General features: G+C 58.3%; 48 protein-coding genes, 1 tRNA gene and 11 pseudogenes (1 of these 60 running past the window's edge). 27 read left to right on the top strand and 33 right to left on the bottom strand.

Annotation, left to right across the window (positions count from 1 at the left end; all coding sequences use genetic code 11):
* Positions 1 to 407 (top strand): annotated as a pseudogene (locus tag MUU54_RS09470) (IS5/IS1182 family transposase); the annotation flags it as partial.
* 421 nt (positions 408 to 828) lie between these two features.
* On the opposite strand, the gene MUU54_RS09475 reads toward MUU54_RS09470, so the two are convergent.
* Entirely contained in the window at positions 829 to 1,167 is a 339-nt protein-coding gene (locus MUU54_RS09475; protein ID WP_247243793.1) for a DUF2147 domain-containing protein, read from the bottom strand.
* A 498-nt stretch (positions 1,168 to 1,665) separates the two neighbouring features.
* Here MUU54_RS09475 and MUU54_RS09480 point away from each other — a divergent pair, with 498 nt between their 5' ends.
* Positions 1,666 to 1,932, top strand: coding sequence for a sel1 repeat family protein (locus MUU54_RS09480; protein ID WP_247244008.1), 267 nt, complete (start codon positions 1,666 to 1,668; stop codon positions 1,930 to 1,932).
* 106 nt (positions 1,933 to 2,038) lie between these two features.
* Here MUU54_RS09480 and MUU54_RS09485 read toward each other — a convergent pair whose 3' ends face one another.
* The 4 genes from MUU54_RS09485 to MUU54_RS09500 all read right to left on the bottom strand — a co-directional run bounded on the left by MUU54_RS09485 (position 2,039) and on the right by MUU54_RS09500 (position 4,608).
* Entirely contained in the window at positions 2,039 to 3,148 is a 1,110-nt protein-coding gene (locus tag MUU54_RS09485) for a pyridoxal phosphate-dependent aminotransferase (protein ID WP_247243794.1), read from the bottom strand.
* A 132-nt stretch (positions 3,149 to 3,280) separates the two neighbouring features.
* A complete protein-coding gene (locus MUU54_RS09490; RefSeq protein ID WP_247243795.1) occupies positions 3,281 to 3,469 on the bottom strand; it encodes a hypothetical protein in 189 nt (62 codons plus the stop codon).
* Positions 3,470 to 3,650: 181 nt separating this feature from the next.
* Positions 3,651 to 3,878 (bottom strand): hypothetical protein, encoded by a 228-nt coding sequence (locus MUU54_RS09495; RefSeq protein ID WP_247243796.1) that lies wholly within the window; start codon positions 3,876 to 3,878, stop codon positions 3,651 to 3,653.
* 376 nt (positions 3,879 to 4,254) lie between these two features.
* Positions 4,255 to 4,608, bottom strand: coding sequence for a hypothetical protein (locus tag MUU54_RS09500; RefSeq protein ID WP_247243797.1), 354 nt, complete (start codon positions 4,606 to 4,608; stop codon positions 4,255 to 4,257).
* Positions 4,609 to 4,814: 206 nt separating this feature from the next.
* Here MUU54_RS09500 and MUU54_RS09505 point away from each other — a divergent pair, with 206 nt between their 5' ends.
* The 6 genes and pseudogenes from MUU54_RS09505 to MUU54_RS09525 all read left to right on the top strand — a co-directional run bounded on the left by MUU54_RS09505 (position 4,815) and on the right by MUU54_RS09525 (position 9,878).
* A complete protein-coding gene (locus MUU54_RS09505) occupies positions 4,815 to 6,032 on the top strand; it encodes an NAD(P)/FAD-dependent oxidoreductase (RefSeq protein WP_247243798.1) in 1,218 nt (405 codons plus the stop codon).
* Between the two features lie 12 nt (positions 6,033 to 6,044).
* Positions 6,045 to 6,845: an HpcH/HpaI aldolase family protein gene (locus MUU54_RS09510; protein WP_247243799.1), complete on the top strand. Its 801-nt coding sequence runs from the start codon at positions 6,045 to 6,047 to the stop codon at positions 6,843 to 6,845.
* 101 nt (positions 6,846 to 6,946) lie between these two features.
* A tRNA-Ser gene (locus MUU54_RS09515) sits at positions 6,947 to 7,037 on the top strand.
* 76 nt (positions 7,038 to 7,113) lie between these two features.
* Positions 7,114 to 7,278, top strand: a pseudogene (locus MUU54_RS25250) (DUF6538 domain-containing protein); the annotation flags it as partial.
* Between the two features lie 36 nt (positions 7,279 to 7,314).
* Complete coding sequence (locus MUU54_RS24780; RefSeq protein WP_247243800.1) at positions 7,315 to 8,763, top strand: site-specific integrase; 1,449 nt, start codon at positions 7,315 to 7,317, stop codon at positions 8,761 to 8,763.
* Positions 8,764 to 8,906: 143 nt separating this feature from the next.
* On the top strand, positions 8,907 to 9,878 hold the full coding sequence (locus MUU54_RS09525) for an LAPAL motif-containing putative phage structural protein (protein ID WP_494338236.1): 972 nt from the start codon (positions 8,907 to 8,909) through the stop codon (positions 9,876 to 9,878).
* Here the strand turns inward: MUU54_RS09525 and MUU54_RS09530 are convergent.
* Positions 9,875 to 10,831: a hypothetical protein gene (locus MUU54_RS09530; RefSeq protein ID WP_247243802.1), complete on the bottom strand. Its 957-nt coding sequence runs from the start codon at positions 10,829 to 10,831 to the stop codon at positions 9,875 to 9,877. The genes MUU54_RS09525 and MUU54_RS09530 overlap by 4 nt on opposite strands.
* A 707-nt stretch (positions 10,832 to 11,538) precedes the next feature.
* Between MUU54_RS09530 and MUU54_RS09535 the strand changes: the two genes are divergently transcribed.
* From MUU54_RS09535 to MUU54_RS09550, 4 genes are all read left to right on the top strand, one after another.
* Complete coding sequence (locus MUU54_RS09535) at positions 11,539 to 12,714, top strand: hypothetical protein (protein ID WP_247243803.1); 1,176 nt, start codon at positions 11,539 to 11,541, stop codon at positions 12,712 to 12,714.
* Positions 12,715 to 12,854: 140 nt separating this feature from the next.
* On the top strand, positions 12,855 to 14,009 hold the full coding sequence (locus tag MUU54_RS09540; RefSeq protein WP_247243804.1) for a hypothetical protein: 1,155 nt from the start codon (positions 12,855 to 12,857) through the stop codon (positions 14,007 to 14,009).
* A 655-nt stretch (positions 14,010 to 14,664) separates the two neighbouring features.
* Positions 14,665 to 16,620, top strand: coding sequence for a DotA/TraY family protein (locus MUU54_RS09545; protein ID WP_247243805.1), 1,956 nt, complete (start codon positions 14,665 to 14,667; stop codon positions 16,618 to 16,620).
* A gap of 166 nt (positions 16,621 to 16,786) precedes the next feature.
* A complete protein-coding gene (locus tag MUU54_RS09550) occupies positions 16,787 to 17,335 on the top strand; it encodes a hypothetical protein (RefSeq protein WP_247243806.1) in 549 nt (182 codons plus the stop codon).
* Positions 17,336 to 17,419: 84 nt separating this feature from the next.
* Here MUU54_RS09550 and MUU54_RS09555 read toward each other — a convergent pair whose 3' ends face one another.
* The 4 genes from MUU54_RS09555 to MUU54_RS09570 form a co-directional block, all read right to left on the bottom strand.
* Positions 17,420 to 17,671 (bottom strand): hypothetical protein, encoded by a 252-nt coding sequence (locus tag MUU54_RS09555; protein ID WP_247243807.1) that lies wholly within the window; start codon positions 17,669 to 17,671, stop codon positions 17,420 to 17,422.
* Positions 17,672 to 17,831: 160 nt separating this feature from the next.
* A complete protein-coding gene (locus MUU54_RS09560) occupies positions 17,832 to 18,164 on the bottom strand; it encodes a hypothetical protein (RefSeq protein ID WP_247243808.1) in 333 nt (110 codons plus the stop codon).
* 571 nt (positions 18,165 to 18,735) lie between these two features.
* Entirely contained in the window at positions 18,736 to 18,969 is a 234-nt protein-coding gene (locus MUU54_RS09565) for a hypothetical protein (protein WP_247243809.1), read from the bottom strand.
* 16 nt (positions 18,970 to 18,985) lie between these two features.
* Complete coding sequence (locus MUU54_RS09570; RefSeq protein WP_247243810.1) at positions 18,986 to 19,225, bottom strand: hypothetical protein; 240 nt, start codon at positions 19,223 to 19,225, stop codon at positions 18,986 to 18,988.
* 828 nt (positions 19,226 to 20,053) lie between these two features.
* Between MUU54_RS09570 and MUU54_RS09575 the strand changes: the two genes are divergently transcribed.
* Positions 20,054 to 23,425, top strand: coding sequence for a type ISP restriction/modification enzyme (locus MUU54_RS09575; RefSeq protein WP_247243811.1), 3,372 nt, complete (start codon positions 20,054 to 20,056; stop codon positions 23,423 to 23,425).
* A 275-nt stretch (positions 23,426 to 23,700) separates the two neighbouring features.
* On the opposite strand, the gene MUU54_RS09580 is transcribed toward MUU54_RS09575, so the two are convergent.
* The 3 genes from MUU54_RS09580 to MUU54_RS09590 all read right to left on the bottom strand — a co-directional run bounded on the left by MUU54_RS09580 (position 23,701) and on the right by MUU54_RS09590 (position 26,468).
* On the bottom strand, positions 23,701 to 25,113 hold the full coding sequence (locus MUU54_RS09580; protein WP_247243812.1) for a hypothetical protein: 1,413 nt from the start codon (positions 25,111 to 25,113) through the stop codon (positions 23,701 to 23,703).
* Positions 25,114 to 25,419: 306 nt separating this feature from the next.
* Entirely contained in the window at positions 25,420 to 25,653 is a 234-nt protein-coding gene (locus MUU54_RS09585; RefSeq protein WP_247243813.1) for a hypothetical protein, read from the bottom strand.
* Positions 25,654 to 25,787: 134 nt separating this feature from the next.
* Positions 25,788 to 26,468, bottom strand: a complete 681-nt coding sequence (locus tag MUU54_RS09590) for a TetR/AcrR family transcriptional regulator (RefSeq protein WP_247243814.1) — start codon at positions 26,466 to 26,468, stop codon at positions 25,788 to 25,790.
* Positions 26,469 to 26,501: 33 nt separating this feature from the next.
* Between MUU54_RS09590 and MUU54_RS09595 the strand changes: the two genes are divergently transcribed.
* The 3 genes and pseudogenes from MUU54_RS09595 to MUU54_RS24565 all read left to right on the top strand — a co-directional run.
* Positions 26,502 to 27,695, top strand: coding sequence for an MFS transporter (locus MUU54_RS09595; protein WP_247243815.1), 1,194 nt, complete (start codon positions 26,502 to 26,504; stop codon positions 27,693 to 27,695).
* Positions 27,696 to 27,743: 48 nt separating this feature from the next.
* Positions 27,744 to 28,160 carry a cupin domain-containing protein gene (locus MUU54_RS09600; RefSeq protein ID WP_247243816.1) on the top strand — a complete coding sequence of 139 codons (417 nt, stop codon included), beginning with the start codon at positions 27,744 to 27,746 and terminating at the stop codon, positions 28,158 to 28,160.
* Between the two features lie 355 nt (positions 28,161 to 28,515).
* Positions 28,516 to 28,728, top strand: a pseudogene (locus MUU54_RS24565) (transposase); the annotation flags it as partial.
* Between the two features lie 10 nt (positions 28,729 to 28,738).
* On the opposite strand, the gene MUU54_RS24965 reads toward MUU54_RS24565, so the two are convergent.
* The 9 genes and pseudogenes from MUU54_RS24965 to MUU54_RS09645 form a co-directional block, all read right to left on the bottom strand.
* Positions 28,739 to 29,086: a hypothetical protein gene (locus tag MUU54_RS24965; RefSeq protein ID WP_376742081.1), complete on the bottom strand. Its 348-nt coding sequence runs from the start codon at positions 29,084 to 29,086 to the stop codon at positions 28,739 to 28,741.
* Between the two features lie 24 nt (positions 29,087 to 29,110).
* Positions 29,111 to 29,307, bottom strand: a pseudogene (locus tag MUU54_RS09615) (IS256 family transposase); the annotation flags it as partial.
* A gap of 54 nt (positions 29,308 to 29,361) precedes the next feature.
* A pseudogene (locus MUU54_RS24970) lies at positions 29,362 to 29,539 on the bottom strand (IS481 family transposase); the annotation flags it as partial.
* Positions 29,540 to 29,563: 24 nt separating this feature from the next.
* Positions 29,564 to 29,728 (bottom strand): annotated as a pseudogene (locus MUU54_RS24975) (IS5/IS1182 family transposase); the annotation flags it as partial.
* Between the two features lie 80 nt (positions 29,729 to 29,808).
* Entirely contained in the window at positions 29,809 to 30,816 is a 1,008-nt protein-coding gene (locus MUU54_RS09625; RefSeq protein ID WP_247243817.1) for a dipeptidase, read from the bottom strand.
* Positions 30,817 to 30,864: 48 nt separating this feature from the next.
* Positions 30,865 to 32,175: a TRAP transporter large permease gene (locus MUU54_RS09630; protein ID WP_247243818.1), complete on the bottom strand. Its 1,311-nt coding sequence runs from the start codon at positions 32,173 to 32,175 to the stop codon at positions 30,865 to 30,867.
* Positions 32,175 to 32,663, bottom strand: coding sequence for a TRAP transporter small permease (locus MUU54_RS09635; protein WP_247243819.1), 489 nt, complete (start codon positions 32,661 to 32,663; stop codon positions 32,175 to 32,177). The genes MUU54_RS09630 and MUU54_RS09635 overlap by 1 nt, the downstream gene beginning before the upstream one ends.
* A 57-nt stretch (positions 32,664 to 32,720) precedes the next feature.
* A complete protein-coding gene (locus tag MUU54_RS09640; protein ID WP_247243820.1) occupies positions 32,721 to 33,713 on the bottom strand; it encodes a TRAP transporter substrate-binding protein in 993 nt (330 codons plus the stop codon).
* A 176-nt stretch (positions 33,714 to 33,889) separates the two neighbouring features.
* The gene (locus MUU54_RS09645) at positions 33,890 to 34,798 is read right to left on the bottom strand and encodes a LysR family transcriptional regulator (protein ID WP_247243821.1); all 909 of its coding nucleotides are present in this window, start codon (positions 34,796 to 34,798) and stop codon (positions 33,890 to 33,892) included.
* A gap of 134 nt (positions 34,799 to 34,932) precedes the next feature.
* Here MUU54_RS09645 and MUU54_RS09650 point away from each other — a divergent pair, with 134 nt between their 5' ends.
* Positions 34,933 to 36,036 (top strand): mandelate racemase/muconate lactonizing enzyme family protein, encoded by a 1,104-nt coding sequence (locus MUU54_RS09650; RefSeq protein ID WP_247243822.1) that lies wholly within the window; start codon positions 34,933 to 34,935, stop codon positions 36,034 to 36,036.
* Between the two features lie 582 nt (positions 36,037 to 36,618).
* Here MUU54_RS09650 and MUU54_RS09655 read toward each other — a convergent pair.
* Positions 36,619 to 36,834, bottom strand: a complete 216-nt coding sequence (locus MUU54_RS09655; protein WP_247243823.1) for a hypothetical protein — start codon at positions 36,832 to 36,834, stop codon at positions 36,619 to 36,621.
* A gap of 57 nt (positions 36,835 to 36,891) precedes the next feature.
* Here MUU54_RS09655 and MUU54_RS09660 point away from each other — a divergent pair, with 57 nt between their 5' ends.
* Positions 36,892 to 37,269: a hypothetical protein gene (locus MUU54_RS09660; protein WP_247243824.1), complete on the top strand. Its 378-nt coding sequence runs from the start codon at positions 36,892 to 36,894 to the stop codon at positions 37,267 to 37,269.
* A gap of 91 nt (positions 37,270 to 37,360) precedes the next feature.
* On the opposite strand, the gene MUU54_RS09665 is transcribed toward MUU54_RS09660, so the two are convergent.
* Entirely contained in the window at positions 37,361 to 39,175 is a 1,815-nt protein-coding gene (locus MUU54_RS09665; RefSeq protein WP_247243825.1) for a glycoside hydrolase family 15 protein, read from the bottom strand.
* A gap of 363 nt (positions 39,176 to 39,538) precedes the next feature.
* Here MUU54_RS09665 and MUU54_RS09670 point away from each other — a divergent pair.
* Positions 39,539 to 40,010: pseudogene (locus MUU54_RS09670) on the top strand (PAS domain S-box protein); the annotation flags it as partial.
* A 112-nt stretch (positions 40,011 to 40,122) separates the two neighbouring features.
* On the opposite strand, the gene MUU54_RS09675 reads toward MUU54_RS09670, so the two are convergent.
* From MUU54_RS09675 to MUU54_RS09685, 3 genes and pseudogenes are all read right to left on the bottom strand, one after another.
* Positions 40,123 to 40,512 (bottom strand): response regulator, encoded by a 390-nt coding sequence (locus tag MUU54_RS09675; RefSeq protein WP_247243826.1) that lies wholly within the window; start codon positions 40,510 to 40,512, stop codon positions 40,123 to 40,125.
* Positions 40,513 to 40,667: 155 nt separating this feature from the next.
* A complete protein-coding gene (locus tag MUU54_RS09680) occupies positions 40,668 to 41,105 on the bottom strand; it encodes a sigma factor (RefSeq protein ID WP_247243827.1) in 438 nt (145 codons plus the stop codon).
* A 686-nt stretch (positions 41,106 to 41,791) separates the two neighbouring features.
* Positions 41,792 to 41,890: pseudogene (locus MUU54_RS09685) on the bottom strand (transcriptional regulator); the annotation flags it as partial.
* 382 nt (positions 41,891 to 42,272) lie between these two features.
* Here MUU54_RS09685 and MUU54_RS09690 point away from each other — a divergent pair.
* Positions 42,273 to 43,079, top strand: coding sequence for a TSUP family transporter (locus tag MUU54_RS09690; protein ID WP_247243828.1), 807 nt, complete (start codon positions 42,273 to 42,275; stop codon positions 43,077 to 43,079).
* A 483-nt stretch (positions 43,080 to 43,562) separates the two neighbouring features.
* A complete protein-coding gene (locus MUU54_RS09695; RefSeq protein WP_247243829.1) occupies positions 43,563 to 44,636 on the top strand; it encodes a porin in 1,074 nt (357 codons plus the stop codon).
* A 1,695-nt stretch (positions 44,637 to 46,331) separates the two neighbouring features.
* On the opposite strand, the gene MUU54_RS09700 is transcribed toward MUU54_RS09695, so the two are convergent.
* Positions 46,332 to 46,580 (bottom strand): hypothetical protein, encoded by a 249-nt coding sequence (locus MUU54_RS09700; protein ID WP_247243830.1) that lies wholly within the window; start codon positions 46,578 to 46,580, stop codon positions 46,332 to 46,334.
* Positions 46,581 to 46,893: 313 nt separating this feature from the next.
* Between MUU54_RS09700 and MUU54_RS24980 the strand changes: the two are divergent.
* Positions 46,894 to 48,012: pseudogene (locus tag MUU54_RS24980) on the top strand (IS3 family transposase).
* Positions 48,013 to 48,142: 130 nt separating this feature from the next.
* On the opposite strand, the gene MUU54_RS09710 reads toward MUU54_RS24980, so the two are convergent.
* The 4 genes and pseudogenes from MUU54_RS09710 to MUU54_RS09725 all read right to left on the bottom strand — a co-directional run bounded on the left by MUU54_RS09710 (position 48,143) and on the right by MUU54_RS09725 (position 52,242).
* Positions 48,143 to 48,535 carry an oxidoreductase gene (locus MUU54_RS09710; protein ID WP_247244020.1) on the bottom strand — a complete coding sequence of 131 codons (393 nt, stop codon included), beginning with the start codon at positions 48,533 to 48,535 and terminating at the stop codon, positions 48,143 to 48,145.
* Positions 48,536 to 48,861: 326 nt separating this feature from the next.
* Positions 48,862 to 49,096: pseudogene (locus MUU54_RS09715) on the bottom strand (transposase); the annotation flags it as partial.
* A 271-nt stretch (positions 49,097 to 49,367) separates the two neighbouring features.
* Positions 49,368 to 49,703, bottom strand: a pseudogene (locus MUU54_RS09720) (IS5 family transposase); the annotation flags it as partial.
* A 442-nt stretch (positions 49,704 to 50,145) separates the two neighbouring features.
* On the bottom strand, positions 50,146 to 52,242 hold the full coding sequence (locus tag MUU54_RS09725) for a transglycosylase SLT domain-containing protein (protein WP_247243831.1): 2,097 nt from the start codon (positions 52,240 to 52,242) through the stop codon (positions 50,146 to 50,148).
* Between the two features lie 226 nt (positions 52,243 to 52,468).
* Between MUU54_RS09725 and dapA the strand changes: the two genes are divergently transcribed.
* The 3 genes from dapA (at position 52,469) to MUU54_RS09740 (ending at position 55,115) form a co-directional block, all read left to right on the top strand.
* Positions 52,469 to 53,353, top strand: coding sequence for a 4-hydroxy-tetrahydrodipicolinate synthase (dapA, locus tag MUU54_RS09730; protein WP_247243832.1), 885 nt, complete (start codon positions 52,469 to 52,471; stop codon positions 53,351 to 53,353).
* Positions 53,354 to 53,460: 107 nt separating this feature from the next.
* On the top strand, positions 53,461 to 53,937 hold the full coding sequence (gene smpB / locus MUU54_RS09735) for an SsrA-binding protein SmpB (RefSeq protein ID WP_247243833.1): 477 nt from the start codon (positions 53,461 to 53,463) through the stop codon (positions 53,935 to 53,937).
* A 221-nt stretch (positions 53,938 to 54,158) separates the two neighbouring features.
* On the top strand, positions 54,159 to 55,115 hold the full coding sequence (locus MUU54_RS09740; protein WP_247243834.1) for a lysylphosphatidylglycerol synthase transmembrane domain-containing protein: 957 nt from the start codon (positions 54,159 to 54,161) through the stop codon (positions 55,113 to 55,115).
* A gap of 10 nt (positions 55,116 to 55,125) precedes the next feature.
* On the opposite strand, the gene MUU54_RS09745 is transcribed toward MUU54_RS09740, so the two are convergent.
* A complete protein-coding gene (locus tag MUU54_RS09745) occupies positions 55,126 to 55,701 on the bottom strand; it encodes a LabA-like NYN domain-containing protein (RefSeq protein WP_247243835.1) in 576 nt (191 codons plus the stop codon).
* Positions 55,702 to 55,987: 286 nt separating this feature from the next.
* Between MUU54_RS09745 and rpoZ the strand changes: the two genes are divergently transcribed.
* Together rpoZ and MUU54_RS09755 are read left to right on the top strand one after the other, a co-directional pair.
* Positions 55,988 to 56,401 carry a DNA-directed RNA polymerase subunit omega gene (gene rpoZ, locus MUU54_RS09750; protein WP_247243836.1) on the top strand — a complete coding sequence of 138 codons (414 nt, stop codon included), beginning with the start codon at positions 55,988 to 55,990 and terminating at the stop codon, positions 56,399 to 56,401.
* 104 nt (positions 56,402 to 56,505) lie between these two features.
* Positions 56,506 to 57,365 carry the 5' portion of a RelA/SpoT family protein gene (locus MUU54_RS09755; RefSeq protein WP_247243837.1) on the top strand. 1,369 nt of this gene lie beyond the right edge of the window, so the window shows 860 of its 2,229 coding nt (coding positions 1-860); the start codon lies at positions 56,506 to 56,508; its stop codon lies off the right edge, out of view.

Raw genomic sequence — 57,365 nt, forward strand, 5'->3', positions numbered from 1 at the left:
ATACGGATTCGACGCATCTGAAGGCCAACGCCAACAAGGGCAAGTATGATCTTGAGATGCTCCAGAAGTCACGTGCAGACTACTGGGCCGATCTCGACCGGTCGGTCGAGGCCGAGCGTGCTGCCCACGGCCAGAAGCCTCTGAAGGAGAAGGAACGCGAGCCAGAGGTGAAGGAGACCAAGGTCAGTCGCACAGACCCGGACAGCGGCTACATGGTGCGCGACGGCAAGCCCAAGGGCTTCTTTTATCTCGATCATCGCACCGTCGATGGCCGCCATGCGATCATCACTGACACCCATGTGACGCCGGCCAATGTGCATGACAGTATCGTTTATCTCGAACGACTGGACCGACAGCGCGAGCGCTTCGACCTGGCGGTCGGTGCAGTCGGCCTCGACGCTGGCCATGGATATCGGATCGAAAAGGCGAGGGCGGAAGACCAGAAAACGAAATCCGCTGTCAAAGAGACATTGACAGTTCAGGTGTGCCTTAAGAAGGCGCAACCACCAAATGGAAGGGAGCGAGCATTCGCTCACCCCATAGGCGGTACGCGACGGTTCAGGAGAATTGAACTTTCTCCTTCCAGATCGCTGTTTCCGAAAATCAGAGAAAGAGAATGTGATCACAGGCGCAAAGAAGGCAAATGTGGCGGTCTTGCGGCGAGAAGGGCGGTCCCGTGACCGGGCTCCCCTTATAAAGAGAAGAAGAAATTTTTCGAGGGCTCGGAAATGCAGGCCGGCGTCGATCGCACCAGCAACTCTGCATGGAAGTCTGAGCCGAAGACGAGCGTCTGGCGACAGTGCTAATGGTCGACAGACGCAGCCTTCGCTAAATCCGCGTCCAGGTCTGCGACTTGCACAGGACCTTCAGCACGCATCCCTTCATCTGCAGAGAGTTGCCGTTCACGGTTCCGGAGCCGCTATAGGTCTTGTTGTTCGCTGGATCGGTGATCTGGCCGGTATAGGTGCCATTGGTGCCGGAAAGCTTGCCGATCTGTTTGCCCGCATGCTTACCGGTCTTCAGCGTGACGCAGTAGGCGCCGCCGCAGGAGCCGATGATGGCAGTCTCACCGCTTGCCGTCTTCCAGCTACCTTCGATTGGTTCGGCCGCAATACTCGCGCCGGCAAACAATGTGGCCGCAGCGGCCAGCATTAGATGACGCATCATGTATGTTCTCCATCCCAACGCGGCGCAAGAAGCCCCGCTTACTCCTCCAATTGCCGGCCATGCAGGCAGCGAAAGGAAGATACCTTACCCGCACGTAAAGGTAAAACGATTCCGTCGGGGCGATTTTGCAGGCGCTTTCAACAGGCGAGGAAGGCCGGGGAGAAACGGGTGTCCCAATCAGGCGGTGGAGACGTGGTTAGCAAAGGCTTGAAAGGACCGACTGAAGTTTTCGTAAATTTTTCGCTGTTTGCCCTGCTTCGCAGGGGCCCCCATGTTTAACGGAAGATCAATTTTACGAAGCATTTGTACTTTGTTTTCAGCAAATTAAGCATTCTCTTTAGGCGCCTGTTTGAAAATTCGGCCGATACTGTCCTCATCAAACGAGCGGGAAAATCCGCCGCCGGATGGATCAATAGGCCGCTTGAAGACGGCGATCCTCCGGACCCGAAAGGGAAAACAGGGATTTCGACAACGCAGGTTCAAACAGGGACAAAACCAATGGCACGCTTTGAAATGCAAAACACCGAATATGCCACCATGGGCGGCGAAAGCCGTGCGGAGGCATTCTGCAACATGGGGCTGATGTACGCGACCGGCCGCGGCTGCGCCGTCGACCTCGTTTCCGCCCACAAATGGCTCAACATCGCGGCGATCAAGGGCTCCGATCGCGCTGCCGAGCTCCGGCAGGATCTGGCCCAGACCATGAGTAAGGCCGAACTTGCGGCAGCCCTTCGAGCCGCCCGCGAATGGATGACGATGCACTGATGCTGCGTGCGTGCAGCAGAAAAGGCAGCCACGCCTCACCGCCAACGATGCGAATAGCAAAAAATAAGCCGCGAGCAGCTTGAACTGCGCTGGCGCGGCTTTTGCGTCAGAGGCTCTTCAGAACCTGGGGCAGGGCTTCTTCCAGAAGCGCCATGTCCGACTCCGGCCCGGCGCTGATGCGGATGCATCGGTTGAGCGGCGCCACACCCGGCATGCGGATGAACACGCCGTGCTCCATCAGCCCGCCGACGATCGTCTTGGAATAGGCACCGTCCCGGCCGCAGTCTACCGCGACGAAATTGGTGGCGGAGGCAAGCGGCACAAGCCCGTTGGCCCGCGCAATTCCCGCAATCCGATCGCGCGATGCGGCAATCTTTCCAACGACCTTTTCAAGATAGGCTTGGTCGGCCAACGCCGCGAGGGCTGCTTCCGTGCTGATGCGCGCCATGCCGAAATGATTGCGGATCTTGTCGAAGGCTGCCGCCGTACCGGGTGTCGAGATCGCATAGCCGATGCGGGCACCGGCGAGCCCGTAGGCTTTTGAGAAGGTGCGCGTGCGGATGACATTCGGCCGGTCGATCAGAGCCGCGATCGGCGGTGTCGATCCCGCAGGTGCTGTCTCGCAGTAAGCTTCGTCGAGAACGAGGAGCGTCGTCTCCGGCACCGCCTTTGCAAAGGAGACGATGCTGTCGGCATCCCACCAGCTTCCCATCGGGTTGTCAGGGTTGGCGAAATAGACGAGCGGCGGGTTTTCCTGGCGCACAGTCTCGAGCAGACCGTTCAGGTCTTCCCGGTCATCAACATAGGGCACCGTGACGAGCCGGCCGCCATGGCCGGTCACGTGGAAGTTGAAGGTCGGATAGGCGCCAAAGGACGTGACCACTGCCATGCCCGGCTCGATCACCATCCGGACGATCTGTCCCAGCAGCGCGTCGATGCCTTCGCCAACGGCGATGGTCTCCGGCCGACACTTCAGGTGACCGGCAAGCGCCTGTTTCAGCGCAAAGTTCTCAGGGTCGTTGTACTTCCAGGTGGACGCCGCCGCCTCGCAGATTGCCTGCAGTACGGAAGGCGCGGGTCCAAAGCCGTTCTCGTTCGCACCGATCCGCGCTTTGACGGCAAGGCCGCGATTGCGCTCAATTGCCTCCGGGCCGACAAAGGGAACGGTTGCGGGAAGGGCGCTGATGAGTGGGGTAAAGCGGGAAAAGGCGGTCATTGCGAGAACCTGGCTGCTGGAATCGCTCGACCATAAGCGGGTTTGAGGGCCGCGCAAGCCCTCTCGCCACGCATGCGGTTCGGCCGGCGAGCACATCCTCGTTCTTCTTCAAGAGTGCCGCCAGGCGGTCCGTCACCAACCGCATTTCCGGGCGGTGGCGGTCATCATCATGAGCGACGATCCAGAGCGTATAGGTGAGGTATTAGTGATCCCGCCCTCCCGCTCCAGATCCGGCACCGCATCTGCGACGAAATATGGAAGGACGCCTCGGCCATTCCCGGCGAGGATCAGCCGCAGCAGCAGTTCCGGCGCGTTCACCAAGCTGTGGATCTCTCCTTCGTGATGCTCGAAGGCCCAACAATCGGCGGGCGCGTGGGCGCCTTCGGTGCCAAGCGAACCCACTTCGGTAAAGTCTGCTCCGCGTCGCGCCGTTTGTAGACGGCATGGGCGATCTCTACCGACTTGCGGATGGCAAGATTGCCAGTTTCCGGCCGCGTTCTCTTTAGGGCAATGTCCATCGCGCGGTGAAGTCGATGCCGCCATGGTGCCGCTGGCAGCAGAGCCGAGACCGGTCCTGCGGCCCGCGGATTTCCCGAGTATGTTCGGTCACGAAGGCGGCGATCCATGCATCTGCACCAAGGGAGACGATCGGCAGTTCAAAGGCATGTCCTCGCCAGCAGGCGATCTTGTCCGCCGTCTCCTGCATCGCTTTCACATGCGCCAGAAGCATCTCGCCGTCCGGCGTCAGCCGATAGCCGCGCTGGCTACGGACGAAGAGCGTGCGGCCTGTGGCGCGTTCCAGCGGCAGATTCTGCGCCCGATGGTTGGCGAGCTCAGCCCCGTGCGGTCCACGCTTCTACCACGAAGCCTCCGGCAGACTAGCTCCTGGTGAAGGGCGATGATGCTGGAGGCTAGCATGCTGCTGAACTGGGTGCCGATCTGGATCGAGATCCACGATCAGGCAGAGCGGAAAAGGCAGGCTTTCACCGATTCGCTTGAAGGACCGGAGTGGGAAGGGCTGCTCTGGCTCGTGCCCCTGATGGCGAGGCTTCACTCGGCGCGCGCCGGCGAGCGCGCCCCGCATTCAACACCTGCCGAACGATCTTTCACTGGCCGGTTTCGAAGCTCAGTCGGATCACATGATGGAGAAACTCCGAGTCGATCAGCATGTTGAAGCCGATCGTCACCTTCTCCTCCTCCCGCCGGATTAGGGTGCAGCCGATCTCGTCATGGATGCCGAGGATTTCGAGGAAGAAGTTGTTCGGCACCGGCACGTGCGGGCTGACCTCCAGTTCTGCGCCATAGAGCGAGATCGTGCGGATCAGGCAGCGCAGATGCGTGTTGGTGCTGAGGTGATGGCCGACGAAGATGATCTTGCCCGGACGGTCGATCGTGAACTTCTCGAATGTCTGATCCGGCGGGATGTTCTGCTTTGGGTCGCGGTCCATGATCAAAGGCATGACACCCTCCTTCTATCTCCTCACGAACCCATTCTACCGCATTTCAACTAACACATCCTGAACGTGGAACGTCGAAATGCGGGTCTGCGTCGCAGCCCCTGCGGGAGACTGTCGGGGGCAGCTCATCCTGCCGCTGGTTGACGGCATCGATTCCCGGGGCTACCCAAATCCGGACTGGGACTCGGCGATGCTAGGAGAGGACGCCTTTGACGGACAGGCTTGTGATCGTGGGGGCAGGGCAGGCGGCCTTTGCACTGGCAGCGAAGCTTCGTGCGCTGAAGGACGTGCGGCCAATCACGCTTGTCGGTGCGGAAGAAGTTCACCCCTATCAGCGTCCGCCGCTGTCGAAGAAATACCTGCTCGGCGAAATGGCTTTCGACCGCCTGACCTTTCGTCCGGACGCGTGGTATGCCGAAAACGATGTGGACGTGCGACTCTCCACCTTCGTCGAGGAGATCGACCGCAACGCTCAGCGCATCCGCATGCAGGACGGCTCCACCCTCGACTACGCCACCTTGGCCCTCACCACCGGTGCCACGCCCCGTCAACTGCCCCCGTCGGTAGGGGGTGATCTCGACGGCGTCTACGTGATGCGAGCCAAGCGCGACGCCGACGAACTCGCGGGCGAAATGCGTGCTGGCCGGCGGCTTCTCGTGATCGGCGGCGGCTATATCGGGCTGGAGGCGGCAGCGGTTGCCCGCCACCTCGGCGTCGAGGTGACGCTGATCGAGATGGCCGACCGCATTCTGTCCCGCGTCGCCTCGGGCGAAACGGCCGAGATCATCCGCAAGATCCACCTCGAACACGGCGTTTCAATCCGGGAGAAGACCGGGCTTGTGCGGCTTATCGGCAAGGACGGCAGGGTCTCGGGAGCCGAACTCTCCGACGGCACGACGATCGAACTCGACTTCGTCCTTGTCGGCATCGGCGTGACGCCGAACGACCGGCTGGCGCAGGAAAGCAGCCTCGACGTCGGCAATGGCGTCATTGTCGATGCCTTCGGCCGTACCTCCGATCCGCATATCGTCGCTGCCGGAGACTGCACGCTGTTGCCGTGGAAGGGTCGGCATGTTCGTCTGGAATCGGTACAGAATGCCGTCGACCAAGCGGAGGCAATCGCCGGAATCCTTGCCGGCGGAAGTGTGCCCTACGAGCCGAAGCCATGGTTCTGGTCCGATCAGTACGACGTGAAGCTGCAGATCGCCGGATTTAACCTCGGCTATGACGAAAGGCTCGTACGGCCAGGTGCACGCGAAGGCAGTGTCTCCGTCTGGTATTTCCGCGAGGGACGCTTCCTCGCGGTCGATGCGATCAACGACGCCAAGGCCTATGTCACGGGCAAGAAGCTCCTCGATCTCGGCCGCGAGCCGGACCGGAGGCTGCTCGCCGACCCAAGTGCCGATCTCAAACAACTGCTTGCCTAGGATTTCCTCACGATGCCTGTCCCCAAGAACCTCTTCAAGGCTGCTCTCCGCGAGGGCCGGCCGCAGATCGGCCTCTGGCTGAACACCGGCGAGCCGCTCCTGGCCGAGCTTGCCGGCACGGCAGGCTTCGACTGGCTGGTGATCGACGGCGAGCATGGGCCGAACGACCTTCGCAGCATCATTTCCCAGCTCCAGGCGTTGGCCTCTTCATCGGCGGAAGCCGTCGTTCGGCCGCCGATGGGCGAGTCCTGGATGATCAAGCAGTTGCTCGACGCCGGGGCCCGCACGCTGCTGGTGCCGATGGTCGATTCGGCGGAGCAGGCGAGGGCGCTCGTCCAGGCGGTGCGCTACCCGCCGAACGGTATCCGTGGCGTCGGAGCGGTCGTCGCCCGCGCCTCCGGCTTCGGCACGATCACCGACTATGCCGAAACGGCCGGCGACGAAATTAGCCTGCTGGTACAGGTCGAGACGCGGGCGGCGATCGCCGATCTTGAGAACATTGCAGCCGTGGAAGGCATCGACGGCATCTTCATCGGCCCGGCCGACCTTTCTGCAGACATGGGGTATCTCGGACGCATCGAAGCGCCGGAGGTGCAGGAGGTGATCGAAAAGGCGATCGCCACGATCACCGGCGCCGGCAAGGCTGCGGGCATACTGACATTCAGCGAAGCGCTAAACCTCCGCTACATCGACCTCGGCGCCCGATTTGTCGCTGTCGGCGCGGATGTCGCGGAATTCGCCGCGGTGCTGCGTCGTCTCGCCGGCCGCTACGGTCGCGGAACGCCTCAGACGGGCGGCCCTTCCAGCTACTGATCCCACTGCCTGCAACCGAGCCGCCGCCGCCGGGGAGAAATCCTGAGGCGCGGCGAAAAGCCCTTGCAATCGCTATTCATCCGACATAATCAGGCCCGACCGGAGAGGTGGCCGAGTGGTCGAAGGCGCTCCCCTGCTAAGGGAGTATACGTCAAAAGCGTATCGTGGGTTCGAATCCCATCCTCTCCGCCATCGCCTTAGGCATTGATTTCATTCACGTTTCTGTCGCTTGCGCGGGCATTGTACCCACGGGAGTACCCAGATCGTGATGTATCTTACACGTCGCCCCTCCGGCTATCGATTCCAGCGCCGAATCCCTCTGCAGTTGCAGCCTTCTCTGGGGTCCAGCCCGATCCGGCTGAACCTCGGCCACCTTAACGCCATACAGGCCAGGACGATCGCCCGTTTACTGGCTGGTCACGTTGAAGCGGTATTCCAAGGCCTCGGAAGGACAAAGGTTGATCTGGCCGTGGATGAGATCAGAGACATTATCATTTCCCAGCTCCAAGGCATTGTCAGTGAGCTGTGTGCAGAGATTGAGGATGGTCATGAGCGCCAGGAACGCATTGTCGAGGCCGTGGAGCGAAAGTCAGAGATTGCTCTGAAGACAGCTGAAGCGCGACATCTGATCGAACTTGGCAGCAGGGCGGGAGATGCACGACGAGACGTCGAACGACTGGGGGAGGGTATCATGCAGTTGCGCAAGACCGCCCTATCTCTTGCGGAAGAATTCAAGACGTCGAAGGCGGGCAAGAAACGCGACGCCGACGTCGCCGAGCTGCTGTCGGGGTTCGCTTCCTTATCCTCAGCCGTCCAGACCATGCTTGATGGTGGACCTCAGAGGCCGTTGATGTCGGAGGCGCTTGAAGCGTGGCACGAGGTTCGCAGCGGTCTCGGGATCGACCAGAAGAAGGTCGATACGGATTATAATCGTCTAACGGATTTCATGGAGTTTGCTGGGGACAAGCCGGTGAACAAGTACCGGTTCCTTGAATTCCAGCGGTTCGCGAACGTCCTCGTCAAGGTCCCCGCCAACTACGTAAAGTTTCCCCAGTTCCGGAATCTGACGCAGGAACAGGCGGCCGAGAAGAACGAACGTCTCTCAGCGGGAAAACGACACAAGACCCTCACCGCCAAAACGATCGATACGAACTATTTCTCTCCGCTTCGAATGTTCTTCCGGCACATGGGTGCCGAGCATCAGTTCCGATCGCCACTTGCGGATGCCGACATCCAGATTTCTTCGGAAGCTCGTAAATCAACGGACCGTACGCCGTTCACGACCGAGGAACTGAACCTGTGGTTTGCGCATGCAGCAACACAGGCCCGAGGTGATATGAAGTGGCTTCCACTTCTCGGTGCTCTGACCGGTGCTCGTATCGCCGAGTTGGTTTACCTTCAAAAGAAGGACGTTTACGAGGTCGAGGGCGGACATTGGGTCATCGACCTGACGACGGAACTGATATCCCCAGACGGCAGCTCCATGGTGCGAAGAACCAAGACAAAGTCGAGCGCCCGCATTATTGCGCTCCACCACGTCTTCGTTGAGGTCGGATTCATCGACTACTGCCAGAAGATGCCGGAGGGATGGCTGTTTCCATGGGCGTTCTACCACGGCAAGGAAGTGGTCAAGATGCCAGCCAGTGCAGCATCAAAGCGGATGAACGGACAACTGCGAAAGGTCGGCATTCACAAGGAGATCGAAAGCACGTTTCACTCAACACGGCACACCGCCAAAGACATCATGCGGACGGCCAAAGTAGATCGCCGGACGCATGACCTTCAGACCGGGCACAGTCTCAGGGGTGTCTCGGAAGGATATGGTTCAAAGCGGTTGAAGCGGGATGAGATCGACGTCCTCGCCGCGCTACCTTTGCCTGACGGCCTGAATTTGACCCCGTATATCGCAGGTCGCTAGGCCTGAAATTACGAAGCCTGGTCCCAAAAATTGTCCTCAAGGAAGGCGCAGTCGCCTCGACCCCCAAAAGAATGACCCAACCTGATCCGCATCAGCAAACTCAGCGCAAGTTATCTTGAGGAATAGGACGATTAACGCATTATATGATACCCAACCCCCGATACCTACTGGGGGAAACGACGGTGTCTGAGGTGAGCAAAGCTAGACTGACGATAGCTTATGACGGTGACGCCGTCCGAGATGGGAGCATGGAGGTTCGTGACCTCGCACCCGCATTGCTTGCCGTTGGGCAGTTGTTCGATGCTGCGAACCGCACCCTGAACGGCCCGGACGCTCCGAAGATGACGGTCAACGTCGTCGCCACTGCCCCCGGATCGTTCGAGATCGGAATCGACATAATCCAGTCTTTGTATGAACAGGCCAAACTCCTTCTGAACGGAGATGCGATTACAGCGGCTCTCAACCTGAAGGAACTGGTGCTCACTGGAGCAGCCGGGGGTGCATCACTTCTGTGGCTGATCAAGAACTACAAAGGCAAGAAACCCAACCGGGTGGAAAGGCTGAGTGAGGACACAATCCGGCTGACCTTTGACGGTCAGTCGACCGACGTACCATTGGAGTTGCTTCGTCTCTATCAGGACCTCGCGGTTCGCAAGGCGCTTGAAGGTGTGATCACCGATCCTCTGCGGAAGTCGGGGATAGACCAGTTCAGGGTCATCGAGGCGAAGAAAGTCGCCGAAGAAGTCGATAAGAGCGAGGCCTCCTACTTCGTATCGCCCGAGCCTGACGGCAAGGTCCTACTCGAGGACACCCGAAAGGCCGCATTCTCAATCGTCTCCCTTGCTTTTAAGGAAGACAACAAATGGCGTTTACACGATGGCAATTCGCAGATCAGTGCGATCATCGAGGATAAGGATTTCCTGTATAAAGTGGACCATCAGCAGATATCCTTCACGAAGGGTGACGTCCTCGTCTGTCAGGTGCGAGTCACGCAGACTCAGACTGGCGGCGGACTGAAAACAGAGTATGCAGTGATCAAGGTAGATGAACACATCCGCTCCCCGCAGCAAATGGACTTGCTGATCGAGGACCTAAAGGGCGACCAGTCCACCTAGTCATACCATGCCTTCTGTAGTGAGTGCGCGCAGGACGCGCACATGCCTTCAAAGTCAGGATTGTAATCATCGATATCCATGTCTGCGCCGCAGACTTCGCACCTATCTTGGAGTTGGAAATCACAGATCATGCATTTCCCTATGTCCGGAAGAAAGGTGTCACGGAAGCAGGATGGACAACGCGCGAGCGGAGGCCTTTCGCCGTTCTTAGCGGCAATGTAGGCGTCCGCCGCAGTGCTTTCTTTCAAGGCAGCCTCAAGAACGTCCTCCACGTCAGGCGTTGATCCGCATTCTCGGCATATTAGTTCCATGTGGAGATGTTCTGTTTGATCCGGCCACTGTTGGGCTATCAAATATGAGCCGCAGTCTTTGCTCATGCATCGGAGGTGTGTTTTGGGAAATGGGACTTCGTCAGATTCCCATTCGATGTCCGCGAACGTATCGATACAGGTCTTCTGCATAGCGTCGAAGAAGTCCTTCGACTCCAACAACGCCTTCCAGCATTCAGGGGAGAAGTGGTCCTTTGGGTCCGCTTCCAAGTACTCGCCCATCAAAGTCTGAATGAGCGGCAGCGCCCGGCCGAGTTGTTCCTGAACGACAGCTGGGCGGACGGTCGAATAGAAATGTTCAATGTCGTTTCGGTAACCTTGAATTGTGTCAAGGGGAGCCCAGTCTGGATTGAAACCGAGATTCGTGAACCGCTCCTGAATTGTTTTCACGTCAATGGTTTTCCCGGTCTTGACCATCACCGTGCCGTCGGACTTGTTCTTCGTGTAGTAGATCAAGCTCCCATCTTTATTCGGAGAGTTCTCCCAAAGCACCGCCTTCGCGAGGAGGAGAAGTCCAGCATATACGTTGCGAACTGCAGACACGAGACGTCGCTCCGAGCCGTTCTGGAAATCTTCCATCCCGACCTCAATGGAATCGATAGCGTTAGAAAGCAGCTTGTCCATTACTTCGCCTTCGAGGTGAGAGTTGCGTTAGTGTAAGACGTGGACCTCGAGGGAGTGCCGTACAAGATCAACATGATGCATGGTTAGCAAATGCAGAGGTGCCCCGAGTTAGGAAGCAGATTTTGCTCGCCAGGGCGGGATGAAAGCGCGGAAGCCGGAGGTCTTGCCGTCCGATTGCTCTCTCTCAGTGCGATGTGCTTGTGCAACACTGGGGGTAAGAAGTCACCAAGCAGACGTATTGACGGCAAGCCAGACCTCCAATAACAACGATCTAAGGTTGCATCAGGCAGGTTGTCGTCGTTTTAAGTGGTGGCATGGTTCATGCAGAAATACTCTACTACGCTTTCCAATTGTCCGCCGAACGACGCCTCCTCAGCCCGAGGCCCCATTTATAGGGTAGTCAGGAACCATCCATTGAGCCCTGACGAATTCGATTCTGACGTGGAGCGCAAGGCGAAGCACGCAGACGACCAAAATTGCCAGTGTTGGGGATGTTCAGTTTGGGTCGATCAGCAGGGGATCGACACTGCTTTGACACTCTTCCCGTTCTGGAGAAAACGGCACATTGTAGTTGCTACGGTCGGGCCTGGCGATGGTGTTATCAAGAACACGCCTTCAAATACTCAGCCGCGGCACCACACTTTTTGGAAGGCGCTTGGAGTGGATGTTGTTTCGCGTTGCGCCATCCATAGATACCCGGATCAGGCTTGACCATGTGGACGCCAGATAAACAGCCTCTAGATATCTCGGTTGCAGGTCCAATAGTTATAGACCAAGTACTATATGAATTCGACGGGCCGATGATCTTTACGGCTGCATTCGGCATGTTCCGAGTTCTTTTCTCTCGGATTGACGAAAGTGAGGAAACAGAACTCTACGCTGTCGGTACAGTCTCTGATGAAGTGATCTCGGCAATCCGTAAGGGGGAGATGTCTGTTCGTGGTGGCGTTATGTCGGAGCCCTGCTTCATCATTGAGTTAGATGGTCTTCGTCTCGAGCGATGCTGGGATGTCCATCCCGACGATATGCCTGCAGACCTGCTTCCCGACCATGGTAGGAGTATCATCCCGGGAGCCGCCTCTGTCCCTGACACAATTGAGCAGGTTAATTCATATTTTTCCGTGCGTTTCTCAGGGGACCGGCTTTCTCGTAAGAGCATGCTTTTTAGTACATTCAGAAACTTAGTAGATAGGGTGTACGATGCGTCGAGGCGTCTAATAGCTCCGGCGGCTCTTCAAAATACCAAGAGTGCGACTTTTGATTTCCGGTTGTTAGAACCAGCATTTGGGTCATTGATCCTCAACATTGAATCCCCGTCTCTTAAACTCGGGAACGTGCGCAAGCACCTCAAGCGCCCCGATCTAGAGCGGGACGCGATGGAGGGTTTCTTTGATAGGTCCCGTGAGGACTTCTTCATCGAGATTGGCCAGCTGTTGAAGGAAACGGAGGTAGACGGTCAAATGAGAGAAGTAGCAGAGCGCCATATGCACCTGCTGACAAACCTTCAGGACCTCATCCCCAATGAAGACTCGGAGTTCAGCAAGGTGGAATTCAACGCCTCTTTGCCGAATGGTCATCGTTCGATTGTTGTCGATGAGGACGCGGGGGAGCGCCTGAAAAAGGCATACATCTCGATGATTGGCAAACGGCGTACAGCGACCGGTAAGATAACCATCATAAACAGCAAAAGGCGGACATTCGTTGTCGAGACAGCGGGAGGTCGAGAGATCACATGCGGCGTGGATTCTGGGCCTTTTGACGAGTTGCTGCTAGATGATAGATTTCGCGGGGGTGCTAAAATAGAGGTTACAGGCGCTTTCTACCGGCGGGCGAAACGCGACTATATAGCGGTTGAGGGTTCCCCAGCTCTCCTAGATCAGTAAGGTAGCTTTATTTCGAGTGCTTTTTCGAACGCCGATGCTTAGAACGCAGTGATAAGCTGTATTCGGTCTATACAATTTACTTTCACTTTGTTTTCTGACCGCCGGCAGGCACACTTTGGCTATTCGCCCGAGTGCTTTCCTTGGCATATCAGTTTGCGCGTATCGAGCTCTACAGCCGTTCCGGTAAGGCGGGACGGACTACCGATTACATCTTCGATGAGGTCTCACGGGTGCCCTCGGCTTCGGTGCATGTCCCATCGCCGCGGGCACCGGAGGTCGTCTTTGGTCTCGGTGCGGAAGAGGTGCGGGCGCTCCACGACGAACGGGCGGCAGCCGCAAAGACGCCGCGTACAGACAGAAATGGCAAGACTTCGCTGAAGGCGATCCGCAAGGACCAGAATACCTTAGCCGGCCTGATCTTCTCTCACCCCGTCACGATGGACGAATACCACGCCAGCGCGGATGTCCGCCGTGACGTCGCCGACTGGGAGCAGCGGTCGATTGCCTGGCTTCGAGAGAAGTATGGCGACCGTTTGGAGTCTGTCCTTCGTCACACTGACGAAAGCCACCCCCACCTCCACGCCTATCTCCTGCCCGATGACCCCGAAATGCGGGCAGGTCTCCTCCATCCTGGCTATCCGGCGAAGAACGCTGTCCTCGCCGCCGGCCCGCTCCCCGGAGAAGATAAGAAAGCCATGGGGAAGCGGGCTGACCGCGCATATGTCGCGGGCATGCGGGACTGGCTGGACGACTACCACGACAAGGTTGCAATCCCTGCAGGGCTGACCCGCCTCGGAGCGGGGAAGCGACGTCTGACGAGGGCGCAATGGCACGCTGAGAAGGCCCAGGCGGCCTCGCTGAAAAGGGCTGTGCAACGGGCCGCCGTGGTGGAGGCGAGGGGGCGCGCTTACATCGACCGAACAAGACAGACGGCGGCGGCGATCAAAGCGGATGCGGAGACGGCGAAGGTCTCCGCCGAACGCCTCAAGGGTGTCGGAGGAGCCGTTCGTTCTCTCGTCGATGGAGTCCGTCAGTCGTCATTGCGTGACAGCATTCGGCAGGAATTCGCGGCCGATATTGCCACGGTAGCGGCCGCTGCGGAACAGGCGAGGGCGAAGGCTAAAGAAGCTGACATCTCCCGCCGGGAGGCCGAAAGGCAAGCAGCTTCCGCCCGACACTTCGCGCGCCAGCAGGCGCAGACACTCGCGGCGGCGCACCACCGCATACGCCGGCTCTCTGAGGCACTCGCGGCCGCGACCGAAGAACAACCGACGCCGGGAGTGCCAGCACCATGACGAACACAGCCGAAGCAGTTTTCTGGCAGAACGCCCACGACGTACTCCGCAGGATGGGGATGCGGCACCTTCACCCGGCTCACGGTGCGGCGGTAGACATCGTTCGCTGGTGCATGGTTGTTCGTGGGCGTCCAACCCACCATCGGGAAAGGTTTCTGGAGCGCGAAAGCCCGGCGCTCCTGGCGTACCTTGAACGACTTGCGTCCAACGCAGACGCCGTCGGGTGGCGGACACTGGAACAGCGTGTCCAGCTTCACGCGCAAATCCTCAATGAGACAGGGATGCAGCCATGCGAGAGTCCTCGTCTCGCCGCCATCTGGCATTCTCTTCCGACGTTGGCGGCACTTGGACAGAAAATCCTCGATCGAGTGGCCGAGAACAAGGAGCTTCTGAAGCAGCTAGGTTTGCCCACGCCCGACGATGTCGCTGGTTCGGGTGACGATACGGGGAAAGCTGGCAAGGCAGGATCGGCGGCGTCTGCCCGACCCGGTCCGCCGCTCTTGTTGTTGCCACGGATCAGCGTGGTGCCAACCCAGACTGAGGATAGGGCACTGGACCTGGATGAGTCCCCTTCCGATGAGCCTGAGACGGGAGATGAACCTGATCCTGACGGTCCTGACGGCACAGAAGGCCCTAAAGGCCCAGGAGGCCCGAAATGATCGACCTTCTCGCCGAACCCTCGTCCTCGAACTTGGCCTGGAAAATCGTCACCACGGTGTTGCCCACAGATGCGAGTTCACCATGGGGTCAAACGCTGAGGGTTTTCACGTCTTCGCTCTTTGCCCTTTGCACCGTCATCCTCGCCTATGGCATCGTTTCAGGCGTCGTACAGAGCGCCTACACCGGCAAGACCCTCGGCGATCGCTGGCACCAGATATGGACGCCGCTGCGGATCATCATCGGATTGGGCCTCCTGCTTCCGACGCCAGCGACGGGGTTTTCGCCCGCACATTACCTGCTCCGCGATGTCGTCGCACGGGGTGGGATCAACATGGCCGACGCGGCATGGGGGGTGTTCGTCAAAACGGTTGCGGCCGGAGAAACCACGATACTGCCGGCGTCGTCGTCAGGCTCAACCGTCGCTCTTTCTATACTCCGTCACGAGATATGTGCCGCCGTCTATAACCGTGCCGGTTCGACATGGGGGTGGGAGGTGCCTGTGCCCCGTGGTGAGGGTTCGATCTCCTCCGGTGGGTTCTCAGGCCACTCCAACAGGGTTGTCTGGAGCTACGGACCAACGTGCGGACACTACTCCTATTCTCTACCGGATGGGCAGAGGGAATTCGGAAGTTCACGCCGGGAGGCGGTCGCCGACATCGTCTCAGCATTCCGAGACGAGGCGCAACGCTATGCGAAGCTGGCTGCAGAAACAGCTGGTCTTTCCTCTGCCGATGCCGTGAGCCGTGCAGTTTCGGGGAAGGTGCTTTCCGCTACGATCCTACAAGCCATACGTGAGAAGGGAGCAGCGTTTGACGGCAAGATCACAAGTGCCGCAGAGACGGCTGCGTCGCATGTAGAGAAGGCGTCGCGGGCGGCGCTCATCGAAAATGCAAGACTCGAAGGATTCCTCTCCGCCGGCACATACTTTCGCTCCTTGAGCCAGATCAGCGAGCTGACAACGACACTGGCGAATGAAAATCTGGAGGATTCTCCACCCCGGGCCGATGGTGATTTCGGACAGGCGCTGGAGCGTGCTTTCGCAATACTCGATCTGCAGGTTTCGGGGGAGGCTGATCGGGCCCGGCTTTCGGCTAATGATTTTGCGACCACCGGGGACCAGAGTGCCGACTTCCTGACCAGGATGCTGGCTCCCATCGCCCGTGGGCTGGCGGAATGGAGTGCAGTGCGCTCGGAGAGGTCCGGTGACGCAATGTCGAATCTGATCTCCTCTGGACATGCGATGATCTCACTGGGTTGGACAGCGATAGGAGCAGGAGCAGCGTTGGCGGCCGTATCCACCAACTGGTTCGCCGACACTGTGGGAGCCAGTGGAGCGGCTGAATGGCTCTTGGACTGGTCACGATGGGTGGTCGGGGGACTGATGGTCATCGGCACGGTACGAGCGTATCTGATACCCGCCTTGCCTTTTATCTTCATCATCATGTCGGGTGCTGCGCTCGTCGCCGCCTTACTCGAAGCTATGATCGCGCTGCCTCTGTGGGCGATGAGGTGGATGCGGTTGGACGGTGCCGAAGAACTTGCCGGCGAAAGCGTCAGGATGGGGCTGTTGCTGATTGTCAACATCGGTCTCCGTCCGGTGCTGGCGATCCTGGCGTTTTGCGGCTCCTACCCGGTCTTCGACGCGGTGCTGCGTGCACTGGACGCGATGTGGGCCACGGCATTCTTGGCCCAAACCGGCGGTGCGGTTGTCGGACTGGTCGGGTTCCTGACTATGTCAATGATGCAACTGTACCTGACTTGGTACCTCGCTCTGAAGCTCTACGGTCAGAGCTGGGCGCTCCCTGATCGCGTTCTTTCATGGCTTGGGCTTCCGGGGACAGCGGGTGAGTCCGGTCTGGCGGCAGGGGCCGTCGGCGGAATGCTTTCGCTTGCGGGACGCGGCGGATTGCCGAAAATGAATATAGCGGGGCTAGCCAAGGGAGGAAAGTGACGATGAAGAAGACCCTATTGTTCACCGCGTGCGGTTTCACAGCTGGTGGCATGTGTGGCCTGTCTGGGATGCCACATCTGGGTGCGACCATCTGGACATTGACTGTTTTCGGAGCCGTGCAGGCATCAGCGATTCTGATCATGAGTGCCAATTGGAGGTGGCGACCGTGACGCCATCGGATTCTCGGCCTCGGGTCAAGATGCTGGCTACCGGGGCGCTCTTGGGTCTTCTGGCCGCAGCCGCTCCGGCAGTAGCGAAACCCTCGTGGGAGGAGTTCATTTCAGGTCGAGAGGCGGCGCAGCGTCAGGCCGCGGCAGCCCAGAGCGCGAAGTGTGCGTCGAATCCCTGGATGATTGAACTACGGTTCCGCACCGGGGAGGTGCGGCCGCAAGTGTTAGTTAGCTACGTGTTCGGCAGAGTCGAAGACAAGGAAGGCTCAACCTGGGCACAGAACATTCCGGTTTATAATCGGGAAGACTACGAGGCGTGGGACGGGCGTTATCCTCACCACTACAAGACGATGAAACAGAGGGTTTACCCGAATGCCAGCCACCGCCTTATTGATTTCCCTGAGTGGATCACTGGAAGGCATACCGACAGGGGCTACGACCTTGTTGGCGTACCGCGCAAGGGCATCTTCGGATTCACGGTGGCGTTGGACTACGGCACCTATGTTTACCGCTGTCGAAGGCTGCTCAAGCTCTCGCCGGAGTAACGAGACGTCTACTCCGGCGGCTTCCTCAGCAGCAGGCCCTACTCGAACTTATGATTGGCTCTCTGCATCGGACCCAGCCTGCGATCAGCCTCCGTCGAGTCGCCAGCGAATTGATTCCCTGATGAAGTCGATATGTCTTCCAGGAATGCCGGGAACATGCCCGCCCGCAACTTGCCTCCACAGTTCCAACGTGGCGGGATACCGATGCCGCTCGCAAGCTTCGCTGATGAATGTGTTGGCACCTCCGGACAGCTTTCCGAGCGCCGCTCCCAACTCCTCCAATGCGTTCATAATATCGTAGACGGCTCTACTTTCTTTTGGGGTGAGATTAGTCATAGTCGCTCCAAAATTGGTTGATTTGAGTATGCGGAGGATATCCAAGGCTCCTTGGCCAGGGCTTCTCACTCCGGTGTTCGTTGATACGACGTTTGAAGTCTATCCGCGTACCTCGCGGATGGTGTTGGCCACACCCAACCAGTCGGGTGTGACATCGGTATCAGCGCCTCATGATGGCGAGCGCGACGGCTGTCGCGTTGTCGCCGTAGGTATGGTCGAGACGCCGCCATGTTCGCTCGTCTGAAATCTCGTCGGCCTGCCGTGAAAAGTCAGCGGCGTGAAGCATCGCCTGAAGCACCGGGAGTTCGCCAGTCGAGAGGACACCCGCAATCTCCTTCGCCTTCTTGACCATGTGTCCTACGTTTCGGTCGTTTGCTGCCTGGAAACGGGAGCTGTAGTCGTCCCAGCTGTGGCAGCTGCCGACGTCGAAACCGAGCCTGCGAGCCATATCTCGAATAGGGGTCAGGCTCTTCCATGTGTTGAAGTAGTCCATTGTAGATTCCTGTGTTCGATTGAGGTGTCTCCACCACCCGTGGCCTTCGGTGTGGAGGCGGTGCCAATTTCTAAGGTAGAGAAAACAGTGATCGACGAGCCGCATTTTCAGCTGCTTGTCGTGCATCGGCGGCGGTTCGGGCAACGCCTCTAGCGATGAGATCGCAGGCCTCGACAACATCCCATACAAATTTGCCGCCGCTAGTCTCCGTCCAAACCAGATCAAGAACATGGTTGCCTGCGGCGAGACCCGCTGCCTCGCCGAAGACGTCTGGGTCCGGTCTCCAGGGAATGAAGCGTATCGTCACTCTTCTGTCTCCTCTACTGGTGCAGAGAAGCTGGGAGTACTTCTGTTGGCCCTATTGACGGCTGGTCCGCCCCGCCGGGCTGAATTTTTGCAGTACATTATGAGTCTCACTTTAATTTAACATAGCTTCGCCGTCCGCCGGAAAGTGTAAGGTCCGGCGTTGCTAGACTGAGGTTCTCCAGATTAGGAGAATGGCTGTATAATGATAGGAAAGACCGAAATTGGCAAATTATTAAGGTCCAGAAATTCAAATCATTTCAATATCTTAATTCAAGACGTCATCGGTGTCTGAGGTCTTGATTTGCGCAATAGATGCTTGCAGACGCGAGTTCTTGAATTCCTCGGAAAATAAGAAACGGGAGAGACGTGCCGCGAACATGATCGCCCCTGCCGAAGCGCCAATCATCGCAGCGACGTGTGGTGCCTTGATCGAGGCGGTGTAGAGCAACGAGAAGATTGTCATGGCCGCCGGAATAGACAGGATGCGAAGTGCCAACATTATTGCCTCTCCTGACTTATGCGGTGTCACGAAAGCGATGGAATGCCTCAATGCCATCACGTTGAATCTTGTGGCGCATCTCGTCGGCAGCGCCGGGGATGCGGGAACGACGGATGAGGTGCCTTTCTGACGTCTTGGCATCTAGCCTGTAGAGCGAGGCGAGGTAGCATAGGTAGCCACCCGAGGCATCCCTCTGGTTAACCTCCTCGACCTGAACAGCGAAGGCAAGACCCGGAATAGTTGTTGTCTTGATCATGGCGGTGTCCTTTTGCTCCGCATTTTCTGATAAACTGTATCATTCGATGTATTTCGAGCCCAGGATTGGACGCGGTATGGTTGTGTCGTCCCGGGCCGTCAGTGAATCGGACCCATAAAGTTTTAGGTGTTGAAATAACGGGTGTTCCCAGTTCGATCCGGCCGGAGGCGCGATCGGACCCGCACGGCAGTGCGCCTTGATGTTCCCCGTACCGATAGCCCAATGAAGGGCGTCGTTTGGAGTGCCGGTCATCCGAAGGAACGCAACGGAGTGGAGGACGGTCCTACCGTTGACGGAGTGAGAACGATGGCAGGCTTGGCGGCTAGGTTTGGGATTGGGATATGGAGGTACTCCGACCCCTCCAACCGTATATTAGTACTGTGTGAGGCCGTATACGCGCCCCTACAGTACCGCTTCCACGCCCAGATGGCTCGTGAGCCATCCTCATGCTGGAACCGCACCCCACAACTGAGATGAGCATATCGGAGCGGCAAGCATAGCGACCCCGCTGGCGGGGATGACGCGGGAATTCGCGCATGCCGAGACCGGAGGCTGGGGTAGCCGTAGGAGGTTCAGCATAGCGCTGCCGGCACGGCAGGAACCGGGACCGACTGCTCCCGGCGAGGCATTTCCTACGAGGGAGAAGCCCTGCTGCAGCGAGAGACAAATCGAGCCGTTTTGGTTCCAGTTTGATCGTCCGACTGCGGCAACGTCGGCTCCGCGGATTGGGTTGGCGTGCATAATCATGTGTCCATCGAGTAAAGGCCATTTGAAGAGCTCGGAGCGACCTGTTACCGCTTGAGTAAAAGCTAGCGAATCGGACATGGGATGGACCTCTCTAATCTCGAAACATTTGCCGAATCCCTGAAGACTAAGTTTTCGCTTCCAGGCTTGGCTTCGCCCGAAGATCAATTGAAACCCGTTGTCGCTGATCTACTGAGGCTCGCCGGTGCTTCATACGGACTAGCAGTCGACACGCGCACGGAAGCACACCTATCGGAGCATAAGGTCCGTCCAGACATCGCTGTTTACGTCGGCGGGCTGATCTGCGGCTATATTGAGCTGAAGGCCCCGGGTCTCGGAGCCGATGCAACAAGGCTCAAAGGTGAGCACAACAAGAACCAATGGGAGAAACTCAAGGGTCTGCCAAACCTGATTTACACAGACGGGCGGGAGTGGGCTCTTTACCGCGCAGGCGAGCTCCCTGACGGCCAGCCCCTAGTTCGACTTCAGGCCGATCCGATCGGAGCAGGTAAAGCGGCCGTCAGCAAGGTCGATGCCGAAGAGCTGGAACGGCTATTCCGTGACTTTCTGAGTTGGCAGCCGAGTGTCCCCCATACCCCCTCAGCTCTCGCAAAGTATCTCGCTCCCCTCAGCCGTTTTTTGAGATTAGAAGTAGAAAGTGCGCTTGAACAAACCGGCTCCGCAGTCGAGCTTCTGGCCAATGAATGGCGACAGTTCTTCTTTCCTGCCGCCGACAATGCGAAGTTCGCGGATGCCTACGCCCAAACAGTAACCTATGCCATGCTCCTGGCGCGCTTGTCTGGAGCGACAAGGCTGGACCCGTCCGAGGCCGCCAAGACGCTCGACAAGAACAACGGCCTTCTCGCCCGCACACTGGAACTTCTCGGGCAGCCGGAGGCTCGCAAAGAGTTGTCGGTTGGCTTCGAGCTGCTGCAACGCTCTCTCGAAGCGCTCGACCCGTTTGACTTCATGAAGTCGAAGCCTGATTTGTGGCTTTATTTCTACGAGGACTTCCTTGCAGCCTATGATCCCAAGCTAAGGAAAGACTACGGTGTCTATTATACCCCGCGTGAAGTCGTGGAGTTACAAGTGCGGCTTGCTGGAGAGCTTCTAACGAGTCGGTTTGGCAAGAAGCTTGGCTTTGCCGACGATGGCGTAGTCTTCCTTGATCCAGCGGTTGGTACTGGGACTTATCCTGTCGCGGCGGTGAAGCATGGGCTGGAAAAGGTCCGGGCACGATCTGGTGCGGGGGCGGTGCCTGCTCGGGCGCGGCAGATGGCCGATAATATGCACGGGTTTGAGGTATTGGTGGGCCCTTATGCGGTTGCGCATCTGCGGCTGACCCAGGCGCTAGAAGGCGCGATCAACGACGCTAAGGAGACAGGCCAGCCAGAGGAGAAGCTGGGTAAGCGTTTGAACATCTATCTAGCCGACACTCTGGAAAGCCCGAACAAAGCTCCACCGGGAGGACTTGATCTAACACATAAGGCGCTGACGCAGGAACATGAGGCCGCGCGCAGAGTGAAGCAGGGGGGGGACATACTTGTGTGCCTCGGCAACCCGCCCTACGACCGCCAGACCATTGAGGATGGCGATACGACCACGCACCGGAAAGGCGGCTGGGTGCGGTTCGGAGATCAAGTAAAGGGCGCGGCAAATCAAGAAGAACAGGGTGAACGTGCGATCTTTAAGGATTTCACAGAGCCGGCAACGAAAAGCGGGGCCGGCGTCCACCTCAAGAACCTCTACAACGATTATGTCTACTTCTGGCGTTGGGCGCTGTGGCGGCTGTTCGAGCAGCAGGATTGTGGCGGAATTGTCACTTTCATTACGGCATCCAGCTACGTGGCGGGACCGGGGTTCCTGGGGGTGCGCGAAGTGATGCGGCGGACCTTCGATGAATTGTGGATCATTGACCTCGGAGGTGACAATCTCGGCACGCGTAAGACCCCAAACGTATTCAATATCCAGACTCCGGTCGCGATTGCCGTTGGTGTAAGAGCTGCGAAACCCTCGCCAGACAAGCCGGCGAAGGTACGCTATGCAAAAATCAGTGGTGATACGCGGCAAGCCAAGCTGAATCACTTGGAGGCGGTCTCCGGTTTCGGCGAGATCGTTTGGCGCGACTGCCCTGATGAGTGGCACAAACCTTTCTTGCCGATCGGGCAAGGGGATTTCACATCATGGCCAGAGATCACGGCTCTATTTCCGTTGTCGCTCAATGGCGTTCAATACAAACGGCACTGGCCTATCGGTGAGACAGTCGATGTCCTAAGAGCTAGATGGGATCGATTAGCCAATTCGAAGCAGGCCGATCGCAAGAGTTTGTTCCGAGAAACTGCAGGCTGGAAAGTCACCAAGGTCGTGAGGGACGAATTGCCCGGCAAAGGCCAGCCGTCCATCTTCGGGGTGGACGAGACCTCTGAAATGCCTACTGCTGTGCCATTTAACTATCGGTCTTTCGATAGGCATCTTGCACTATACGACTTTCGCTTGGGCGATCGCCTGCGTCCTCCACTCTGGCGAATGCATGGAGAAAATCAGGTCTATTTTACCACGCTGCTGTCGACCGCACTCGGTTTCGGGCAAGGGCTGGTTGCCTGTTCCGCTATCCCCGATCTTCACCATTTTCGAGGCTCCTTCGGCGGGAAAGACGTGATCCCTCTTTATCGAGATCACTCTGGAACTGAAGCGAACGTAACCGTGGGCCTGTTGGATGTGGTAGGCAAAGCCTATAACGCTACGCCCACTGCAGAGGACTTGGCCGCCTATGTTTACGCGATCCTCGGTGGACAGTCCTATACCCGCCGCTTCTGGAACGAGCTAGAAACCTCAGGCCCCCGCGTGCCCATCACCAAGGATTCAATCATCTTTGGAAAAGCAGTGGAGCTCGGCCGCAGGCTCATCTGGCTGCATACGTACGCGGAGCGGTTCCGGGACGCAGAACGGGGAGACGAGGTCCCGCAGGGCAAGGCGACTACAATCAAAGGCGTTTCGAGTGATACGGCCAATTATCCAGAGCAATTCGGCTACGATGCTGTCGCGCGCGAAATCCATGTGGGCGATGGTCGTTTCGGTCCCGTCCTACCCGAAGTATGGGAATTCGAGGTCTCCGGGCTGAAAGTCGTGCAGTCATGGCTCGGCTATCGGATGAAGAAGCGCGCGGGCAAAAAATCTTCACCGCTGGATGACATCCGCCCCGAACGTTGGACTGCGCGCATGAGCGACGAGCTTCTGGAGCTCTTGTGGGTTCTGGAAGCGACCTTGGCGATGGAGCCAGAGTTAGAGAAGGCCCTTGACGACGTCGCGGCCGGTCCCTGTTTCACAGAAGCCGAGCTGCCTACGCCCAAGCCCGAGGAGCGCAAGGCTCCCGGCACTGTGAGCGCTGTTGGCGGCCTGCTTGAGCTGATGGGGATCGAGCAGGAAGATGATGGAGACGACGACGGAGATGACTAACTAGCAACTGGCGGGCGGGACTATGGCCTGCCAAAGCTTTGCCGCGCCTAAGTATTCAGCCCCGCTCCCTCGTCAGCTCAAGCAGGCCGCCAAAGGCGAGATGACGGAGGTCCATGCGCTCCCATTTATCGGCAAAGTACAGCAGCACGTCTCTATGGTTTCGGTACGTACCGAAAATTGAAGAAGGCAGGTCCCGCTGCGGAGGGCCACCAAGTAATTTCCCTACTATATAAGAAAAACGGGACACGGTTTCGTAAGAGTTTGAAAAGACCGAACTATGCGGCTTTGTTTGTCGTTTCGGCCTCGCCAGTCTCTCCGTCGGAAACTGGAAGATAGCCAGCGAGAACCTGCTCGTTCGGGGCCCGCCATTCTCCCGCCTTCTCAAGTTCGAGCATACGCGGCAGGTCTTTTTGGATGTCGTCGTAGTACTCGCCGCTGGTTTCCAGCCAGTCCCGGATATAGGCCAGCCGCGCGAAGCTCATTGGTGCGGTGACCGCCGTCTTGTCCATGAACTCAAGAACGAAGTCCGCCATCTGAAACGCGTCAAAGGCTGGGTCGAATCCCCTGACATAGCTTTTCAGGTCGGTAAGGACCTTCCCCAGACGCCGGGCTGCCGCTCGAACCTCAGGATCGACGATTTTGCGCGAAAGGTCGAAGAGGTTTCTGCCCATATCGTCGCCGGAATACGAGTGATATGCGCGCACGATCCAAGGCAACAAGGGTGTCGGGTCTAGTAGCAGGCGCTCAAACCGGAAGATGGCGTCCAGGCGTTCGAGGGGAAAAAAGTGGCCAGTCACGCTCATGTCGATGATGGACATGACGTCAACGAGGACGGGGTCGGCCCAGAAGTACCGTTGTCCCGATCCGACGTCGGGCGAAGGGAGGCGTATGGCGATGTAACGACGACGACGCTTCTCCTCGTCGATCCAGGTGATGGCGTTCGATAGCCCTAAGAAGCGGCGTCCTCGCAGGACGGCACAAACATCGTCGGAGGAGACGATGCAATAGCCCAATCCTGCACCACTAACCTCACGAAGCAAAACCTTGAGTCTCTTCACTCGTGAGCTCTGCGTGGTGGGAGGCACCGGCCGTCGTTCGTCACCATCCCAGAGGGCACTGCTCAGGCGTCCGAGCTGGATGATCCCCGCGGCGTTTCGGTCGAAGGTTTCGTCCAGAATGGCCACCAGCCGCTGGGCGGACTTCGACAACTTTGAAATTTTCGTCTGACGCCGAGGCGCGATCCCCTGACGCAAGAGGTGTCTCGCGACGGTACTTTTCGATTGTCCGGTGAGACGGGAGGTATTTCGGACCGAGGCCCTGCCATAGATTTCTCCGGATATCTCATATGCCCCCGGGGTCATCAGGAAGTATGCTGCTCGCTCTTCGCGGCGGCGCTGCGGCCGGTAGCGAGGCCTGTTGTACCTTTTCATTACCCAACGGACGACGGCTTCGATCAGGATTCGGTCATCTTCGCCGTCACTGCCGTGGGTCTCGCGCCAATCTCTCATGATGCCGTGACAGGCCAGACGGAGCTTCTCCTCATCCTTGCCGTTCTCGTTCACGAACGCATAAGCCGCCTTCCGCAAGGCATCAAACTTTTCTGGATTATCGCTCACGCCGATCACCTTGATTACATCCGCACTAAAATGGTGCGGCCGGAACTTCCTGAGATCAAGGGAGAAGTGCACTATGAGGCGCTCGCAAAATCAGGGATGGACCGGACCCATGCCCTGTGGCGGAGCCGGTCGAGGGCGGCTTGACGCTCCAATGTTGACAATGTACCCAGTCATGTACCCACCCGGGTGACGAGGCACAAAGAAATCAAATGTTTGTCGGCGGTTTGGCGGGCGGTCCCATCCTCTCCGCCATTCTCCTTCGGTCCGTTCTGGACACATGGGTTACGTTTTATTCCTGATACATAGGTAACACTTTTGGCCCGAACGGGTTGGGCAGGGTTCCAGTCTGCATGTCTCATCATCAAAACACCCTAAATCTTAGTCCATGAAGCTTACCAGCCAGATGTGATCGTCGGTCTGCTTGATGCCGACGGTCTGGCCGGCGAAGACCCGGCTCAGATTGGTGACGGTGACGGCCTTGTCGTGGAAGGGGTAATCGAACTCGGGCAGGCCGTCACAAGGGCGTGGCGAGTGCCGGTATCGCTCGACCGGGCAGGCCATGGCGAGGGCCTGGTGCGGCGCAATAGTGGTAGCTTCCGCCCTTCCAGACATTCGCACTCGCTGCGAAAACGGCTGCCTTGAGCCTGATCTGGTCACTGCCGTAGAGCGTCGGCAACAATGCAGGAGGAGCGAACAGGTCCGAGCTAATCGCCGGTCCTATCCGCAAGCAGTAAACCTATGTTCGCTCAACCGACACCGATGCAGGGGCTGGTGAGATAGGCGAGGATCAGCCTGCGACACTGTATGACCGCCTTTTCGTCGGGGATGCTGGCGGGATGATCCTGGATGGCGCGGTGGCTGACGGTCTCAAGTACCGTCTCAATCAGCGCCGCGGCGTCCGCGGGCTCCAGGTCGGGTGCCAGTTCGTGCCGATGCCGTGCCAGGACCGTCTCGATGAGTCCAGCGATCCTGGCGCTGATCTGCTGGGCCTTCTCCGCGCGGCCGACGCGCGGGGCCAACTCGTTCAGCGCCCTGTGCAGTTCCGGCCTATGCGGGTGAGTGACGAGCGCGGCCCGGATCATCGAGTCCACAGCGGCCGCGAGCGTATCGTGCGATTGCCACGCCGCGTCGAAGGCTGCGACCAGCTTCTCACTGTGGTGATCAACGACGGCGGCCGCGAGCGCGCGCTTGTTCGGAAAGTACTGGTAGAGCGAGCCGACGCTCACGCCTGCGCGCTCGGCGACACGCGCAGTGGTCAGAGCCTCGAATCCCTCCTCTGTCAAAAGCTGAGCCGTGGCGACGATGATCGCCTCCACCGTGGCGCGTGCGCGCGCCTGCCGGGGAAATTTGCGCGGATTTACATCGACTTGCGGGTTCATGCCGAATGCTGGTCCGAATGCGAATACAAAAAATGAAAGATTCGTCACATATTCAAATCCTCAATTCAAGAGGGGCTCGCCATGAACCGCACGAAAGTCGTCATCGCCATCAGCATCGCCCTATCCGTCCTGGCGACGACGCTGATCCTGCCCATCCTCGCGCCCCTCATCCGGGAACTGCACCTTTCCGTCAGCCAGGGCGGGCTGATGCTGTCCATCGGGTCGATCGTGATGGTGATCGCGGCGCCGTTCTGGGGCGCCGTCAGCGATCGGTTCGGGCGCAAGGCCGTGATTGTGGCGGGCTTTCTTGGCATTCTGACTGGATACACCCTTTACACGCTCGTCGTGGTCGTCGGGCTTTCAGGCGGGGTCGCGGTGACGGCCGTCTTCGTCGCCCTGACGGCCACGCGGGCCTTTGTCGGCGCCTTCCTGTCCGCGGTTCCAGCCGGCGCCCAGGCACTCATGGCCGACATCACGGACGCACGGGACCGCTCGGGCGGCATGGCGGTCATCGGTGCGGCCACCGGCCTGGGCTTGATCGTCGGACCGGCCGTCAGTGGGTTTCTGGTGACGGGTGGTATCACCCGGCCTCTATTTGCCGCGATCGTTCTTTGCGCCCTTGGTGCGGTCGTTTCGCTGTTCTTCCTAGAGGCGACTCCTGTCCGTAAGCCGTCCCGTATCCAAAAGACGAGCCTGTTTTCCGCCTCGCTGCGCCCCTGGCTTGTTGCCGGCATCCTGCTTTGGGTGGCGATCGCGACGGTACAGATCAGCGCAGGCTTCTACTTCCAGGACCGGCTTGGCCTACGCTCGAACGAAGCCTCCCGCATGCTTTCGTTGGCGTTGACCCTTGTCGGCACAGCGATGTTCACCGTGCAGTTCCTGCAACTCAGGGTGCTTCGGTTCGCACCGCGTGTTCTCGTGATCGCTGGCGCGGGCTTGTGGATCGCCGGATTGCTTCTCCTGCTGTCGACGGCGGATGCCGCCTCCTACTACGCGGCCTACGCGCTGATGGGTCTTGCCTCGGGCTTTCTCCTTCCGGGCGTGATGGCCGGAGCGTCGCTGGCCGTCGACCATGACAGCCAGGGTGTGGCGGCAGGACTCGTGGCCTCGTCCCAGGGCATCGGCTTCATCATCGGGCCCGCCGTCAGCACGGCCCTCTACGAATGGGATAAGGCGCTGCCATTCTGGCTCCTCGCCGGATTGATGGCCCTGCTCGCCGTGAAATTCGCGATCATCCCGCTCGGTGTTCCCCGACTCGGCGACGCCGAAAGCTAACCGGTCTCCGCATCATTCCGCTTTTGAGAAACAGCGAGAGAAAAAGCCATGACATATCTTGCCGCCGATCCATTCGAACTGTCGAACAATCGCATCCACATGGAAGAGGGACCACGTATGCGGCCCCTCGCCGTAACCGCCGACTTCTGGGAGAGGCTGGCCGATGACCCGCAACTGACGGGCGGCAGGCTGCTCAGTTTCTACAGCGCGAACGAGCCGGGCGACGTGCACCCCGATGTCTGGGAGATGCATCCGGAGGGGGACGAACTGCTCATCGTGTGCTCCGGCGCGCTGGACCTCGAACTGGAGAGGTCGGACAGCACGTGCACGGTTGGCCTGTCGCCACAAACCGCTTTCATCGTGCCGGCCGGCATCTGGCATCGACTATTGTTGAACGAGCCCTCGGTTCTGATCGCGATCACCAATCCTAGCGGGACGAAGCACAAGAGGGCCGATGGCAGGTAGGACCGTGCTCGGGCGCAACCGAACCGTTCCAGGCATCATCTTCGAAGACCGCAATACGTCGGATGCGTCCGTACCAATAGCCAGTTTGAACGTCGCGAATGCTCCGCATAACCGATATCCCAAAGGGGTCGAGGAATGACCGCTTCTCAGCAGTTGAGCCATCTGCTCGTAATTCTATTCAGGAGGGGCATAGAGGGCTATAGCGTAAACGTAGTTCTCCGTTTCGTCGTTCTCGGCCCGCCATTGGATGTTTTGTCCGACCCGGACACATAGGTAACGGTTTGTACCTAAGACATGGTGTAGTGCACCCCGTTTTTGAGACAGAAATGGTAACAGTTCTCCATTAGGAGGACTGATGAAGACTGACGATCCAAGGCGACGGTTCAGTCGCCAAGTTAAGCTGGCGGCGGTTCAGCGAATGGCTGCCGGCGCCAATATCAGCAAGCTTTCGCGCGAGTTGGGGATTTCGCGCAAAGGACTTTATCAGTGGCGAAAGCAGTTCCGCTCGGGCGGAGCGACTTCGTTGCAAGATACTGGGCGTCCGCGTTGGGGTATGACAAAAAGCCCCGAGCAAAAATTCAATGACACGTCTCAGTCGGCGTCAATCGAGGAACTGGCGCAGGCGCTGACGCGGATTGCGGAACTGGAGCGGCTTGTCGGACAACAAGCGGTCGATCTCGATTTTTTCTCAGCAAAAGCTTGTCGCGTTTATTCTGCCTCATATCCTGCGGCTTTGAAGAAGTTCTCGCATTCGGTGACAGAAAAGAGGGCGATGATGTCGCCGAGGGCATGCGCAATGTCATCGAAGCTTCGCGCGGCGCGCTTTCGCAGAAGCGCCTTGAGTTCTGAGAAAGCCATTCAATGGGGTTCAGGTCCGGCGAATAGGGTGGCAGAAACAGAAGCCATGCCCCCTTCGCCCTGACCAATTGCTCGGCACGCTCGCTCTTATGGAAGCCATTGCGGCTGTTACCACTGGAACCTTCACTTGAGAGATGATGATCCATCTCCGCGTTCAGCGCCCGCTCGGCAGCGCCTTCTTCAACTGGTCGATCAGCCCGCCGCCATCAAACGCCGTCTTCGCGTCAGCCCCGCCGAGCATTTGATCCAATATTGCGTCCGGAATAACCGGTTCTTTCCGTCGTGCCATGAGTGATCTCCTTCAAACCCATTATGCACGCCCGTACACGGAATTCCTGACAGTCCCGTCGCCGGTCTTGAACTCGCCCTTGAAAGCGGCGCACCAGAGGTCGTTGTGCAGCGCCTGCGATAGTATCGCGCCATGGCCTTGTTCGCCGCTTGCGGGCGCGGCTCACAAACCCGTGCCGGTCGAGTACGGCATGCACCGTCGACTTTGCCGGAATACGCACTCCCGCAAAGCGGAAAGTGCTACTCCATGTGTCCGGTACAAAGGCATTCACCACCTCGCGCAGGTTGCTATTCGCGGCCGTCCGAGCGGCTTTGGTCTGTAGCTGCGGCGCGATCAGCGCCCGTTCAACGTCGCTCTGATCACTTGCGTAACGAGTGGCAACGCGGGCATAGTCACGTCGGGTGATATCGGTCCAGGGCATCGTGTCCTGCATCGAATCTCTGCAAAATTCGACGGAATCACAACCTACTGGTATCACTCCACTCTTTTTAGGTCAGGTACTTACACCCAGTTCTCACTGAAAACGCGGATGAGATTGCCACCGAGGATTTTGCGAATATCCTCTTCCTTGTAACCACGCCTTACAAAAGCATCGGCCAGATTGAACGTGGTTGAAGGCGTCTCAAGACCGTCGACATGCTTCAGTGGCGGCTTCGGCCAAGTCGAGGGATCCCAAGTCCCCGTATCAATTTGGTAGTTATACATTGTCCACTGATCTTCGATCGACGCGTGAGGTGCGTGCCCCCAATAATGGTCGATACCGAGCGAAATGTGATCAGTGCCAACTTCTTCCGCAATGAAATCAGCATGACGCACGAGATCATCTATCGATTTTTCAGGCTCGGAAGTAATGAAGTACTCGCACCCTACCAGTCCCACGACGCCACGCTTAGCAGCTACAGCGCGAATTTGCTCGCGATTTACTGCCCGCAGGGACGGGTGGATTTCGTTGACGTTGTTGTGCGAGAAAATGGGCGGCTTCTGAGTGCTTTCCATGGCCTCCATGGTGGTGCGGATGGAAGTGTGAGACATATCGACCACGATACCATGGTCGTTGAGAGCAGCGATCATTTTACGGCCGAAATCCGTCAGACCGCCATCTTCTGGCACGGTGCAGCCATCACCCACAAAATTTCTGCGATTGTAGGTTAGCTGAACGACACGAAGTCCAAGCGCATGCAAAATCGCCAGACGATTGAGGTCCAGCCCAATCGGCACCGAGTTTTGGAAATGCATAACTAGACCGAGCTTGCCTTCCTTTTTCGCGGTGTCGAAATCTTCCACACGGCGGATGACCATAAGGTCTTTGCGGCGATGAATTACCTCATACCACTTCGTGAAGATTCGAAGCGTCTCGTCGAAATCGTGATCGATTGCCACAGTTGGGCCGACAGCCGTAATCCCACCTCGAACATAAAGATCAAGGTATTGATCAATCTTGTCCCTCGTAGGGTCCAGAATTGGCGCAACAAGATCTATGACAACCGAGTTTCTGTAGATTTCATTCATTTTGGGCTCGTTGAGTTATCGCCAAGGGAACGACTAGACGTCCTTCCCTTAGATCAGGCTTGGTAGGAAAGTGATGAGCTGTGGGAAGATCATCAACATAGTGGTCGCGGCGACAATAATGGCGACGCTAGTCCACCCAGCAGAGAAGATGGTCCTCATGGTCAGGTTTTCGCCTACGCTGTAGAGCGTGAACAGATTGTAGCCGAAGGGCGGTGAATTGCTGCCTATGGAAATGAAGATCAGAAATAGGCACCAGAAGTACACCGGGTCGAGGCCGAAAGACTTCATGATCGGCTGGAGGATCGGTATCACCATCAGCATGTAGGCAACCTGGTCGATAAACATGCACATGAAGAACGTGATCAGCAGAACACCAACTGTGAATGTCAGACCATTGATAGGCAGAGATGTAATCGCGTTCACCAGTCCGGACGTTGCACCGGAGAAAGCCAGGAGTTGGGTGTAGAACGTAGAGGAGACGACAATCACCATCAGCACCGCCGTAACCGATGCGGCGGACTTTAGGGATTCAATGAACATCTCCCAGCGGAGCTTGCGATAGCACGCTGCGACAACGAGTGATGCGAGCACACCTGTGGCGGCCGCCTCGGTTGCAGTCGCAACACCGAGTAGAATAAAGCCCATGATGCTGAAGATGACGATCGCGAAGGGCAGGCATTGCGCGAGGGCGATTGCCTTTTCTCGGAAGGAGACATTCTCCACCACCTCATCGATGGGAGCCAGCGACGGGTTCAACCGAACCGAGATCGCCACATAGATCGCAAATCCGCCCGCAACCACCAAGCCAGGAACAACACCTGCAAGAAGAAGCTTTGAGATTGAAACATCAGCAACGGACCCGATGACGACCGCCATAGTGCTCGGCGGGATGATTGGAGCCAAAGCCGCTCCTGCAAGGATCATGGATGCCGACATCCGTTGATCATATCCACGCTGAATCATGGTCTTGAGTGCGGTCTTCCCCAGCATTGCAGTCACAGCGATAGCCGAGCCAGACAGAGCACCGAAAACTGCGGACAGTGCGACTACGAAGTAGTAGAGGCGTCCCCTGAGTTTGCCGAAGAGCTTTCCAAGGGCATCGAAGAGCACATCAACAGAGCCAGAGCGGAACAGCAGTTCGCCCATCAAAACGAACAGCGGGATGGCAGCAAGGCTAATAGAGGAAGAACTGCTGTAGATGCTGTTAGCCAGCATTCCAAAGCCAGAGGGTCCGATAAGGACCACTACGCCCAGGATATTCAACAACAGGAACCCGATAAAGATCGGGAGCCCTATCAAAAGCGAGGCAATAAGCAGCGCGAGGGCAAGCGGAAGCAGAATTTGCCATTCAAGTAGCATTAGGCGGCCCCGTCCTTCTTGGAGCCAGTCGCCACGTGAATGGCAGAGCTGAGCAGGCCAAGAACCATCACAGCCAGAAGGGGCCACTTGGGAATGGGGAGAGACGATGCCGTCATCGTACCCCTGGTGAACTGCTTCAGCGCTTCACCCCCAACGATGTATGCAGCGTACAAAAGTACTAACACCGTTGTGATACGGGCTACGAAGTGAAGAATCTTGGCGGTGCCAGGTTTCGAATTTGAAACCAAGATATCGATAGTGACGTGAGCGTTTGACATCGTCACGTAGGGAAGCCCAAGGAAGATAACTACAAGTGTAGCTATCCCAATCACGTCTTGGGACCAGTTGGTGGGCGCGTTGAAAAAATAGCGCAGTGCCACCTCGATATTGAACATGACTGTGAACAGGAGAAGTGAAATCATCGCAAGGGCAAACATTCCCTTGGTGAGCGACCGATGGCAGCCGATCAATGCAGAGAAGTTCAGCATACCGAATCTCATCAGTGGAGCGAGAGCCTGTTATCAGGCTCTCAGCAGGGATATCGATTACTGCTTTGCAGGCGTCATGCCTTGCGACGCAGCGAATGCGCGGAACTCTTCGGCTTCAGCGCCGGCTTTATCGACACCGAGTTTCCAGATGCCTTCTGCCCAGTGGTAATCGAGCTTTGCTGCGGCGGCTTCAGTGAAGCGTGTCGGCTTCATACCGGCCTCCGTCATCAACTTACGCTCGTCATCATTTAGCTTGTTGTAGAGCTCCATGGTCTCAAGCTCGGTTTCCATGGCCGCCTCTTCGATGACCCTCTGCGTCTCCTCGTCGAGGCTATTCCACGTATCGAGGTTCATCAGGAGCGTGGTTCCAGTTTGACCGTAGGAGGGTTCGGTCCAGTAGCCAGCGACCTCGTTGAGCTTGAAGTCCACGATGCCGACGACGCTCCATGCTGCGCCATCGATGAGACCTGCCTGGAGGGACGGGTAGATCTCACCGCCAGCTAGAAGCACGGAAGAGCCGCCGAGTGCGTCGACGAGACCGTGATACGTGACATTCGCGCGGAGTTTCAGGCCTTCAAAAGGCTTGTCAGTTTGCGGAAGCTCGTTCTTCGTAACGAACAACAGAGCCTTTTCGCCCTGAGACTGCAAGGCGATGAGCTTCATGCCCTGCTTCTGATAGTACTTGTCGAGATAGTCCCAGACACCGGTCTCGCGGCGCTTCTTGGGATCTGGATCGATCGCGTCGATGGTCACACCAACGCCTGCGTCACCAGAATAGTAACCCGGCTGAGCGAAAAGCATCTGGAATGCACCTGACTGGACAGGCTCGAACTGCTCGTAGGTCGAAACGACGTCCGGCCCCGAAAAGCCAAAAGTGAGCTTACCATCCGTGCCCTCCTCGATCTTCTCCAGCAGCGGGAAGAGCATGGTCTTGTTGAAGACAAAGTTCTGATCGAACGCTGATAGAACGCGAAGCTGCTCACCTGATGCCACCCCCGCATGCATTGTAAGCGCGAGTGTAGCGACAGCGAGAGAAAGTTTCTTGAACATTGGTACTCCCTTTATTTATGCGTTGAGCGGTCCGGTTCTCGACGCCTGTTCCCCAACCTCTTGAGCGAGGTATCACTATTACCAATCAGATGAGCATCGCCGCCTTCATCAAGCAAGCTTTATCTAGACAAATAATATCTGGGAATCATTATAAACATTTCTGATGTAGTTGGCTCTCATTTCGCCATGACGACCAAATTTGGCGGTGTCGAGTTCGCTAGGTGCTCGAAGGCTGCTGCGGCGATGGAATGGCCGATGCTATCGAGCGGACCAGTCAGATAGCACGCTGCAAATGTCGGCGATTCTGGTTCCAGATCGGAGGAGACCACAACAAGGGAGCCGTCTTCCAACTCCTTCTGAATGGCTATCGCGGGCACCGCAATGATGCCGTACCCTTCTCGTGCGAGTGCGACGGCAAAGGCGAGTGAGGAAACGCCACTGAGTTTGGGGGCAAGGTTGGCTCGATCAAATGCGCGCAGGATGCTCTGGTAGGTTTGAGTTCGCCGCTCGAACGTGAGGATTGTGTACTCGCCAACCTCTGTAAGCGTCCGCCGTTTTTCATGCAGCATCAGGTTGGGGGAAGCCGCCAATACCACCGGGGTAGTGCATAGTGTCCTGCTTGCTACATTGGGTTCCGTACTCGGGCCTATCATGAAACACAAATCCAGCTCTTGCTGGACGAGAGACTGAGCCAGGACGGGAGACGTGCCGATCTTGAAGTCGAACGTGGCCTTGGGATACATCTCCCTCAACTGCATCATGAAAGAAGCCAGCCATGTCATTGCGAGGCTATCGGCCGCTCCGATGCGGTAGGTGCCGCGATAGCCTCCCTTGTCGCCGACAGCATCACGTGCCTCTTCTTCGAGCTCCAGCATTCTTTTGGCCACTTCGAGGAATGCCCATCCCTTTGGCGTCAGCTTTGCCCGGTGGGATGATCGGTCAAACAGGGGAGCATTGAGCCAATTCTCAATGGCTGTGATTCTCGCGGAGACCGTTGGCTGGGAGGTGTTCAGCTTGTCAGCCGCTTTTTGATAGGTGCCCATGGTGGCCACCAGATAGAAGGTTCGTATCTGCGTGAAATTCATGCCGTTCCCGATCCCAAGCCATCTTCATAAACTTTCGTTATAAAGCATAGCGGCTAATTTTTTAATATTTACAAACAGATGCATTCGGTATGCCTTCGATGAGATCAAACAAATCAAAGGGAACGTTAGCTCAGATGAAAATCAAAGCTATTGAAATGTACGGCTACAAGCTGTCCTACGCTCATGGCGAATACGTCATGTCTGGGGGACGCGCTGCGACGCACCAGGATTCTACGCTTGTTCGCATCATCACGGATAGCGGACTGGAAGGCTGGGGCGAAACAGCGACCCTGTCCGGAACCTATCTACCCACGTTCTGTGGTAGCACACGCGCATCGATCGAGGAGCTCGCTCCTGCCCTGATTGGCGAAGACCCCCGCAACATCAACCACATTAATCGCCTCATGAATGGCCGTCTCCTTGGCCAGTACAACGCCAAGAGCGCCATCGATACAGCCTGCTGGGACATTTTCGGAAGGTCTGTTGGACTTCCGATCAGCACACTTCTTGGTGGCGTTCAGCAGGAGCAGTTCCCACTATATGAGGCCGTGCCGCTCGCATCCCCTGATGCCATGGCGGAATATGTAACGTCACGAGGAGCCGCAGGCGTCCGACGTTTCCAGCTCAAAGTTGGTAATGACCCACACGAGGATGCTGAACGCGTGCGCGAGGTCATGAATGCGGCAGAAGAAGACATGATTGTCATCGCTGACTCCAACGGTGGCTGGAGCCTGCAGTCCGGCATCATTGCGGTGCGCCTGATGGACGATCTGGACATTTACGTCGAGCAGCCGTGCCGTGAAACCGCTGACTGCGCAATCGTGAAGTCCATGACACACCTTCCTCTGGTCATGGACGAGAGCGTTGTTACGTCTGCTGATCTCTACCGAGCCAAGTACGAGGCCAAAGCAGGTTCTATCAACATCAAGCTTGGTAGAGTTGGAGGCATCACAGGTGCCGTCCGTATGCGCGACCAAGCTCAAGATCTAGGCATCGATTTCTGTATCGAGGACATGTGGGGAGGCGATGTGATCTCCGCTGCCGTCGCCCATGTGGCCGCCAGTTCGTCTCCAGAAAGCCTGATGCACGCTTCGTTTTTCAATGATTGGACAAACGAACATGTAGCTGGTTACCAGCCACGATCTTTGAACGGAATGGGTTCGGCACCAACAGGGCCCGGACTCGGCATCGAGGTAGATCTCTCTGTTCTCGGCGAGCCGCTCGCGAGCTTTCGATAGACCTGCCCGAATGAGCGTCCACGGTTCCTCCCAACCGTGGACGTCTGTACGTTTTCCCTGAGCAAGAAGAGCAGACTATACGGCTTGCTGTTATTGGCGGTGCTGGCAAGGATATTCGGAAAATCCTGGTCGAACACTGGTGCAACAATGATGCCAATTCAGGGCTCGCCGGGTCCTGAAGGTCCGGGTTTGGAAGTGGAAGAGGCGCAAGCCGCGTGCAACCTCAAACCACTCCTGACTGGTAGTTGCGCGGCGACTGACGGGAAGGTCGTTTTCCGGGTATCGCGAAGGTGCGTCGAGCGGCTGGTGCGGGCGCATAACGGCCACGAACGCGGTAGCCTTAGGATAGCAGCGACATCGAAGTCCGCCGAACATTCTTAAGCTGTCTCGTCCTCCTCTCCGGCCGGTGCCGTATCCTCCTGTACGAGGTCTCGGAAGGATTGACGGGGCATTGCGCGCTTATCGTGTGCGACATCGATCACTTTCATATGTATCGCTGGAAGTATCGAAAACGGCCGGTCTGCCAGAACCTTACGGAAAGCCCTGATTTGGAGGCGATGGCGGAGGATAGGATCGGCAGGATCAGATATCTGGTAGAGAAGGCCACGCAAAGCGCGGTAAAGCCGGCAAGAAGTTTGAGCGCCAGGCCAGAAGAGCAAGATACTGCCAGTCAAGATAAGCCATCGACTTCTGCCAAAAGGTCACGTTCATCACAAGCAGCAGATAGAGCGCGACTCCACCACTCAACACCTCGCTGCGGATGGTTGGACGCACCGCCTTAAGCTTCTTCAGAAACATAACGCCGAGAGCTCCTGTTCGGCAAAGGGCGTTTCTCGGACCTTTACCGCAAGATGGATGCACTGCGCCGCCAGTACGAGCCTCTGTTGCGGGAACAAGTATCCCCGCATCGCGCGCCGCGTCTCCGGCTACCCGAACGTCGACCAGCCCTACCCGGAGAACGGCATGAATGTCGCGCGGGCGCTGGTCGGAACCGAGGGCACCTGCATCGCGGCACTAGAGGCGGAGCTGGAGCTGATCGAGCGTCCGAAGGAGCAGGCAACGGCGATTCTTGGCTTTCCTGACGTCTTTGCCGCCGCTGATGCAGTGCCCGAGGTGCTTGAGCACAAGGCGAATCGCGTTGAGGGCATTGGCCACCTCATAGCCGACTTCGTCCGCAAGAAGGACCTGGATCCGCAAGCGCTGTCGCTGCTGCGGACGGGAAGGGCTGGTTAATCTGCCAGATGAGCGCCGATACGGCGGAAGGGGCCGTAGACAGGCACGGCAGCTCACCTCATGATGCGCCTATTTCAATCGTCCTTGGCGCTCACCCCACGTCCTCCTTTTCATCCTTCTGCGACCGCTCTTCTGCCGGTCCTTCCGATCGGGCGAGGTTGAGGGCTGTGCTGATGAGGCCGATATGGCTGAAGGCCTGGGGAAAGTTGCCGAGCATCCGGGCGTCGACGGGATCGTATTCCTCCGAAAGAAGGCCGACATCGTTGCAAAGCGCGGTGAGCTTCTCGTATAACCGCTTGGCGTCCGCGTAACGGCCCATCAGCACCAGCGCGTCGCAAAGCCAGAAGCTGCAGACGAGGAAGGCGCCTTCGCCGCCCGGCAGACCATCATCGGAGAGATCGGTTTCGTAGCGCAGGACCAGGCCGTTTTGCACGAGGCGGTGCTCGATTGCCTCGACGGTCGAGACCACCCTCGGATCGTCCGGCGGCAGAAAGCCGACCAGCGGGATCTGCAAGAGACTAGCATCCAGCACCTTGGAACCATAGGCCTGCACGAAGCTGCCGATTTCCTCGTCATAGCCGTTGCGGCAGACGTCGGCGTGGATCTCGTTGGCGATGCTGCGCCAGCGGCGCGCGCCGTCGATATCGCCACCGGCATCCTTTGCCAGCCTCGCTGCCCGGTCGAAGGCGACCCAGGCCATGATCTTGGAATGGGTGAAATGGGCCGGGCCGCTGCGAACCTCCCAAATGCCTTCGTCCGGCTTTCGCCATGCCGTCTCCAGGAAGCTGAGGAGCACCCGTGATATGGCGCGGGTGCGCGGGTGAGGCGGGAGCCCTAATCGAAGCGCCTGCGCCAGCGCATCGGCCACCTCACCATAGACGTCCAGCTGGAACTGTCCGGCGGCGGCGTTGCCGATGCGTACTGGCCTTGAGTTCTCGTAGCCTTCGAGCCAGTCCGCCTCCCATTCCGGCAGATGCCGTTCCCCGGCAACGCCGTACATGATCTGCATCTGCTCCGGCGTCCCGGCTACGGCCCGCATCAGCCACTCCCGCCATGCCTGAGCCTCATCCAGGTAACCGAGGTTCATGAAAGCCATCAGCGTCATCGTGGCGTCGCGAAGCCAGCAGTAGCGATAGTCCCAGTTGCGCAAGCCGCCAATCTTTTCCGGCAGAGAGGTGGTGACGGCGGCCACGATGCCGCCTGTCGGCAGGTAGGTCATTGCCTTGAGTGTGATCAGCGAGCGCTTGACGATCGGAGTATAACTGTTGACCGGCGGGCAGCGGCTGACGAATTCGCGCCAGAAGAATACCGTCTGCTGGAGCGCAGCCTCCGGATCGCGCGCAGTCGGCGCCTCCTCGTGCGACGCGCTATGGGTGAGGGTGAAGGGAAGGCGTTCACCGGATGAGACGGTGACGGTCGCCTTGCTGTGGAAGTCCTGGCCTTTCAGCTCAACCGGACTCTGGAGCGTCAGCCGGTCGGGCCCGGCCACAGCCGTCAGCCGCCCCGCCTCGCCATGCGAAACCCAGGGGACGTTGCGGCCATAGCCGAAGCGCATGACGAGATCGATGTCGAAGTCGACATGGCCGTGCCTGCCCTCGACGATGCGAACGAGGTTGCTGGATCCGTCCCTTGGCGGCATGAAGTCAAGGATGGCGGCGGTGCCGGTCTCGGTGGTGAATAACGTCTCCAGGACCAGCGTGTCTTCGACATAGCTGCGCTGGCTGCTGTAGGGCTTGGCCGGCGTGATCGACCAGTGACCGTTTTCGACAGTGCCGAGAAGGGCGGAAAAGCAGGCGGGGGAATCAAAGCGCGGAAGGCAGAGCCAGTCGATCGACCCGCCCTTGGAAACGAGAGCCGCGGTCTCGCAGTCTCCGATCATCGCGTAGTCTTCAATCCTTGCCGGCATGTTCACCTCATCTGCCCTATCTCGGAAATGTGCCGAGCCCGCCGTCGCGGTCGACCATCCCATATCAGGTAACGCACGCACGTCTCATGCGGATCTGCGTCAAATTCTCTAGAGTGCAGTATCAGTGGCAGCGCGAGATTACGGCAAGCAAATGGTGTCCAGTCGACCTCTGTGGAACTGTCGCACTGTCACGGTCGTCTCGCGACATATTTCTCATCTAGGAGATATTGCTGCCTCGATAGAAGATTGCATTTACCTAATGCAGTGGATGCTGATGGGAATGCGGCCGGGGCAACGGACATGAGATTTTTGGTTAGGGCATCCGATGCGGGCAACGTACTAAAGGCGCTCTTGGTTTCCTAGGCACTCATCGAGTTCGACCTGAAGGGCAATATCCTCAACGCCAACGAAAACCTCTGACGGGCCATCGGCTACAGCCTGGGGGGAGATCGTCGGCAGGCATCCAGCATGTTCTGCGACCTGGTCTGGTCGCGTCGCCGGACTACGCCGCTTTCTGGAAGCGGCTCGGGGGACGGCGCCTTTGATGCCGGCAGCTACAAACGGAATCGCCAAGGCCTGGCGGGAGATCTGGATCCAGGCCTCCTACAATCCGATCTTCCGGGGCGGCAAGCCTTACAAGGTCCTGAAGCTCGCTGCCGATATCACCGAAGCGAAAAAGCGGGCAACGGAAGACGCTGGGAAGCTGGAGGCGATCTCGCGTTCGCTGGCCGTGATCGAGCTCACGCCGACCGGCGAAATCATTGCCGCCAACGAGAACTTCTGCCGCGCGATGGGCTATACGCTCAACGATATCATCGGCAAGTATTACCGGATAGATCGAGCAGTTCAGGACAAGGGCGCAAGCGATGGTGCCGGCGGGGCAACAGTTGCAGGCGGCCTGACAGGACCGACACCCCTGCGAAAACTGCGCGGCTAGGGCAACGGCGTCAGAACAGTCTCTTCATCTGCGGAGCGAAGAGTTCGGCCGCGATGTTCTCCAACTCCGTCGGCTTTTCACAAAGGGCAAAGCCTGTATAGGGTACGGGAATGATGCTGGGGTCGTAGCCGGTTGCAAACACGAAGGGGATGTCCAGTTCCGCCAGACGTTCGGCAACGGGAAAAACCAGCTCGTCTCCCAGGTGAACGTCGAGAATGGCCGCATCCACCTGTTGATCGCCGATAAGATCAAGTGCCTCAGACACACGCGCGGTCGGACCGATCACTTTCGATCCCAGGTGCTCGAGCTTGCGGCGCGTTTCGTCGGCGAGAAAGTATTCATCCTCGACGATCAGAATGCTCTTGTAGGCAAAGTGCTGTAACAGGCTTTTCTCAGGCAAAACCTACTTCTTTCCGCCGCTGTCTTGGCCGCTGCTGGAGGCTTCGTGCCTCTCAGCATTAAGGTGGCTTGAAAGGCCGAAGGATTTCTCCTTCTATATGGATACGCCGTCCAGCGTTGTCAGGATCATGGTACGGGCGCGGTTTACCCCGCTCTTCACCGTTCCGATCGGGGCAATTGAAGCGTTGCGCGCCACATTCGTAGCTCTCGCCCTGCAAGAGGACGACCTCCAGCGCCTCCCGGTAGTGAGCGCAGTCGTTCAGCGCGTCCTGGAAATCGTCTGTGCGGAGGGCCCATTCCTGGGGTGCCTTGATGGCAGCCTGATAGGAGATGCAGTCCTCCAGCCCGAGAGGTTCGCGCTGTGCGAGCCTGGTAACGGGTGCAGAAGGTATTGCGCAGGATCGTGAACAGCCAGGACTTGAGCTGCGTGCCCTCGTGCAACTTGTCCATGTTGGAGAGCGCCCGCGCCAAAGTCTCCCGGGCGAGGTCTTTTGCATTTTGCGAGCTGCGTTCGAAGCGGCGTGCAAAGACGGCAAGTGCGGGAATTAATGACGCGATTTCGTCGTGGAGCTCGGGGCGAGCATGATCCTCCATGCCATACTCCTTCTTGAACAGCCGCCGAACAGGACGGGACGGTGATCGTTCCAATCGACATCGAAGGGAATCGGTAGGCGGGTGCTCCGGGCGGGCCCGCCCTCTTTGCGCCAGGCTCTCTTGCTTACGATCTTCGCGTGGATTCCCGATCTGCCTGCCATGGCCTATCGTCGGCCCGGATCGAAGATCGTGGGCGGGTGCTCCTGCCACCGCGGCGGCGGCGGCGGCGGAGGGAACCGCAGGTGAGGCGGCGGCGGCCCTGGCAGTTCGTCTGGCGCATCAGGCTGGAACTGACGCGGCCGGACCCGCAGCCGGGCTGGATCATCCGGGTCAATCGTCTTCCAACGTGGAGGCGCAGGTGCATTCTGGAACGTCCGCCGACATGTTCCGGCGGCTGTCCTGTACCAACCGGGGCCGCAGGATGAGTTTGCGACGGCAATGGGCCGGGAGGCGTCGGGCGTTCCATCAGAAGCCGGCTGAGAGAGCGCGGCCGTTGCGAAGAGAAGAGTGGCCGTTGCTGTGACCGAGAGCGCGCGAGGGAAGCAGTGGTTCAAGAGCGGCTTTTAACCTCAGTTAGAGATCGCGTTGCAGGCTCTTCTTCCATCCAAGCGCCGCATGAACTCAATGATCCGTATTAGTGTGCATTTTTTGCGGCGGCCCGGAGGAGAGAGAGAGAAGATAGATGTTCATTCCGTTTTGGTGTCCTTGCAGAATATGGAGTAGAGGGCGCCAACCAGTTGCGCCGCCTTCTCCTCGGTCAGGCTGTAGAAGATCTGCTTGCCTTTGATCGGCGGAATGTTGATCGCCGTCTCGGCAAGCCATGCTGCTTCTGATCAACGGCCGAACTTGAGGCATCAACGGCATCCTTGGCCGCCTTGCCCAGGGCGTCTGGCTCACGATCAATGCCGCCTTCGTGCTTTGGTCTCGTTGTCGGGCCCGTCGTCTACCTCTACTTCGCGGGAAATCGGCTGTCGTCCAGTTGGCGGCAAACCTGCCTCTGCTGCTCGCGGTAGGCCTTCTGGTGGGCTTCGGCTAATGGCTCGGCTCCGGCTGCACTAGCGACCGTGGCGTCCTCGGACTGGCCTGGCCTGGCTTTCGCTCCGATTCATGGTCGCCATCCTGACTTTCTCGGCATCGGCGTTCTCACCGTCACGCTGATGAAGACACTTGCATGAGCCCCATATCCCTCAGCGCCTGGGGGCTCTGCTCCCCGGCAGCGTGTTTGGCCTCGGACTGGGGCTGTCGGGCATGATGAACCTCACGCGGGTGCAAGGCTTCCTCGACCTCTTCGCCATCATGGTGGCTATGTTCTGCACGACCGAACCCTCGGGAGGCGGACGTGACTCACTCCTTGTGGCGGCAGTCGGCTCCGGCGTACTCGTCGGTTTCATGCTGGGCTTGCTCGATGGCGGCGGTTCCATTGTCGCGACCCCGCTGCTGCTCCACCTAGTGGGGGTGGCCCAGCCGCATGTGACGACGATCGGCACGGGCGCGCTTGCCGCCTCCGTCGACGCCCTTACCAATTTCTCGCCCATGCAGATGAAGGGCAATGTCTGGTGGTGCTGCTCGCTTGTCTTCGTCACTCTCGGAACTGCCGGCGCATTTGCCGGCTCCATCGATGCAGCCGGGGTCGCCCTCATCGCCGGTGCAGCATCCGGTTTCTTCGGTATCGGTGGCGGCTTCCTGATCGTGCCACGGTCGATCCTGGCAGCGGGCATGCCGACCCTCAACGCCGTCGGCACCTCGCTTATGGCTGTGACGGCCTTCGGGCTGGCAACTGCCATCAAATGCGCAGCCTCCGTCTCGTCGACTGGTGGCTCGCTGCCGAGTCCATTGGAGGTGGCAGGTTTGGCGGTCGGCTTGCTGCTCGCCGCTCGCGTCGCCCCCTATAAGGGACTCCTAAACCGCCTGTTCGCGCTGCTCGCTTTCGTTGTTGCAACCTACGTGCTCTGTCGACGCTCGTCCGCTCTCTAGCGCCGCAACCGATTCCCGTTGCGAATCCTAATATCGCGAATCGAAGCGCCGGAACGCGGCTGCTGACCCCGACCGAGGATGTGCCGAGTTCTGACACCGCACTTCTGACACATCAGTCAGGGGCAAAACGGCACCTTTGCGGCACGATTCGGACCAGGGAACGAGCTTCGCGGCTCCCCCTAACGTGTGGAAAGCTGCCGATAAGTGGCTGCGAGACCTGCACTTTCTTAACGCAACGTAAACCTTTCCTCAGCCCGGCCGCCACATTTGTGTCCTTTCAGCAACAGGATCCCCGTAAGCAGGCATGAGACGCCGGTTCTGCGATAGTTCGAGATTGCATGACCTCGCCCGTCTTGTATTTTCACTCTCGGAAGCGAGGCGGTGGATCGTCCGTCTTCTGGCAATCGACGGGAATGGGGCAGGGAACGCTGTCCTTCAGCAAAAGAACCCAGACCCATACGAAACTTTGACTGGAGGTCAAAAATGAACATCAAGAGCCTTCTTCTCGGCTCCGCTGCTGCCCTCGCAGCAGTCTCCGGCGCTCAGGCTGCCGACGCTATCATCGCCGCCGAGCCGGAGCCCATGGAATACGTTCGCGTTTGCGACGCATTCGGCACCGGCTACTTCTACATCCCGGGCACCGAAACCTGCCTCAAGATCGGCGGTTACGTCCGCGTACAGGTTGATGGTCGCAGCGACTTCGATCTCGGCGGTGTGGATCTGCAGGACGGTGGCTATCGCACTAACACCCGCGCTCAGCTCCAGTTCGACGCGAAGTCCGACACTGAGCTTGGTGAACTTCATTCAAAGATCACTGTTCGTGCAAACACCAACGGCGATGACGACTTCTATATGGAAGAGTCTTATCTTGCCATTGGCGGCCTTCGCGTAGGTTATTTCTACAACTACTTTGATACCGGGCTTCCGGGCGAGACCTTCCTGTCCGACGGTGGTCCGATCGCGGGTGCTGGCTACATCGGTGGCGACACGCTGAACAACTCAATTCGCTACACCTTCGAGGGCGATGCATTCTCGGCCTATGTTCAGGCCGATGCGTTCGATTCTCAGGACGGCTGGAAGACGGATGCTGCTGGCAACGATGACGAGATCGGTGTCAACGCTCTCATCGGCGGTGCATTCGGCGGCGTTGCCGTCAACCTCTTCGGTGCCTACGAATTCGAGAACGAAGATGGCGTCGTTGCCTCCACGCTGACGGCAAATGTTGGGCCGGGTACTCTGGGCATCATGGGCGTCTACTCGTTCGGCGCCAGCCGCTACTGGGACTTCTCTGAATGGTCGATCGGCGCGGAATACGCCATCGCCGTTACTGAAAAGTTCAGCATCGCTCCTGGCGTTCAGTACTGGGACAACATCCTGTATGATGCTGATGGCGATTACGAGGATGGCAGTGCATGGCGCGTTGGCGTAACTGCGGACTACGCCATCACCCAGGGCTTGGCATTGAAGGCTACGGTCAACTACACCGACGTTGATGCCGGTGCGCTGGGCGATGGCGATCGTTGGGACGGTTTTGTACGTCTTCAGCGCTCGTTCTAATCTGACTTAGTTCAGACGGGATAAAAGCTCGCAGCCCCATGGGCTGCGAGCTTTTGACGTTGCTGTTGTGCAAGATGCGGGATGATTGTTCGCGTTGACGTCGGATTTTTTTCGTTGTCAAGCGTTGATGAAGCAGTCGAACATCGTTTCTTTGCCTATAGAAGAGGCAAGAGAAGTGATCTGGCAGCCAAGGCTGATCCGGACGCTAAGAGCGAGTTCAGCAACTTTAGGCCCGCCTATTCGGTTAATCTTCAGTCCCACCAGGGCCGCCCAGTCAAGGTCGCCCAAAGCACCAGCCTGTCCGCATTGTTCCACAAGTATGGCTGCATACTTTCGGAAGCTGGTAGTCACCGGAATAACGTAGCGGCTTTCATTTCCGAGCTTTGCGACATCCTCCTCGGAGAAACGTTTGAAACATTCTCCCAGGAGAAGGTCGACAGGCTCGCAACGCTTAGCAGATTTCCGCGGAAAGCGTACAAGAGGGCGACATAAATAGCCTTTCCGAATTAAACCGCCAGTAAGAAGAACACGCTGGCCGTATCAGGTTCCTCGAATACGACGAGGAGGATCGTTTATTCTCAGCCATCGGCATGAAGACGGTCATTACCGTGATTTGTGCTTTTCTCTCGTAGATACTGGCGCACGCCTCGGCGAATTCTCTTTTGGCGAAAAGAAAGGTTTGGCCGGTTGTCGAAGGCTGGTCAGGCCGACATCCAGGCTCCTGATCACATCGGGGCAATGGCAAACCTGAGTTGTGTGGGTCGAAAACCGCCGTACAAGGATCGTGGCTTTCGCGGATGCTCGCGAAGAAGCCGTGCGTGCCAATGGCGATCTCACTGGCGAACTAGATGGCTCGGTCAACATGGGCCATGCTGACGAAGCGGGAAGATTATCGAGACCCAGCTTGGCAATGGCAGCGTGAGAGGAAACTGCCGTGGATAGCCGGGACTCGCAAAGAGGTGTGAGAAGTCGACGACCTGAATGGGCGCATGATCGAACCGATCGGGAACGGGAAAACCAGTTTGGCACTTTGAGCCTGCAAGCTCGGGGTTAAAATTTGGACCCGCTCCGCAGATCGCCATACAGGCCGGCGGCCTTTGCAAGCGTCGCAACAAAGGGCCTGACAGAAGACCGCACTCGATCACACGTAACTAGGTCAATGCCACGCATGAAAGGAACTCGTCGGAACCTCGGACATCTCCTGTCTGGCCGGGTGGCGTCAGCCACGCCGGTCCGCATCGGAAAGGCGAGGAGCCGTAGCCGTTGATGGACGGACAGGAGAAGTCAGATCTCCGGCATAGTAGCTGAGAAGCCAACGGACAAAGTCGGACGACCGGCGGAGGGGGCCCAGTTCTATTTGTCCGCACCTCCACCGTCCCGGTTTTGCATGCCGCCTGACACAACAGGTGAACATTGCGATTTTATTCCCATGTCCACCTCTGGCGGGGTCACTGCTAGCGATACGTTAACCACAAGATGGATGACCCAGACTTAGGTACCGAACGAAGAGCGGACGGATATGCAAGGACGCTTGCGTGCCTCAGAGCAACGGATAGGCAGAAGACCTTCCGGCGTCTCGTTGTGGTGGGCCATGCCGTGACAAAGCTAACTGTCAGTTGGCATGGCAGCGGGCGGATGACGACGGCTGCTCCACCAAGTCCCAGCCATTTATCCTCCGCCCGCTGCTACGTTAGTTCAACTGTCCGAGGAGACAGAACGAGATACCAGCCTCAGCGAACGGTCCTTGTCAATCACATAAATCTCGTCATAGCGGTGGCCGTCTGCGTAGAACTCGTGGGATACGGTGCTGCCAATAGGTGCCTTCTCAAGTCGAGTGGACGGCTGCCCATTGTAGGTGATGCTACCTGGGATAGGCTCTATCGCGAATGCTGAGCTAGCGCCGACAACTGCTGTGAGTAGGGCGAGCGCGAGTGTCTTTTTCATGATCAAATTTCCTTATTTCCTTCAGGCCGACAATTCTGACGTTCGGCCTGCAATAAGGATCGGGATGCCAGCACCGCTTTTCAATTTCTCCTTTCGCGACCGCTCCTTTTCCAAAAGGCGAACAATCCGACTGCTCCCTTCACCATCAGCGAGAACTATAAAGTTCAATAGCTTGGCAGGCGCCGGGTGCTGCAGTAGGGAACGGAGGTTCCATTTTACAAGATCTCTCACAGAGAGGTGGCTCGGGAAATCTGCCCAGCTAGGATAAGTGGAATTTCTGCCTGACTTCGGCTTGGATCGGGAACAGGAGCCCATTTCAGGACGACCGCGCCGGAACCACAGCCCGGCTTTCAAGGCAAAGTGGCGCTTGCCGCCATCCGAGGTGAGCAGACGCTGGTGGAACTATCCCGGCAGTTTGACGTTCACGTCAACCAGATCAAGCAGTGGAAAGACCAGCTCCTTGAGGGGGCGACAGGCGTTTTCGGCGATGAAGCGAAGTCGGAACCGGCGGGTCCAACCGTCGATGTCAAACGCTGCATGTCAAGATCGGGGAGCTGACACTGGAGAATGATTTTAGCCGGCGCGCTCGGCAAGGCGGGATCGCTGGGCGGAAAGAAATGATCGACCGCGAGCACAAACGCTCTGTGTCGCGCCAGGCAAAGCTTCTCGGCTTCAGCCGTGGCAGCGTTTATGATCTTCCTCGTCCAGTGTCTGACTGCGATATGGCCCTTATGCGACGGGTTGACGAACTGCATCTCAACTACCCGTTCGCCGGAAATCGGGTGCTGCAAGGGCTATTGAGGGAAGAAGGGCTGGGAACGGGGCGGCGGCACGTCGCCACGCTGATGAAGAATGTGGGCATCGAGGCGATCTATCGTCGCCCGAATACGTCGAAACCGGCACCTGGGCACAAAATCTATCCCTACCTCCTGCGAAAGATGGCGGTCACCCAGCCCAACCAGGTGTGGGCAATGGACATAACCTACGCTCCGATGGCTCCCGGTTTTGTTTATCTCTGCGCCGTCGTGGACTGGTTCAGCCGGAGGTCCTGTCATGGCGGCTGTCGATCACGATGGAGGCATCCTTTTGCATCGAAGCAGCCGAGGAAGCACTGGCCCGTTACGGCAACACCGCCAGGGCTCGCAGTTCACCTCGATGGACTTCACGGCGGTGCTGAAGAAGGCTGAGATCGTCATCTCGATGGACGGCAAGAGCGCGTGGCGAGACAATGGTCTTCGTCGAACGGCTCTGGCGTTCGCTCAAATACGAGGAGGTCTATCTCCACGCCTACAAGGCCGTGTCTGAGGCCCGCGCGGGCATCGGCAGAGATCTGAACTTCTACAACAGCCGGCGCCCAGATTCATCACTTAACCGGCAGACGCCGGATCGGGCCTACTTCAACGCGCTGGCACCAATGATGGTGGCGGCATAATCGAGGCGGAAATCCACTTAACGAAAGGCCCGAAGCTGTTCAGACAAACCGAGCCACCTCGCAGGTTCTATCGCTTGCTAGAAAGAGGATTAGGCGAGGGAGGAGCATTTAGCACCTCCCCCTCTCCAGATTAGCAGGAGGTCCCTGCATTCCCGGCAGTACTGGGGTCGGGCGTCGCAGATGTAGGATTGCCAGCGGTAGCTGCCACGCCCGGCGCGGCAGGCGCACCGCAGTTGGTGTTGGAGCTGTCTTGCGTGTTGGTCTGCTGCGACCCGCCCGCACCCAGGTTGGAAGATCCGTTGCCTGCGGCTCCACCCTCGTCCGAACCGGCCTCTCCGCTCGTTGCACCGGCTGTAGTGCCACCAGCACCTTCCCCTGCCCCAGATCCGGCATTCGAGCCTGCGGTTCCACCTGCGTCCGATCCGGCCTCGCCGCTGGTGCCCCCGCTTGGGCTGCTCTGCGCAACTGCTGCCGTGGCAAGACCAAGCGAAAGGGCGGTGACTGTCAAAAGCTTCGAAATCATCTTGCAGATCCTTTTATCTTGTAGTGCCTTTAAGGCTTTGCGGAGGTCCAACGGCTTTGATGGACTAAAGTTCCTTGCCTTCGCTACGCATCCGCTGCCCACGTCATGCCTTGTGGCGTTTTCAACGTCTTAGAGCCCGCCGCGAGAGGCAGGTTCTGCTCTTCGCCGTCATACTTCTCTGATTGTTGTTCTGATCTTGAGCATTGTCGGCTACGATGGCAGTCAGCGAGGTTCGCATGGCAATGGCGAGCAACAGGCGACAACCTTGACCTGCCAGATGATTGGTCGGACCGAAGTCATTTCTTCTGTGGCATCCATACTGCATCGACCTCTTCCCTGGTCGCCGCCGGTTCCGACCCCGCTTCATCGCCGAAAACGCCTGTCGCCCCGTCAAGGAGCTGGTCTTTCCACTGCCTGATCTGGTTGGCGTGTACGTCGAACTGCGGGGATAGTTCCACCATCGTCTGCTCACCTCGGATGGCGGCAAGCCACCTTTGCCTTGAAAGCCGGGCTGTGGTTCCGGCGTGGTCGTCTTGACATGGGCTCTCCTGTTCCCGGCATCCAAGCCGAAGTCAGGCAGAAACTCCACTTACCCTAGCTGGGCAGATTTCCCGAGCCACCTCTCCTGACTGGCATCTATAGGACATTGTCTGGAACCCCGAGTTGCTTCCTTCAACCGACTGAGTTTGCGAGAGGCCGCTCTTAGTATGGTAAGCGAGATAGCGTCAGTGCCGAATCCGGCCGATGGTCGTCCATTTGTCAATTTGCTGGGGAGTGCTCCAGGCCTGATATCGGCGATCGGCCACCTCATCCGTCACCACGTAAAACGGCGCTGCGCACTTGACGCAGTACCGGCAGCATCGCCGCGGGCACTGACGTAGGTGCTGTCGATGGAGGTGCTTTTGGTGACCGCGCCAGACGTCGCGAGCGCCTCGACCAATTCAGTCCAGAACCGTTTGCGAGACCAACGGTTGAAGCGGTTGTAGACCGTGGTCGAAGGGCCATAGTCGCGCGGACAATCGCACCACCGGCAGCCGACCTTGAGAACGTGGATGATGCCGGAGATCACTCGACGATCATCGACCCGGCGAGCCCCGCCCTTGTTCCTCGGCAACAGGCGCTCAATGACCGCCCATTGCTCGTCCGACAGCCAAAACAAGCGACCCATTCAAGCCTCCAATCGATCGATTGGAAAACTTGAATCTGATTTGCCGCGGCAAAATCAACATGATAAACGGGTTTCGACCCTAGAAAGCACAGCCATCGGTGCTGGGCCTTTTCAGCGCGCCGTTTGTTCTCGCCTCTATCCGACGAAGAAACTCCCGCACCAGCCGCGAGCGCCTGTCTTGGCTGCCTTGACGCCGCCCAATGGCCGCGCTCAATTTTCATACTGAGCGCGTAACTGGCTTATGGTTCGTTGGCGGGATATGCGCGAGTGTCACGGCGCTGGCCACAGAGACGGGGAAAGCAGGTCGTTCCGGATCCTGCCGAATGCAACCGGGTCTTAGCCTATATCTCAAAGTTTCGAGGGTCCGGTATCTTGCCGCGCCTTTCTTGTTGGTGGCAAAGCTCGAACTGATCGACCCACGATTTTGAACATCCCAGCTTAACTACCTGTCCGCGGCCATTTGCTGCCGCCCAAACCTGAGATCCCTTTCGATATCGGCATTCTGCCCGAGCCGGGTCTTGTAGACCTGGTAATTTTCCATGATCCGCTGCACATAGCTGCGCGTCTCGGGGAAGGGGATGCGCTCGATCCAGTCGACCACCGCTTCGATCGGCTTGCCACGTGGGTCCCCGTAGCGCTCGATCCATTCGCGCACCCGCCTTGGCCCCGCATTGTAGGCGATAAAAGTGAGGACGTAGGAGCCGTCGAAACTGTTGATCTGTTCGCCAAGATAATGTGCGCCGAGCGTGGCGTTGTATCCGGGGTCATCGGTCAGCCGGGCCGGCGCATAGGCAAGGCCGTGTCGCTTCGCCACCGCCTTGGCGGTGCCGGGCAGGAGTTGCAGCAGACCGCGGGCATTAGCCGGTGATACGGCCGCCGGATTGAAGGCGCTTTCCTGACGAGCAACGGAATAGGCCAGCGCTTTTCCCGATCCTTCTATGTTCGCGCTTGTCGGGATAACGCCCGTCGGGAAGGCAAGCGCGGCAACGTCGCGGCCCTCTGAGAAGGCCGTCTTGCCGATTTGCAGGGCGAGATTGTGGTCCCCGCGTTTCTCTGCCTCCGCCGCCAGGAGAGAAAGCTCGCCTGGGCTGATGATCTGCTTTGCCAGCGCCTTCATCAGCGTGTCGGCTCGCTTCTCATGGCCGACGGCCTGCAGCAGGGCGATCGCCTTCACCGGTGCGCGGCTTGCAAATGTATGGCGGTCGCTGTCGCTTGGCATCGGTGTGGCGACGTTCAGCGTTTTCATGCCAATCCGCGCAGCCGCAAGCTGACCGTAGAAACTTCCGGCATAGGCGGCGGCCTTTTCGTAGAGCGCTCTCACCTCGCTCGCCGATGCCTCGTCCGCAGCACGAGCCTCGGCGGTGCGGCCGAGCCAGTACCAGGCGCGCGAGGCCGATATCGGTCCGTTGGCGAGCTCCAAAACGCGCTTGAAATGACGTTCGGCAGCGGCAGTGTCATTGAGGTTGCGCAGCGCGTACCATCCTGCGTGGAATTCTGCGTCTACGATATCGGTTGCCCGCTCCGCGTCATGCGCCGAGACTATTTCATAGGCCCGCTTGTAGTCGCCTTGGTCGGCCAGCCCCCGGGCAATGATGCGCTTTTCGTCCCACCATTCGGAGCTGTTGATCAAGCGGGTAGCATCGCGCGGGACCTTCTTCAGCAGCGCCGCGGCCTCTTCATACTTATCCTGCCGGCGCAACCGCTCGATCTGCAGGAACAGATAGGCCGGATCATCGCTCCAAGACTTGTCGACTGCCTCAAGTAGGCTGCCGGCGTTCTTGGCTTCGCGGATCACCGCCGTCCAGGCCTTGTAGAGCGAGTGCGCCTCGCCGAGCTCGGAAAACCGCTTCGCTTGCGAGACGCGGCTACGATACATCAGGTAGTCCATGCGCGCCTTGTGGTCTGCCTTGGTCAGACCCTCGCCAAACACCTCAAGAACGCGATTTTCCAGCGCTACGTCCAGCGGATCGCTCTTCCAGAGCTGCCGGATCATCTCTAAGGCTTCCTCGCTCTTGCCCTCGTGGTCGAGCGCGCGGGCGAGCGTGTAGCGTCCTTCTGGCGTCTCCGGCGGCGCTTCTTTGAAGAACGCCTGCACTGTCGCTGCCTCAGCACTTTCCAGGAAGAGAGCCCGTTCCGCCTGTGCCCTCAGTGCTTCCACGCCGGGCCAACCGAGCAGTTCCTGTTCTGCGGCGGCAACCTCCCGAAAGGGTACGCGAGAACTACCGGAGGTAGCAAGCGCCCAGGTGAGGATCTGGCGGTCCAAGGATCCGGCCGGCATCCCATCGCGGACGGAAAGCGTGCGTTTCATGTCCCCATCAGAGAGAGCGTCGAGGCCGATCTTCAGCACGGGCGCAGGTGTCAGCCGATCGCCTCTCGGCAACGCACCGCCGGGAAGCAGCGTATTGAATGCTGCCGTACTTGGGCTATCCGGCTTGACGTAGGGCAGCGGCACAGCTGTTTCGGGCAGCGGATCTGCGATCGATGTGCCGCTTGCAAGCGGCACGGCCAGGGCAGTCAGCAGCAGTATCGGCGTTCTCATCCGACGACTCGCAAAGAAGATAGACAATCCCACCTCATATTAGCTGCCTCTCGTGTTAACAGAGGCTTACTGAAACTCGTGAAAATTGCGCCACTTCTCAGTGGCGACATACAAGAAGAAATCGCCAAAGCATCCGCTTGTCGTGGCATTCCCACCGCTCTAATGTGCGCCACCTTATTCACGGAATGCGGCCGAAGCATGGATTGCAGGTCGCCAGGAGTTTTGCATGTTCAAGGGATCGATGCCCGCACTCGTCACGCCGTTCAAGGAAGATGGGACAGTTGACGAGGAAGCCTTTGCGGCCCACGTGGAGTGGCAGATTGCAGAAGGTAGCAGCGGTCTGGTCCCAGTGGGAACGACGGGGGAATCGCCCACGCTGTCGCATGCCGAGCACAAGCGCGTCGTCGAGCTTTGCATCGAGGTTGCCGCAAAGCGCGTCCCGGTCATCGCCGGCGCGGGGTCGAACAATACTCGCGAGGCGATTGAGCTTGCCACCCATGCGCAGAAGGCCGGCGCAGACGCTCTCCTGGTGGTGACACCCTATTATAACAAGCCGACCCAGAAGGGCCTCTTCGTCCATTTCTCAGCCATCGCCGAGGCGGTGACGTTGCCCATCTTCATCTACAACATTCCGGGGCGGTCGGTGATCGACATGTCGCCGGAAACGATGGGGGCGCTTGCAAAGGCGCACAAGAACATTGCCGGTGTCAAGGATGCGACGGGAAAGCTCGAGCGCGTATCAGAGCAACGCATCACCTGCGGCAAGGACTTCATCCAGCTGTCCGGCGAAGATGCCACGGCGCTCGGCTTCAATGCCCATGGCGGCGTGGGCTGTATCTCGGTCACTGCCAATGTGGCGCCACGCCTTTGCGCCGAGTTCCAGGCGGCAACCCTTGCCGGCGATTATACCAAAGCTCTCGAGTACCAGGACAGGCTGATGCCGCTGCACAAGGCGATCTTCCTGGAGCCGGGCGTCTGCGGCGCCAAATATGGGTTGTGGAAGACGAGAGGGGTTAGCCGCTCCGTCCGTTCGCCGCTGATGTCGGCGCTGGAGCCGGCTACGGAGAACGCCATCGATTCGGCACTGAGACACGCCGCGCTTCTCAACTAGTCCGGGCACATGTGCTTCACTTCGCGGTCACTGCGCCTTACATGAGGGTTGTGTCGTCCGCCGTCTGCGGTAAGCACATCAGGTCACAGAAGAAGAGTTCGCAAAAGATGGCCCCCAAAGGCAGCCAGCGCACGGTGAAGAAGGTCGTGGCGGAAAACCGCAAAGCCCGCTTCAACTATGAGATCCTCGACACCTATGAGGCCGGCTTGGTGCTGACCGGCACCGAGGTCAAGTCATTGCGCGAAGGCAAGGCCAACATCGCGGAGTCCTATGCCTCGGACGAGGGGGAGGAGATCTGGCTGATCAACTCCCACCTTCCGGAGTACCTGCAGGCCAACCGCTTCAACCATGAGCCGCGCCGCCGCCGCAAGCTGCTCCTCAACAAGCGCGAGATCAACCGGCTGCGCGCCGGTATCAACCGCGAGGGAATGACACTCGTGCCGCTGAAGATCTACTTCAACGACCGCGGCAGGGCAAAGCTTGAGCTCGCTCTGGCGAAGGGCAAGAAGCTGCACGACAAGCGCGAGACGGTGAAGGAACGAGACTGGAACCGTCAGAAGAGCCGTCTCCTGAAGGATCATTAGCGGCGGGTTTGCCGCCGTCCTCGATGGGCTGATGTCTGTTCATCTCGATCCCATCGAAGCACTCAATCTGTCGGATCGCCGTTTTCACCACCTTGCTCCGGGCTACAATCCGGATGATTCCGCATTCATACGCATGCTTGCCCGGTGGACGCAGGATAAGTGGCCGCAAGGAACAAAAGCCTGTTCTTCACGTTCAGGTGAAACCCTCATGCGAGCCGACTATGACGCGAAAACAAATGGTGACCTATGGATTGCTTGTCCTGGGTCTTGGCCTTGCGGCCTATCTTCTCTGGAACATTTTCAGCCAATATACCTGGTCCGATATCACCGCGTCGGTGGCGGAGATCCCGACCTTTAATCTGGTGCTGGCTCTCGCCTTTACCGCCGCTTCCTATGTCTGCCTGACCGGATTTGACTGGTGTGGCGTGCGTTATGTCGAAAATGATCTTGCATACCAGAAGATCGGGCTCGCTTCTTTCATCAGCTTGGCTGTCGGTCAAAGTGTTGGCTTGGCAGGTTTGAGCAGTGGCGGACTGCGCTATCGATACTACGCCCATTGGGGGATGGATACAGAAGACGTCGCCAAGATCGTTTTGATGTCAGGTGTAACGGTCGCGATCGGACTAGCGATGCTCACCGGGGTCGTCATGATTATCAACCCCGCGGATGGGGCCGAAGTGCTGCGCATAGGAGAGCCGGCGGTTCTTGCCATTGGGATCGGGTGTCTCCTTGTTGTTGCCGCGTATCTGGCGCTGGCAAGATTTGCCCGGGCACCGGTGCGGATCCGCAAGTGGACCTTTCAGATGCCGACGCTCAAGCTGGCGCTGGCGCAGGTGGTAATCGGCACGCTAAACTTCGCCCTGGTTGCCGCTGCGCTGCGGGAGGTGATGGGCGCTGCGGGCGATGTCAGCTATCTGAAGGCGGCCACGGCTTATGTGCTTGCCAATATCGCCATCATCATCACCCATGCACCGGGAGGGCTCGGCGTGCTCGAGGCGACGGTGCGGCACGTGATGGGCGACAAAGCCTCCATTGGCTCGCTGGTGGCATTCCGGGTGATCTATTACTTCATCCCGCTGGCAATCGGCATCCCGCTTGCGCTTGTGACTGAGGCGGTCTTCAAGTCCCGCAAAGGCAACGGCTCGCCCCCTGTCGCGGGAGCGAGCAAGGCTGGTTAATAAACCAGCTTCACGCGTCGCTCGGCTCCACCGGTTCGCTGGGACGTGGTGCTCGTTCTGAAGGATCGCGCCCGATTTCGCCCTTCAAAGACGCAAGGTCGATGAAGTGGTCCGACTGGCGCCGCAGGTCATCTGCGATCATTGGCGGCTGCGTCGCCATCGTCGAGACAACCGAAACCTTCCGGCCGCGGCGCTGCAGGGCTTCTACAAGGGTGGTAAAGTCGCCGTCGCCGGAAAACAGCACCAGATGGTCCGCCGTCTCCGACTGCTCCATCGCATCGATCGCAAGCTCGATGTCCATGTTACCCTTGATCTTGCGGCGACCCATGGAATCTGTGAATTCCTTCGCGGGCTTTGTCACAACCTTATAGCCGTTGTAGTCCAGCCAATCGATCAGCGGGCGGATCGAGGAGTATTCCTGGTCTTCAATCAGTGCGGTGTAATAATAGGCGCGCAAAAGATAGCCGCGCTTCTGGAACGCCTTCAGCAGCTTGCGATAGTCGATATCGAAGCCAAGGCTCTTGGAAGCAGCGTAGAGGTTCGCGCCATCTATGAAGAGGGCGATCTTCTCTCGGGGGTCAAACATTTTATCTCCATCCCATTTATTATTTCCTGCGAGGCAGGATTGGCGCCCGTTCCCAATATGTGGTGTGCGCTGCGGTAAGCATATTACATTATCAAACGTTCATGTAACTGCATTTACGGCACGATCGGGATTTGTCCAGCAACTTTCCCCCAAGCTGATTGAGGTGACTTGAGCGGGACATGTGCAGAAAGCTGGGGCGCCTCTAACAGGAAAAACTTGAATTCCTGACGCAATGGCTGTATCGGGCGTGTTAATTCCCGAACATAACGACCGTAAAGGACAGGCAATGGCCCGTGTCACCGTAGAAGATTGCATTGACAAAGTCGATAACCGGTTCGAGCTCGTCCTTCTGGCCAGCCACCGCGCGCGCCAGATTTCGCAGGGTGCCTCCATCACCATCGACCGCGACAACGACAAGAACCCTGTCGTTGCGCTGCGCGAAATCGCTGACGAGACGCTGTCGCCCGACGATCTGAAGGAAGACCTCATCCATTCGCTGCAGAAGCATGTGGAAGTCGATGAGCCCGAGCCCGATCCGGCGTCGCTGCTGTCCTCCAATGCCGGTGCCGTCACCACGGCCGACCGGACGGACGAAGAGGACGATCTGCCGGAAACCGTCACGTTTGATCAGATGTCGGAAGAGGAACTGCTTGCCGGGATCGAGGGGCTTGTTCCGCCGGAAAAGAGTGACGATTACTGATCGTCCATTGTCTGGTCCTCAATCCTTTGCATGATCTATGATGGCTGCGCCGGTTTAGAACTGGCGCGCCATTTTGCGTTTTGAACCTTGGGAAATGTCCTGGCATGATGCGGCAATATGAGCTTGTTGAACGGGTTCAGCGATACAAGCCCGATGTCAACGAAGCTCTGCTCAACAAGGCCTATGTCTACGCCATGCAGAAGCATGGTCAGCAGAAACGGGCAAGCGGGGATCCCTACATCTCCCATCCCCTCGAAGTTGCAGCCATCCTGACGGACATGCATCTGGACGAGTCGACCATTGCAGTTGCGCTCCTCCACGACACCATCGAAGATACGACAGCCACGCGCGCCGAGATCGACGACCTCTTCGGCGAAGACATCGGACGCCTCGTCGAGGGGCTGACAAAGCTGAAGCGGCTTGACCTCGTCACCAAGAAGGCGAAGCAGGCGGAGAACCTGCGCAAGCTGTTGCTGGCGATTTCCGACGACGTTCGCGTGCTGCTGGTCAAGCTTGCTGACCGGCTCCACAACATGCGCACGCTGGAGCACATGAACCCGGAAAAGCGGGCGCGGATTTCCGAAGAGACCATGGATATCTACGCGCCGCTCGCCGGGCGCATGGGTATGCAGGATCTGCGTGACGAGCTGGAGGATTTGTCCTTCCGCTATCTTAACCCGGAAGCCTACGAAACTGTGACGAAGCGGCTGGCGGATCTTTCCGCCCGCAATGAAGGGCTGATCACCAAGATCGAGGATGAGCTGCGTGACCTGCTGGTTGCCAATGGTTTGCTCGACGCGGTCGTCAAAGGCCGCCAGAAGAAGCCCTATTCAGTCTTTCGCAAGATGCAGTCGAAGTCGCTCTCCTTCGAGCAGCTGTCGGACGTCTATGGCTTTCGCATCCTCGTTGGCGACATCCCCGCCTGCTACCGGGCGCTCGGCATCGTCCATACGCGCTGGCGCGT

Source organism: Pseudorhizobium tarimense (assembly GCF_022968135.1).
Classification (GTDB): domain Bacteria; phylum Pseudomonadota; class Alphaproteobacteria; order Rhizobiales; family Rhizobiaceae; genus Neorhizobium; species Neorhizobium tarimense.

Coding starts and splice junctions, on each gene's coding strand:
- MUU54_RS09475 (WP_247243793.1), bottom strand. CDS start 1,167: ATGATGCGTCATCTAATGCTGGCCGCTGCGGCCACATTGTTTGCCGGC.
- MUU54_RS09480 (WP_247244008.1), top strand. CDS start 1,666: ATGGCACGCTTTGAAATGCAAAACACCGAATATGCCACCATGGGCGGC.
- MUU54_RS09485 (WP_247243794.1), bottom strand. CDS start 3,148: ATGACCGCCTTTTCCCGCTTTACCCCACTCATCAGCGCCCTTCCCGCA.
- MUU54_RS09495 (WP_247243796.1), bottom strand. CDS start 3,878: ATGCTTCTGGCGCATGTGAAAGCGATGCAGGAGACGGCGGACAAGATC.
- MUU54_RS09500 (WP_247243797.1), bottom strand. CDS start 4,608: ATGCCTTTGATCATGGACCGCGACCCAAAGCAGAACATCCCGCCGGAT.
- MUU54_RS09510 (WP_247243799.1), top strand. CDS start 6,045: ATGCCTGTCCCCAAGAACCTCTTCAAGGCTGCTCTCCGCGAGGGCCGG.
- MUU54_RS09525 (WP_494338236.1), top strand. CDS start 8,907: ATGATACCCAACCCCCGATACCTACTGGGGGAAACGACGGTGTCTGAG.
- MUU54_RS09530 (WP_247243802.1), bottom strand. CDS start 10,831: ATGGACAAGCTGCTTTCTAACGCTATCGATTCCATTGAGGTCGGGATG.
- MUU54_RS09545 (WP_247243805.1), top strand. CDS start 14,665: ATGATCGACCTTCTCGCCGAACCCTCGTCCTCGAACTTGGCCTGGAAA.
- MUU54_RS09555 (WP_247243807.1), bottom strand. CDS start 17,671: ATGACTAATCTCACCCCAAAAGAAAGTAGAGCCGTCTACGATATTATG.
- MUU54_RS09560 (WP_247243808.1), bottom strand. CDS start 18,164: ATGGACTACTTCAACACATGGAAGAGCCTGACCCCTATTCGAGATATG.
- MUU54_RS09565 (WP_247243809.1), bottom strand. CDS start 18,969: ATGTTGGCACTTCGCATCCTGTCTATTCCGGCGGCCATGACAATCTTC.
- MUU54_RS09570 (WP_247243810.1), bottom strand. CDS start 19,225: ATGATCAAGACAACAACTATTCCGGGTCTTGCCTTCGCTGTTCAGGTC.
- MUU54_RS09575 (WP_247243811.1), top strand. CDS start 20,054: ATGGACCTCTCTAATCTCGAAACATTTGCCGAATCCCTGAAGACTAAG.
- MUU54_RS09585 (WP_247243813.1), bottom strand. CDS start 25,653: ATGTCTGGAAGGGCGGAAGCTACCACTATTGCGCCGCACCAGGCCCTC.
- MUU54_RS09595 (WP_247243815.1), top strand. CDS start 26,502: ATGAACCGCACGAAAGTCGTCATCGCCATCAGCATCGCCCTATCCGTC.
- MUU54_RS09600 (WP_247243816.1), top strand. CDS start 27,744: ATGACATATCTTGCCGCCGATCCATTCGAACTGTCGAACAATCGCATC.
- MUU54_RS09625 (WP_247243817.1), bottom strand. CDS start 30,816: ATGAATGAAATCTACAGAAACTCGGTTGTCATAGATCTTGTTGCGCCA.
- MUU54_RS09630 (WP_247243818.1), bottom strand. CDS start 32,175: ATGCTACTTGAATGGCAAATTCTGCTTCCGCTTGCCCTCGCGCTGCTT.
- MUU54_RS09635 (WP_247243819.1), bottom strand. CDS start 32,663: ATGCTGAACTTCTCTGCATTGATCGGCTGCCATCGGTCGCTCACCAAG.
- MUU54_RS09640 (WP_247243820.1), bottom strand. CDS start 33,713: ATGTTCAAGAAACTTTCTCTCGCTGTCGCTACACTCGCGCTTACAATG.
- MUU54_RS09645 (WP_247243821.1), bottom strand. CDS start 34,798: ATGAATTTCACGCAGATACGAACCTTCTATCTGGTGGCCACCATGGGC.
- MUU54_RS09650 (WP_247243822.1), top strand. CDS start 34,933: ATGAAAATCAAAGCTATTGAAATGTACGGCTACAAGCTGTCCTACGCT.
- MUU54_RS09655 (WP_247243823.1), bottom strand. CDS start 36,834: ATGTTTCTGAAGAAGCTTAAGGCGGTGCGTCCAACCATCCGCAGCGAG.
- MUU54_RS09660 (WP_247243824.1), top strand. CDS start 36,892: ATGCACTGCGCCGCCAGTACGAGCCTCTGTTGCGGGAACAAGTATCCC.
- MUU54_RS09665 (WP_247243825.1), bottom strand. CDS start 39,175: ATGCCGGCAAGGATTGAAGACTACGCGATGATCGGAGACTGCGAGACC.
- MUU54_RS09680 (WP_247243827.1), bottom strand. CDS start 41,105: ATGGAGGATCATGCTCGCCCCGAGCTCCACGACGAAATCGCGTCATTA.
- MUU54_RS09695 (WP_247243829.1), top strand. CDS start 43,563: ATGAACATCAAGAGCCTTCTTCTCGGCTCCGCTGCTGCCCTCGCAGCA.
- MUU54_RS09700 (WP_247243830.1), bottom strand. CDS start 46,580: ATGAAAAAGACACTCGCGCTCGCCCTACTCACAGCAGTTGTCGGCGCT.
- MUU54_RS09710 (WP_247244020.1), bottom strand. CDS start 48,535: ATGATTTCGAAGCTTTTGACAGTCACCGCCCTTTCGCTTGGTCTTGCC.
- MUU54_RS09725 (WP_247243831.1), bottom strand. CDS start 52,242: ATGAGAACGCCGATACTGCTGCTGACTGCCCTGGCCGTGCCGCTTGCA.
- dapA (WP_247243832.1), top strand. CDS start 52,469: ATGTTCAAGGGATCGATGCCCGCACTCGTCACGCCGTTCAAGGAAGAT.
- smpB (WP_247243833.1), top strand. CDS start 53,461: ATGGCCCCCAAAGGCAGCCAGCGCACGGTGAAGAAGGTCGTGGCGGAA.
- MUU54_RS09740 (WP_247243834.1), top strand. CDS start 54,159: ATGACGCGAAAACAAATGGTGACCTATGGATTGCTTGTCCTGGGTCTT.
- MUU54_RS09745 (WP_247243835.1), bottom strand. CDS start 55,701: ATGTTTGACCCCCGAGAGAAGATCGCCCTCTTCATAGATGGCGCGAAC.
- rpoZ (WP_247243836.1), top strand. CDS start 55,988: ATGGCCCGTGTCACCGTAGAAGATTGCATTGACAAAGTCGATAACCGG.